This window comes from Paraglaciecola arctica (assembly GCF_018861065.1).
Classification (GTDB): domain Bacteria; phylum Pseudomonadota; class Gammaproteobacteria; order Enterobacterales; family Alteromonadaceae; genus Paraglaciecola; species Paraglaciecola arctica_B.
This window is the reverse complement of the sequence record NZ_JAHKQO010000015.1, coordinates 230,686-288,356: the sequence shown is the minus strand read 5'-3', so window position 1 is coordinate 288,356 and position 57,671 is coordinate 230,686. Positions and strand designations below refer to the sequence as shown.

Here is a 57,671-nt window from a genome sequence, read left to right as displayed (position 1 = left end):
TAAGGGACGTCAGTGAGATGCTCGATAATATTGGGTAATGCAGTCCCTTCAAGCTCGGAAAATAAAGAGGGAAGAATCAGTGCCATTGGGCGCTTTTTTGAAAACTCTAGTAGTTCTGTTTCTAACGCTTCGATAGGTCGTTCAGATAAGTTGTGTAAAGTCGTGACTATGCCATTTTGATAAAAATCAGCCATAAAATCTCCGTACTATTTGTTAAATTGTGAATGATTAAAAATTATTTGTTCTAGGCATTCAGCCCAACCAATCGGGCCATAGCCTTGACTGGTGTATACGTTGCTTTGTCTTGTTAAAATAGGTGGGGCATTCGCTGGCGATAGAATTCGCACCGCAATATCAGCAGCTTCTAACATGGCAACATCATTTTGGCCGTCTCCCAAAGCGATTGTATTGCAATGCGCAATGGATTTTTGTTTTTGGAACTCTCGGCTTAACCATGTTAATGCTTGACCTTTGTCACATGTGCCAGCTAGATGTAAAAAGCGGCCTCCTTGTAGTGGTTTAGTGCCCAGTTCATTGATGGCTTGGATAAACTTAATTTTAGTTGTGTCATTGCCCAACCATAATATCGGTTCTCCATATTGACGGGACGCGGCTAATTTGGCCTGCTCAATTGAAAGCCCAGTTGCCGCGACTATTTCCTCATTGGACATATTGAAAAAATAGTTAAACTCTCCTGAAAAGCGAGCCTGTAACTTTCCAATAAGAGATAACCAATATTTTCTCGGTTTCGAAAACTCTTTTACCCAATAACCATTTCGTTCTATGGTACCTATGGGCTGGCTCTTAAAAAAATCAATTGGTATATAAACCGCAGCGCCGTTTTCTATTATAAAAGGACCGTCCAAACCAATTTGGATCCTTAATTCTGTTAGTTCCGCGTAAGTTTTACTGGTATTGGCAATAACAGGAATATTGGCTTGTCGAAGTTTTTGTAACATGGGCAATGCGGCTGCAAAACTGTAAGTATGATGGTCAAGCAGTGTGCCGTCTAAATCGGAAAAAATTAAAACATTGTTAAGCATCGACTTTTTTAGTCCTATGGCCAATGATGGCTCGAGAAGAGTTCAGTTCAAACACATGGTCACATTTGTTAGGTAAAGTGCTCAGTCCGTGTTCCGTTAAACGCTGATAGTGCTGAATAAAACGTTGCACTTGTTTTTCATCCATAATGCCAGATGTTTGTTTATTATTTGTGGCATCTTTAAGCTTCTGCTCTTGTTCTAAGCGCCAAGCATAGACGTCAGCGAAAGATGGAGCTTTTAACATCACCCATTTATCCATCAAAGAGTATAAAGGTAGGTATGAAAGAGATAATTGTAAATTTGCGTGATTGCGCCAGTCAGAGTTGGGGTCCTCAGTCTCTTCAAAGGTATTGACCGGTTGTTTTAATTGTTCGTAAGTTTGTGGTTCGACTCCCCAGCACCAGCCTTCAAAAATTACTATGTCGACCGCACCATTTACTTTGGTCCACGCAGACATGGGATGAGGATCATCAGTTGCCTTATTAAATCGTGGAATGGTGGTAGGTCGCTGCTGTTTTAGATCCTGTAATACACTTTTGGCTAAAGACATATTATGGGTACCAGGAACACCTCGTGTTTTAAATAGCGGGTGCACATCGTCTGCTATTATTTGGCGTTCTATGCGGCTAAAGTAGAAATCATCAAGTGACATTACTTCAACGGTGAGCCCATAAGTCTCACTGAGGTATTCTTTTAAAAACTCAGATAAAGTTGACTTACCAGACCCCTGACTGCCATTGATACCAACAAAATAAGTGCTTTTTGCACTCAATTGGTGCGTTTTGATTTCCTCTGCTAGAGGAATAAAATAACCCTCTGCAATTTTAATAAAATCGCCAGAGAGCTTATTTTTGTTGATAAACGTATTGATCATAGACTTATAAAATCTCATTTTTTGCACTTTAAAAGTGCTTTGTATTTAGCCATTTATGCATATGCTTCCTAAATATGTACAACATATGTGCCACCTTGCTCTATGAGGCTAGCTCTGCATATCTAGTTTCACCAAATCACAACGCAGATTCCCATTACAAAAAGACATTTATGTGTTACAAATACACTATTGTTATTCGATATCTAAATCAAATAGCCGTGTATAACTCCGAGCTATCTCACCTAAATCTATGACAAGGTGTTTTAGCCGTGAATCTAGCAAATTTGCAGATTCGCCAGGGTTGCAAGAGAAATTGAGCAGCCTCCCGTAAGTGTCCTAATTTTTGAGTCACTTCATTTTGGAAAGGTGTTAAAGAAAATGTTAGAAGATAAATTTGGACGCCGTTTCCACTACTTGCGGCTGTCTATAACAGACGTATGTAATTTTAAATGTAATTATTGTCTACCTGATGGTTATGCTTGCGATTCAGATCGTGATTTTTTGACCTTGCCTGAAATTAAAACCTTAGTGAACGGTTTTGCATCGTTAGGTACCAGTAAAATTCGTATTACAGGTGGCGAACCCTCCCTTAGAAAAGACTTGCCAGAAATCATTAAGGCTTGCGCTTGCGCGCCAAACATTCAACACGTTGCGATGACGAGTAATGGTTATAAGTTAGAAAGCGATATTCACAAATGGGTTGATGCTGGTCTTAATTCTTTAAATATCAGTATCGATAGCCTTGATCCCCGAATGTTTGCAGCTATTACTGGGCACAATAAACTTGAAACTATTTTACGTGGTATCGACAAAGCCATTGCCTTGGGTGTTCAAGTGAAAATCAATGCGGTGTTGATGAAACAGTATAACGAACAAGAACTAAAGAATTTTTTATCCTGGTTAAAAATAACGCCAGTGACGTTACGGTTAATTGAATTAATGCAAACAGGTGATAACTTATCGTTTTTTAACCAAAACCATGTCTCAGGTTTACCCATAAAAGAACAACTGCTGGCAAATGGTTGGGGACAATTGATCCGTGATAAAGCTGCAGGACCGGCCCAAGAATTTTTTCACTCAGACTACCGAGGAAAAATTGGTTTGATTATGCCGTATAGCAAAGATTTTTGTGCAAGTTGTAATCGGTTGAGGATTTCTGCTACGGGTAAGTTGCATTTGTGTTTGTTTGCAGACCAAGGGTTAGATATACGATCGAGTTTGCAAGCTGCAGACAGTAGCGAACTACAAGCTAGATTAGTCGAATTATTGGGTAATAAAGAAGCGACACATTGGTTACAAGATGGTTTTACTGGTGCGACTAAACATTTAGCTATGCTAGGTGGTTAAGATATAAATACATGAGGTTAGTGGTGAGTTGTGCGGATGTGAAACTATGTTAGCTGGAGTCATTCTAGCGGGCGGCAGATCAAGCAGAATGGGGACAGATAAAAGTTTGTTAACCTTGCCTGGTAGTCAGGTATCCTTGCTCGAATGTATAAAGACGCAATTATCACAGATATGCGATCACAAGGTGTTTGTTAGTGGAAACCAGTATCAGCAAGGTATAGCTGATCGTATTGCTGGTTGTGGGCCTTTATCGGGCATTCATAGTGTTATGACTGAAATTGCCAATAACTATTCAGATATTAACGAGTTATTGGTTGCAGCGGTAGACATGCCTGCTTTACGTGTCGAGGATTTTGAGCATCTAATAAAAACGGGCAGAAAAAATAACAGTTTATGTTGCTTTGAAACTTGTTATCTACCTTTATATATCCCTATATCAGTTGAGATTAATCAGTATCTGAGCAGTCAACTAGGTGTCCAAAACGACACAATATCTGATGCACCTAAAAAACGTCAATATTCACTCAAAACTATGCTGGATTCGTTACAGGGTAGTCAAATAACACCTTTAGAAAAATCTCGACTAGAGAACATTAATACGCCAACGCAGTGGCAACAATACTGCGATGAACAACCTAATTTTAAGGAGTAGCAATGTCAGTGAATGCTATCACTAACAAACAAGCTTTAAATTTTGCGGTGTTAACGGTTTCAGACACTCGCACTGAAGAAAACGATACGTCTGGGCAGTTTTTAAAAATGGCAGCATCCGATGATGGCCATAATGTGTTAGAAAAACAAATAGTCATAGATGATAAATTTCAGATTAGAGCGGTGGTTTCAAATTGGATTGCGTCTGAAAACATACAGGTTGTTGTTATTACCGGTGGAACTGGGTTTACCCCAAGAGATACCACTCCTGAGGCTGTGTTACCTTTGTTTGAAAAAGAGATTGAGGGATTTGGTGAATTATTCAGACATCAATCATACCTAGAAATCGGTACCTCAACTGTACAGTCCAGAGCGCTAGCAGGAATGGCTAATGGTACGGCAATTTTTTGTGTGCCTGGCTCAACAGGAGCATGTAAAACAGCGTGGACAGGTATATTAAAGGAACAACTCGATTCGACTCATAGGCCATGTAATTTCGTTGTGCATTTAAAAAATGTTGTCGCCAATTGTGTCAGTAGAGGATAAGCATTGTTATGCAAGATCAGAATAACGGTTTAACCCATGTGAATGAACACGGCAAAGCGAATATGGTAGATGTTACCGATAAGGCAATTACCCAGAGACAAGCCCTAGCAGAAGGGTATATCTCCATGTCAGCTCAAGCCTTTAGTATGTTAAAAGACAATACCCATGCCAAAGGTGATGTGTTGTCTATTGCCCGTATTGCGGGTATACAAGGGGCCAAAAAATGCAGTGACTTAATCCCGTTGTGTCATCCTTTAATGTTATCTAAAGTACAAATTGAATTTGAAACCTTTGATGAACTGAACAAAGTGCGGATTCAAAGCTTATGTAAACTCGCAGGGCAAACTGGTGTCGAGATGGAAGCATTAACAGCGGTAAGTGTTGCGGCTTTGACTTTATTTGATATGTGTAAAGCTGTCGACCCTCATATGCAAATCAGTGATATTAAAGTGCTTAGTAAACAAGGTGGTAAAAATGGAGACTGGTCGTGTTAACGATATTATTTTTTGGGCATTTAAAAGAAATAGTGGAAACTGACTGTTTACGAATTGAGCTTAGTCAAAACAAAGACTCAATTGATACAGTGGCCAAGTTGCGCAAATTGTTGCAATTAAAAGGCAATTTGTGGACTGAGTATTTGCAATACGGTAAGGCCTTAGTCGCCGTTAATCAAGAAATAAGCAACGAGGATACCGCTTTAAACGACGGTGACGAGATTGCCTTTTTTCCACCAGTCACCGGTGGTTAAGTCATTACATGAGCCATTTTACCCATATTAGTGTGCAAACTCAGGATTTTGACTTTGCCCATGAATATCAAAAATTAAGAGATAGTAACAATAGTGACGGAGCGTTAGTGACTTTTGTGGGTTTGGTACGTGATATCAATCTTGAACAAGCAGTCACGGGTTTGTTTTTAGAGCATTACCCTGCGATGACCCAAAAAGTATTAAATCAAATTGTGGAACAAGCGCGGGAAAAGTGGCAGCTAGGTAGCATTTCAGTTATTCACAGAGTAGGGCAGTTATGTGTTTCAGACCAAATTGTTTTTGTTGGCGTAACTAGCCAGCACCGACAATCTGCCTATCACGCCAACGAATTTATTATGGACTATTTAAAAACTCAAGCACCGTTTTGGAAAAAAGAAACCACCACCCTAGGTGATATGTGGATAGAGGCCAAAGACAGTGATTTAGACAAATCTAAACGCTGGTAACTAGCTTTAGCATCTATAGGCGATACTTTGAGTGGGGAGCTGTGTTTTTGAGAAGCCCACAACGCAGAGGATTCACTCTGTTATGGGCTTTTAAAGATAGTTTAAACTGGCGTTTTGTCTGCACTTTCATTAGGGGTATTTAGCACCCCTCGATTAATTTGGTCACGTTCAATAGACTCAAATAGCGCTTTGAAATTACCTTCGCCGAAGCCATCATCACCTTTACGTTGAATGAACTCAAAGAAAACTGGCCCAAGTTGGGTTTCAGAGAATATTTGCAGCAGCAATCGTGGTCCACCTTCGGTTGTACCATCCATTAATATCCCACGAGTTTGTAATTGTTTAACAGGCTCGCCGTGATTGGGCAACCGCCCTTCAAGTAACTCATAATAAGTATTGGGCGGCGCTGTCATAAATGGCATTCCCATATTTTTGAGGCGATCCCAACACGCGACTAAGTCATCACAACTAAAGGCAATATGTTGGATCCCTTCTCCATTAAATGCACGTAAAAATTCCTCAATTTGGCCTTTGCCTCCTTCTCCTTCTTCGTTCAAGGGAATCCGAATTTTACCATCAGGCGCCGTTAGTGCTTTAGAGGTTAAACCTGTATATTCACCCTTGATGTCAAAGAAGCGGATCTCTTGGAAGTTGAACAATTTTTCATAAAAATCAGCCCAATACTTCATACGGCCGCCATAAACGTTATGGGTTAAGTGATCTATTACTTTAAAGCCTGCACCTACTGGATTGCGGTCAACACCGTCAATGTAATTGAAGTCGATGTCATAGATTGACAATTCGTCGCCATAGCGGTCGATAAGATAAATAATTGCATTGCCAATGCCACGAATGGCGGGTAATCGAAGCTCCATAGGGCCGGTTTCAACAACAACTGGCTCAGCACCTTGCGCCAATAGATATTTATACGACTGAACCGCATCTTTTACCCTAAATCCCATCCCACAAGCAGATGGCCCATGTTCTCGCGCAAAATACCAAGCCGCTGATTTGGGCTCATAATTAGCGATGAGGTTAATGCCGCCTTGGCGCCATAACTGGGCATCTTTGGTACGGTGGTTGGCAATGTGGGTAAATCCCATTGCAGAAAACACTTGTTCTAATTGCCCTTTTTCTGGAGAAGAAAATTCAATAAATTCAAATCCGTCTAAACCCGCTGGGTTTTCAAATAAGTCTGCCATTATTAATCCCTCTATTTAGTGTCTTTTAGTGATTAGTGCTAACTGGTGTTTAGGCGCGTTCACTAGAATATTTAAAGGCAGCAGCTTAGAGTATTTCATTAGAAAATTCCCGCCATGGGTATTTTTAAGTTAGGTCGAATTTGTTGTTAAATTAGTGTAAGTGTAAATATATTTTTACGAAATTGCGTCGGATTTTGCTCGTGTTTGCTGCAACCTTTAATCACAACAAAGTATATCTAAATGGCAAATCACATAGAGCATTGCGGGAACCTGTGTTTTAAATAAATGGCGGTTATGCTTGTAAAAAGTTAACCGCAATACTTACGAGTACAGAATTTTTTTGTTATCTAAGGGGGGGGAATTAGAATCCGTGGTAACTCACAAACTCTTCGTTATCTGCGCGCACTGAACGTACCTCATTTGCGGCAAAATTAGGATCTGGATAACCCATTGCGATACAAATCATGATTGCTTCGTTGTCGGGTATATTAGCGTGTTTATGTACAACATCAGACTGCATAATACCTTGACCGTTTATGACACAACCCAATCCAAGATCCCAAGCGGCAAGCACTATGCCGTAAGCCAAAGAGCCTAGGCCAAACTGGGTGATCCCTGCTGGCTCTAAGGATTTATCATAAGTTAGGACGAGAGAAACTGGGGCATCAAACTGGCGAAATCCTCGCATCATCCATTCCATGCGTTTTTCTTTGTCTTCTCTTGTAATTCCCATTACTTCAAACAATTGAATCGCTACGTCTATTTGACGTTGCTTATTTACACCTTCATAGTCCTCTTTATACGGAAAGTCTCGAACATGAGGTTTTCCAGCTAAGGTGTTTTTAGTATTATCATCGCGAATTTTATCGAGCACATCGCCTGTCACTGCATGGATACGCCATGTTTGAGTATTGTACGAAGAGGGTGCCCATTTAGCCGCGTTGATTACTGCATCGACCACTTCTTTTGAGACGGCTTTATCGGTAAAGCCGCGAACGCTCTTTCGAGACGCTGCGAATTCTGCAAAATTCATATTTACCTTAAGTTTTAACTAATGAAAATGTCTGTGGATCACTATAACTTAGGCTTAAGGTAGGTAAAAATCATGTAAACTTATCAATGAGTTAAAGTCTCATTTATTGGGTCTTTAGCTTCTTCATTTTGTTATCATAATTTTTAGGAAGGCTTTGTAAGCTTTGCTAGAGTCCGGCAATCATTTACGAATGATTTGGGTCTGTTGCTAGAACTAATTTAAACAATAATAAATAAAGTAGTGAACAAATATGTCTAAAACTATGAGTATCGCTTTTTTGAGTTTTTCGCTGTTATATTTGCTTGGCGTTAGTTATCTAGAGACCTTTATATGGCTGTATAAGGTCACCCCCATTCTATTGCTGATAATAGTAGTGCTACGGTCAGAGCCCAGCCAAACTCGGGCTGTCTTGCTGTTTTCCTTAATATTTAGTGGCTGCGGAGATTTATTACTGGCTATTGATGAATTTATATTTGGAGTCGCTGCATTTTTAATTGCTCAGCTTAGTTATGGATTCTTATTTAGTCGAAGTTGGGGAGTCGGTATGAGGCGTTGGCCTTTGAGTCTACTCTTGGTTGTGTACTTGTTTTTTATGGCGTGGTTATTAATACCTAAACTGGGCGAATTACAGCTACCTGTGATGGTTTATTTGTTGGCGATAGCAACCATGGGATTATTGGCAATACAGTCTAGATTACCTATGCGCTGGGCTGTCTTGGGAGCTGTGTTATTTATTGTTTCTGACTCGTTTATTGCCATTAATAAATTCGTTTATGCGATTCCGTTTGAGACATACTGGATAATGAGCACCTATTATGCCGCGCAGTTTATGTTGGTTGTGGGGTTTCTGGCTGCTCAAAAGCAATCATTAAGGAATCAGTCAGTAAACTAATTGGCAATAAAAAACGCCGCGTAAATAGCGGCGTTATGTTGGTACTAGTTAACGCAGAAAGATTAATCTGCGTCGCAGTTTTCTTTACATTCACCATACAGATATAAACTGTGATGCGTCAGTTTTATATTATGACGTTCGGCGACTTCTTCTTGGCGTTTTTCAATTACTTCATCTTCAAACTCAATTACCTTGCCACATTTTAAACACACCAAATGATCATGGTGCTCTTTATGGCTAATCTCGAAAACAGATTTACCACCTTCAAAATGGTGACGGTTTAAAATGCCAGCATCGTCAAATTGGTTGAGTACTCGGTAAACTGTAGCTAATCCAATATCTTCATCATGTTCGATGAGAATTTTATATACGTCTTCTGCACTGATATGTTGATTTTCAGGGAGTTGTAATATTTCTAGGATTTTTAAGCGGGGAAGGGTGATCTTTAACCCTGCTTTTTTCAATTCTTTATTTTGATCCATTAGCTTACTTAATAATAAAACTGTGTCGTCATTATAGGGTACCTATTTTGATTTAAAAGCTATTTACCCTGTTAGTTAATAAAAAAGGAGCCTCAGCTCCTTTTGTTCATTAGGCTAGTTCGGCTAAACAAAGTTCATCGTGAATTTGCTTACACCACTGTTTAACACGTTGTTCAGTGAGTTCAGGTTGACGGTCTTCATCAATTCCTAATCCTACAAAATGATCATCATCGGCCATGCCTTTCGATGCTTCAAAATCATAACCCTCTGTCGGCCATTGGCCTACCAAAATAGCCCCCTTGGCTTCTACTATGTCTCGGACCATGCCCATCGCATCTAAGAAATATTCCGCATAGTCTTCTTGATCGCCGCAGCCAAAAATGGCAACTAATTTATCTTCAAAATCGATGAGTTCCAATTCTGGGAAAAAGTCATCCCAATCACATTGTGCTTCACCATAGTACCAAGTCGGAATACCGAAAAGTAACAGATCATATTCAGCAATATCTTCTTTACTGCTTTTAGCAATGTCTTTTACATCGATTAGATTTTTGCCTAGTTCTTTTTGGATCATCTTAGCAATATGTTCTGTATTGCCAGTGTCGCTGCCGAAAAATAGCCCCACACTTGCCATTATTACTTATTCCTCTAAATATAAATTCAATCGGGTTTTAACCAAAGCTAACGGTTAAGTTAGCTTTCGAGAACCCATTGCATAATGCCCTTAAATATAAATCCTGCTGCACCTAAAAACAGCACAAAGTACACTACAACTTTGCCAATGAGTGGCACGTTATTCTTTTTAAGTATGTCGTGAACCACATAAGCCATGAGTAAAAACAGACCAACTATGGCAAGGTCTAAACCTAAAGCTTCTATTTGTTCGTAATGTTCACTTAACATGTGTTTTGTTCTACTCACTTAAAAATCTGGCGCATATTAACATAGAGTCTTAACTATGAGAATTGTCCAGATAGCTGGTATTTCTATTTAGACAAAAATGCGCTTATAATTTTGCTACATAACTCAGGTTTTTCGGCGTGAAGCCAATGCCCTGTGCCACTGACCATTTTATACTCGCTATTAGGAAATAACTGTAAAACCGCTTGTTTATGTTGAGGCAAAATGTAGTCCGAATGTTCGCCCTTAATAAATAATACTGGACCAGTGAAAGGGGTGTCAGAAGTTATTGCCTCCGATATCATCCTATAGTCGTGTTGTAATTGTTTTAAATTAAAACGCCAACTCCAACTTTGGTTTTGGTTATACAAACTTTTTAATAAAAACTGCCTCGTTGAACTTTCTTCGACATAACGTGATAGTGCAATGTCGGCTTCTTTACGACTAGTAATCTGTTTAAGATCAACATTGTTTAATCCTTCAAACACCTTGTTATGTCTTGCTGAATACTTTACTGGTGCAATATCCAATACGACTAACCGACTGACTTTTTCAGTGTGATTTAGAGCCAGCTGCATCGCTACTTTGCCACCTAACGAGTGACCAATTAGAGTGAGTTGGTTAATACCAAGGCCATTTAAGAGTGTTGAGATTAATTCGGCATATACCTCAAAACTAATGCTTGGGGTAAAAGCCGACTTTCCATGATCGGGCAAATCTATCGATATCACTTGAAAAGAGTCGGTAAATTGCCTGCGCAATGCAGACAAGTTATCCAAACTTCCAAACAATCCATGAATCAACATTAGCCAAGGTTTGTGTTCTGAATCAGAATGTATTTGGTAATTCACAGCGCTCATAAAGTCACTTCAATTCCTAACTAGATACATATTGGTAACGAGCATAAACTCGCTACCATAATTACTAATTACATATTAGGGTAATTAGGGCCACCGGCACCTTCTGGCACCACCCAAGTGATGTTTTGAGAAGGATCTTTAATATCACAAGTTTTGCAATGCACACAGTTTTGAGCATTTATCTGAAATTGTTTTTCACCTTGTTCAGTTTCGATTACTTCGTAAACACCCGCTGGACAATACCTTTGTGCAGGCTCATCGAACTTGGGTAAGTTAACCTGAATAGGAATCGAACTGTCTTTTAATTTTAAGTGACAGGGTTGTTCTTCTTCATGATTGGTATTAGACAAAAATACTGAAGACAATTTATCAAAACTTAAGACTCCATCGGGTTTCGGATAATCGATCTTGACGCAATACTCTGCCTTTTTAAGCAATAAGTGATCAGCTACATCATCTTTGAAATTAAAGGGCAAATTGCCTCTGAACCAATTTTGTTCAAGGGTATTGTATGCGCCGCCCATAAAAGTACCAAACTTGTGTAGAGCAGGGCCGAAGTTTCGAGACCTAAACAATTCGTCATATAGCCATGACTCTTTAAATTTTTGAGTATAATTGACTAATTCTTGCGAAGCAGCGGCATCCGCATCCGACAGCGTTTCCATAATTGTTTCAGCTGCTAGCAATCCAGACTTCATCGCAGTGTGATTACCTTTGATTTTGGCGAAGTTTAAGGTACCAGCATCACAGCCCACTAATAAACCACCTGGGAAAGTCATTTTAGGTAAAGAGTTAAATCCACCTTTAGCAATGGCTCTTGCACCATAAGAAACCCGTTTGCCACCTTCAAGATACTGCTTGAAAACCGGGTGATGTTTGAGTCTTTGGAATTCATCAAATGGGCTTAAATGGGTATTGCTATAGTTGAGGTCTAAAATAAGCCCCACTAGCACTTGGTTATTCTCGCCATGGTAAAGATAAGAGCCGCCTGTTGCATCGGTAATCGGCCATCCAGCAGTATGCACCACCAAACCTTCTTGGTGTTTTGCAGGATCGATGTCCCAAATCTCTTTAAAGCCAATACCGTAGTGTTGTGGAGACTGACCTTTGTCTAAGGCAAACTTTTCAATTAGTTGTTTACCTAAGTGACCACGGCAGCCTTCTGCAAATACTGTATATTTGGCTTTTAACTCCATACCGGGCATAAACGAATCTTTTGGTTTGCCCTCTTCATCTAATCCCATATCGCCAGTAATTACACCAGCAACACTGCCATCTTCGTTATACAGTACCTCTGAGGCCGCAAACCCCGGAAATATCTCAACGCCTAAGGCTTCTGCTTGTTCGGCTAACCAGCGGCAAACATTACCCATGCTCACAATATAATTACCATCGTTGTGCATAGTTTTAGGGGACATAAAACTCGGAATTTTAGTTCCTTTGGTTTCATTATTTAACCAATAAATATCGTCTGCGGTGACGGGAGTATTGAGTGGCGCGCCTTTTTCTTTCCAATCCGGAAATAATTCGTTTAACGCACGAGGCTCAAAAACTGCGCCAGATAAAATATGAGCACCAACCTCAGAACCTTTTTCAACCACACAAACCATTAACTCTTGGTCTTTTTCTTGAGCAATTTGCATCAACCGACAAGCAGTTGATAGACCAGCAGGGCCAGCACCGACTATTACAACATCAAACTCCATCGATTCTCGTTCCACTTGTTTGTCCTCTTTTCGTATTAACTATTCACAAAAATGTGTTTAAGTATTCATAAAATAAATATTCATAAAGCTTATTCATAACCAATTTTTAGTCGGAATATGACAGCTTTTACGCCAAAAAAAGCCTTTCAAATGACCATTGGTAGGTTTTCTAACAACCAAATATAACTGAGTTGCTCTTTGGTGAAAACATAAAATAATCATATATAACAATGGTTTAATATAATTCTAAGGCTAAAGGCTAGAAATAATTAACTGATTGTTAGGACTATACTATGACATATAATAGCCGTTAAAAGAGCTGCTAAAAATGATCTATGACAAAAGGACATCGAAGTTGACGTTAACGTCAACACAAAGTAAATTGTCGCCAACCAGATTTGAGTCGCTAGTTAACTCGAATTATAAACTTGATACCTGAAAGTCTGTAAGTAGAGGTGAAAATGAAAATACTCGTGCCAGTAAAACGTGCCATTGATTACAATGTAAAAGTCAGGGTTAAGGCAGACAATAGTGCAGTTGATTTAACTAACGCCAAAATGTCGATTAATCCTTTTTGTGAAATTGCGGTAGAAGAAGCGGTTCGCTTGAAAGAAAAGGGTGTGGCTACAGAAATTGTAGTGGTCTCTGTTGGCAATAAAAGTTGTCAGGAACAGATTCGTACGTCTTTGGCTCTTGGTGCAGATCGTGGTATCCAAATTGATACTGATTTAACTCTTGATTCATTACAAATTGCTAAGTTATTGCAAAAAGTAGTAGAAGAAGAGTCGCCTGATTTGGTTATTTTGGGCAAACAATCTATTGATTCTGATAATAATCAAACAGGCCAAATGTTAGCTGCTTTAACTGGCATGCCTCAGGGCACATTTGCTTCGGAAGTCTTAGTTGACTCAGGAAAAGTAAAAGTGACGCGTGAAATAGACGGTGGTCTACAGACTGTCGAACTAAGTTTACCTGCCGTAGTAACAACAGATCTAAGGTTAAACGAACCTCGTTATGCTTCTTTACCTAATATTATGAAAGCTAAGCGTAAACCTCTTGAAGTTAAGTCGGCTGCCGATTTTGGTGTTGAGTTGACATCAAATGTGAAGGTATTAAAAGTAGAGCCGCCAGCGCAACGTAAAGGTGGAATTATAGTGGCAGATGTTGCTGAATTAGTAGACAAATTAAAAAATGAAGCGAAGGTGATCTAATGGCTATTTTAGTATATGCAGAACATGACAACGAACAGCTAAAAACTGAAACTCATAAACTTATGCACGCCGCCGCACAGTTAGGCGACGAAATTCACTTATTGGTTGCTGGTTCTGGGTGTGGAGCTGTTGCAGAACAGGCCGCTAAAATCGATGGCGTGACCAAAGTATTGTTGGCTGACAGTGCAGATTATGCACAACAAATGGCTGAAAATATCGCTGATTTAGTCACTGAATTAGGTAAAGGCGCTAGCCATGTATTGGCAGCCGCCACTACCACCGGCAAAAACTTTATGCCTAGAGTGGCTGCGTTATTAGATGTTGCGCAAATTTCTGACATTATCAAAGTAGAAAGCGCCGATACCTTTGTTCGCCCCATCTACGCGGGTAATGCTATTGCAACAGTGCAATCTAGCGATAGCATTAAGGTTATCACGGTTCGAACTGCAGCATTTGATGCCGCTGGCGAGAGCAATTCAGCGCCAGTTGAAGCTTGTGATATGCAAAAGGCTTTAGACAAATCCTCCTTTGTTTCTGCTGAATTAACTGAATCCGAAAGACCAGAATTGACTGCAGCTGAAGTTATTATTTCAGGTGGTCGCGGTATGCAAAACGGTGAGAACTTTAAACTTCTTGACGGTATTGCAGATAAATTAGGGGCTGCGATGGGCGCCTCAAGAGCCGCAGTAGACGCAGGTTTTGTTCCTAATGATATGCAAGTTGGGCAAACAGGAAAAATTGTTGCTCCTAACCTATATATCGCAGTGGGTATTTCTGGTGCGATTCAACATTTAGCTGGTATGAAAGATTCAAAAGTCATTGTAGCAATTAACAAAGACGAAGAAGCGCCAATATTCCAAGTGGCTGATTACGGCATAGTGGGTGATTTGTTTGAAGTATTGCCCGAGCTTGAAGCCGCATTATAAGCGACTTATATAGATATCGGTTAAAAGCCATGACTATTTAGTCATGGCTTTTTTATTTCTGCAGGTTTTAAAGCTTCTAAGGCCAGGGCGTTGCTATATAACCTCGAAGCGTTTCACTTATCCTATGACCTAGAATAGTTACATTAACTAAACCTGAACTACTGAATTGTCTGCGAACGCAACCGTTGACGGTATATAGGCATCTGCGTCCCAGTCATTTTCCCACTCTTTATCATCTAATAAATATCGAAATTGATATTCTGAATCTTTAGGTAAATTAATAGTAGTTGTGAAATCCCCGTTTTTTAATTTCTTCATCGGTGTGGTAGAAAGATCCCACTCGTTAAAATCACCTACTAACCGCACAGATTTAGCGGCATGGGCTTGCTCTTTTGACAATTTGAATGTCACTTTGCATTCTGCTTTAGATTTCAAATATTGTTTTTTAAAAGCCATGGTCTTTCTCCTGTAAAACTAGTGTGTAAAATAAACTGTCGATTTTAGGTTACCACTACATTAAACCTAAATGTTCAAAAAATGTGCAGTATTGTTTCATATTGATGCATTCAACTAATAATCTATAAAAACATTTAAAATCATACAAGTTGTTGATATTTATGGTTTTTATTGGTGCGTGTTAGTTGTATCAATACACTTAGGCTAGTTTACTGACAAATTATTACAATCAGCAACCGCATTACTAAGTATAGAGCAAAAAACATGCAACTTTTTGTTAGGGTTTATAACCGCTTAAACTTTTTTGCATATTGACTAGGTGACAACCCGGTATGTTTTTTAAATAGCCTTGTAAAAGAACTGAGATCGTCATAACCGACCTGAGTAATAATTCGTTCTACGCTATCGTGAGTTGTTTCAAGTTGTTTTTTAGCAGCTTCAATTCTTAGTGTTTGTAAATATTCTAGTGGGTTATGTTCAGTAGCTTTTTTAAAACGTCGATTGAAGGTTCGTAAAGATAAGTTAACCAAGGCGGGTAGGTCACTCACCGCTATTCTTTGACTGTAATTCGCTTCTAACCATTCTTGTACGGTTAATACATCAGGGTCTTGATGATACTTTTTCGCAAGAATATTGGCATAGGCTACTTGTTCGCCGCGATATATGTCGATGACATGGGCTTTAGCTGTTGTGGTGGCTACGTCGTGGCCACAATAGCGCTCAATTAACATTAGCGCTAAATCGAACCATGCCATGCCTCCACCAGAACAGTAGATATTTTGTGCTGAGGTGATCATCTTTTCCGCACATAAATTAACTTCGGGGTAGCGCGACTTAAACAGGCTTGCGTATCCCCAATGAGTGGTGGCCTCTTTGCCATCTAATAATCCCGCTTCAGCCAATAAAAATGCACCGCTGCAATTACTCGCGATGTCAGAATGATTAGCAAAGTGTTTTTGAATATGCGCCAATAACGCTCGGTTTTTGTTGATAACGTTAATGATTTCACCCCCAATAGTAGGGATCAATAAAAGGTCGGTGTGTGTCACATCTTCTATCGCAACGTGGCTATTAATAACCAATTGATTAATACAACTAACTGGACGTTTTTTTATAGATGCAAGCTGTACTTCGAAAAACGGAGAAGGTTGTTGTCCTTGCATTCGTTGCCATGTTACCCCTGCAAGAGCGAATAGGTCTAAGGCTCCAGTAATGGCACTTGCATAGGCTTGATCGAAACCTAAAATGGTTACTTTAAACACAGTGAATAACTGCAATGATTGAGCATAAATAACAACTCGTTATATCTGTCCAGAATGACCATTAATATGTCATATATGACAATAATAGCGAAGTGATATTTTTGTCAATCTATGGCTATTATTTAATTCATTTACAGTCTTTAACTGTAATAACTGGTGAAGGTTAAGCAATATGAACAACGAACTTGTTAAACGTAAAGAAATGGCGTTTCAATTATACGAATTATTGGATACTGAAAACCTATTTGGTCGTGAACGATTCTCAGAGCATAACCGCGAAACATTTGACGCTGTTATGGACATCGCAAACAAAATAGCAACAGAAAAATTCGCCACTCACAATGCTAAAGCTGATGCTAACGAGCCGACTTTTGACGGTAAAAAAGTACACATGATCCCCGAGGTCAAAGAGGCGTTTGATGCCTATGTTGAGTCGGGCTTGATTGCAGGACGCTTTGACTTTGATGAAGGCGGAATGCAACTTCCCGAAACCATCATGACCGCATGTGCCGGCTATTTTATGGCTGCTAACCCTTCAAGTACCGGTTATCCCTTTTTAACTATTGCGGCAGCTAATGTGATTCGTAACTTTGCCTCGCAGCAGCTTAAAGAAGCGTTTATGCCGAAAATGTTGACAGGTGAGTTCACCGGTACCATGGCGTTGACAGAGCCTCATGCTGGTTCGTCTTTGGCGGATATCCATACTACAGCTGTTAAACATGAAGATGGTAATTACCGCCTTAAAGGAAATAAAATTTTTATCTCTGCAGGGGATCATGAATTGTCAGACAACATAGTGCATTTAGTGTTGGCGAAAATCCAAGGCGCGCCAGCAGGTGTTAAAGGTATTTCATTATTTGTGGTACCTAAGTTTCGCCTCGATGAAGCGGGCAACCCGGCAGAACGAAACGATGTCGCATTGGCTGGACTTATCCATAAAATGGGATATAGAGGTACCACTTCTACAGCCTTGAGCTTTGGCGAGAATCAAGATTGTCACGGTTATTTAATCGGCGAAGAACATCAGGGCCTGCGCTACATGTTCTTAATGATGAATGAAGCACGCTTGGGTGTAGGATTTGGTGCCGCAATGGTCGGCTATAGTGGTTATCAATATTCTCTCGAGTACGCGAAAGAACGAACTCAAGGACGTGTAGCCCCGAATAACAAACCCACTGATAATCCCGCCACTATTATCGAACATGGTGACGTCAAACGTATGTTATTGGCGCAGAAATCTTATGTTGAAGGGGCGATGGCATTATGTTTTTATGCCGCGCGATTAGTGGATGATTCACATACCTTGACTTCAGATGACGAAAGAAGACAGGCGTCTGAGTTGCTTGATTTGTTAACACCTATTGTAAAGGCTTGGCCTTCAGAGTTTGGTCCTAAAGCAAATGATTTGGCGATACAAGTGTTAGGCGGTTCGGGTTATACCCGCGAATATCCAGTTGAACAATGCTGGCGCGATAATCGACTTAACCCTATTCACGAAGGGACTAACGGTATTCAAGCATTGGATTTATTAACCCGTAAACTTTGGCAAGCCAATGGTTCAGGTTTAAAACTGCTGCAACAAAGAATGGAAGCCGATTTTGCGCAAGTTAAAGGTAAACACAGTCAGCAACTGATCGCTGAATTGCTCCATTATATTCAACAAATGCAAACGCTATTACCTATGCTTGGACAACATTTAATGTCTGATAAATTACCTACTTTATTAGCCAACGCTACCTGTTTCATGAATATATTTGGTCAAGTAGTAATGAGTTGGATGTGGATCCGTCAAGCCAATGTGGCGGAAAATGCGCTGCAAGATTCAACCTTAACGGAAGAAGATAGGGCGTTTTATCTTGGTAAAGTGCAGGCTGCTAAATATTTTGTACGTTGGGAGTTGCCAGCTGTCCAAAGAGATATCGCACTACTTAATGACATGGACGACAGTTGCAGTGAAATGCAAGCAGAATGGTTCTAATTATATTGCCCTTTATCAGGTTAGAAATTGACTAAATACGGAAAACATATGAAAAATAAACAGTTTTTATTAGCATCACGACCCGTTGGAACACCAACACCGCAAAATTGGGATTTTGTTGAAACTGAAGTCGCTGCGTTAGATGACGATCAAGTTTTGGTGCAAGTAGAGTATATTTCACTCGATCCTGCAATGCGTGGTTGGATGAATGATGGCAAGTCTTATATAGAGCCTGTACAAATTGGTGCGGTAATGCGCGCCAGTACAGTGGGTAAGATACTTAAGTCAACGAGTAAGGAATTTTCGGAAGGCGATTACGTATATGGGCATTGTGGTGTTCAGAAATATGCGGTTGTAGGCACTGAAGGGCTTCACAAAATTGACCCTAGTTTAGCACCATTAGAGAGATATTTAGGTGTGTTAGGTATGCCTGGAATGACAGCATACTTTGGTCTACTCGATACCGGTTTACCTAAAGCAGGAGAAACTGTAGTGGTATCTGGTGCGGCAGGAGCCGTTGGATCAATAGTGGGGCAAATCGCTAAGATAAAAGGCTGCAAAGTTGTAGGCATTGCTGGCGGTGCGGATAAATGTACATATTTAGTTAATGAGTTGGGTTTCGATGCAGCTATTGATTATAAAAATGAAGATGTGAAAAAATCCCTCAAAACTGCGTGTCCAAAAGGTGTAGACGTCTATTTCGACAATGTTGGCGGCGATATTCTAGACGATGTGTTAACCCAAATTCGCATGAAAGCGCGCATCGTAATTTGTGGCGCTATCAGTCAATATAACAATACAACTCCAGTTAAGGGGCCGTCTAACTATCTGACCCTATTGGTGAATAGAGCCAGAATGGAAGGCATAGTGGTGTTTGACAATGTTGCTAACTATTCGAAAGCCGCTGCTGAAATGGCTGGCTGGATCGCTGAAGGAAAACTCATCGCGAAAGAACATGTTGTCAAAGGCATTGAGCATTTTCCTGAAACCTTATTGATGTTATTTAATGGCGAAAACATGGGTAAATTAGTGCTTAAAGTAGAAGCTGATTAATATTTACAAATTTGAGACGATTTCACAGAGAGAGATGTATGAAAAAAGATATTTTTGATTTGACTGGTAGAGTGGCATTAGTAACAGGCGCGAGCCGCGGTATTGGCGAGTCTATTGCACGATTGCTGGCTGCCTATGGTGCCAGAGTAATAGTCTCTAGCCGCAAGATAGATGGATGCGAAGCCGTTGCTCAAAGCATTCGTGATGAGGGTGGTGACGCCGTAGCTATCGCTTGTCATGTAGGCGAAATGGCGCAAATCGATAACGTTTTCGAACAAATTTCCCAGCAATATGGTCGTTTAGATATCCTAGTGAATAACGCTGCAGCTAATCCTTACTTTGGCCATATATTAGATACTGATTTAGCAGCTTACGATAAAACCGTTGATGTGAATATTCGAGGCTATTTCTTCATGTCTACTGCAGCGGGTAAAATGATGAAGGAGCAGGGCGGTGGTGTTATTCTCAATACTGCTTCTGTTAATGGCATATCGCCTGGCATGGGTCAGGGTATTTACTCCATTACTAAGGCGGCCGTTATCAGTATGACTAAAGCTTTTGCCAAAGAGTGCGGTGGTTTAAATATAAGGGTGAACGCCTTGTTACCAGGGTTAACTGAAACTAAATTTGCTTCGGCGCTTACGGGTAACGACAAAATACTTAAAACCGCGTTAATGCAAATTCCTTTAGGCAGAACCGCACAGCCAGATGAAATGGCCGGAACGGTTTTATATCTTGTATCAGATGCGTCTAGTTATACCACTGGCACAACAGTAGTGGTTGATGGCGGCTACCTAAGCTAACGGACATCTAAAAAATAGAAGTTTATCTACGGCAACAATTAAGTTGCCGTTTTTATTGGTGTCTAATCTAATCAAGGTGGGAATCTGCTGGCTAAACAGCGAATATGACGTTGAAGTTAGCCAGTGCTTCCATTGCACAACAATCCACCCGTTGTTGTTTGTAATAGCGAAAATGTAAATTTTTTATTACTTAAGTACTTATTATATTTATGGCTTATTGAGTTTTTATTTTTGCCAAATGTCCCGTGAGTACGTTCTAATACCTAGGTGACTTCCATTTTAAATTGTATAAGGCTTAGTGTGTGTCAAAACTGAATAGGAAAAACTTAGTACTCGCCGGTGTTGTTTGTTTCCTAACGGCTTGTTCGGCAACCCAAACGGCGTCTACACAAACCGCTGTAACAGCGCCGTTAAAACCGCAAACAATTAAGGCTGCGACGGTAGAGGTTAAGCAACAATCAAAGCTGTTAACTTTGCAACAAATTATGGCTGATCCAGATTGGATTGGACGTCAACCTACTTCGGCCTATTGGTCGGATAACAATCAAAGCGTATTTTATCAACAGAAACAACAAGCTTCACTTCAGAACGTACTATGGCAAAAACACTTAAATGAACAAGGAAATGGCACTAAAGTTGAGTTGTCACAACTACATTTTCATGCCTATAGAAATAGGGTATTGAATACACAAAAAGATACTGCAGCTTGGGTGTTCGAAGGTAATATTTTTGTTAAGAACCTTACTAGTAATGAGCTAAAACAACTGACAAAAGACAATCGACAGCCATACAACTTGAAATTTTTAAGCGATGGTCGATTAAGTTTCCAAAGTGGCAATGCTATTTATGCTATTCACCCTGAATTTGGCTTGTATGAACAGTTGGTAAGCTGGCAATTTACTGATGAACCAACAGCATTAGAACTGCCTGAAGACTACATTGCTCAGCAACAGCAACAGTTAATTGAGGTGGTGGCGTTAAAACGCCAACAAAGAAAAGCACGCTTTGAAGATGCGCAAAAGCTGGCGCGACAAAATGCCACGGTTGCCCCAGCTGATTTTTATTTCCCTGAGGGTAGTGAAACGGTAAAAGTGAGTCTATCTCCAAATGGAAAATGGTTAATATTAGTCGAGCAAGCTACGTCAATTAAGGGTAAAGCGGATGACATCATGCCCAATTACATTAATGAAAATGGCAGAATTGCCACAGTCAATGTGCGTAGCAGAGTGGCAGACACAGAACCCAACAATCAAAGCATCTGGTTAGTGGACCTAGATAGTCGCAATAAACGAAAACTGAGTTACAACAACTTGCCAGGTTATAACGAAGACGTATTAGAAACGGTGAAGCGAGAAAACGCACAAGCGAAAGGTAAGACGTATACAACTAATCGTTTGCCAAGGGATTTAAAACTTTTAAATGGAACAAATGGCTCCATCCAATGGCACAACAATAGTGAAAACGTCGCTATCATGCTTGAAGCTTGGGATAACAAAGATAGATGGATTACTACGGTTAATTTAAGTGAGGCTACATTAGTTAACCAACACCGTTTGCATGATGACGCGTGGATTAATTATAGATTTAATAGTTTTGGATGGTTAAACACTAGTACCGACCTGTATTACTTGTCTGAAGAAAGTGGATATTCTCATCTTTATGTTAAGCCATTAGGCGCTTCGGCGAAACAAGTGACTTTTGGAAGTTTTGAGGTCGATTCGTTAACGTTGACCTCAGACGACCAATATATGTACTTTAAGGCAAACAAAAAACACCCTGGCATTTACGAAATTTATCGTGTCAATTTAGACAACGACAGTTTGGAATCAGTAACCAATCTAAACGGTATGACAGATTATCAATTGAGCCCAGATGAACAGTCACTATTGTTAACTCATTCTAGTTTGGTCCGTCCTCCGGAATTATATTTGCAATCAGTCTCTGAGCAGTCAGCAATGCAACTGACACAAACGACTAGTCAGGCATTTTTGGAGATCGATTGGTTAGCGCCTGATATCGTGCCGATTAAATCGTCACACACAAATCAGCCTATATATTCACGGGTGTATGCTCCTAAAAATAAACAACCCGATAACAAATATAAAGCAGTAGTGTTTAATCATGGGGCGGGATACTTACAAAACTCACATCTTGGTTGGTCGGCATATTTTAGAGAGTTTATGTTCCATAACCTGTTGGCTCAGCAAGGTTACGTAGTACTTGATATGGATTACCGAGCTTCTGCCGGTTACGGTAGAGACTGGCGCACAGCTATTTACCGGCAAATGGGCACACCAGAAATTCAAGATCTACAAGACGGAGTGGATTGGTTAGTGAACAACTTAGATGTAGACCCTAAACGAGTAGGCACTTATGGTGGCTCTTACGGTGGCTTCATGACTTTTATGGCACTCTTTAAAGAGCCGGAGCTTTTCCAAGCGGGTGCGGCACTGCGACCTGTAAGCGATTGGGCACACTATAATTTCGGGTACACTTCCAACATCCTCAACACTCCTGATGTCGATCCCATTGCTTACGAAAGGAGTTCACCTATCTATTTTGCTGAAGGATTACAAAAGCCATTGCTTATAAATGCTCCAATGATAGACAGTAACGTGTTTTTTGTAGATGTAGTGAGATTAGTTCAGCGTTTAATTGAGTTAGAAAAACAGGATTTTGAGACGGCGATCTATCCGGTTGAATCGCATGGCTTTGTGCAACCTAGTTCATGGTTAGACGAGTACAGAAGAATATACAAATTGTTTGAAACTAACCTGTAAAATCGAGCTGCGCCTTATGGATGTTTAGTTATTCCTTAGGGCGCCGTTAACTTAATCGTTGTTGTTAAAGGCAGCGAACACTTCCTCACCGGTCATGGTTTTGGTTTGATTGGAAAAATGGTAATAATCGGGTTTTTCGTCAACAAAAATTTGCGTCGTACAGTCGAAGTTTAGTTCACTGTCAAATCGTCCTAAACGCACTATGTATTGTTGATAGGACTTTAATTGATAAAATAAATGAGTACCACATTGCTGACAAAATCCGTGTTGTGCTCATTCTGAGGAATCATAAGTGGCAATATAGTTTTGCTCTTTAATAGTGACGTTTTAGTATTCGGCACATCGAACAATGGCAAGCAACCACATGAAGTGCAACCTTAGTTGCAGTGATCTTAACCTTTTTACACAAACACTGGCCAATCAACTCATTTGAGTTTTGCATTACGTTTCTTTTGAATATTTCGCAATAAATAGTACACAATTATTAGGGTGCCAGAGATGGTGCCGAACAAATGTGCATCAATCGCAACATTAGCAGAAATCAACTCAGCAACGTTTTCATTGGCTCCGTAAATCTGTTCATGGAGTACTTTGAGCCATACCCCAAACAATAATATCCAGCCACTTCTTAGTTTGTTGTGGATGTCGAAATAAGCACCCAATATAAACATGCCATGGAGCACACCAGAAAGCCCTACATACCACTGCATTTGTGGCGTAAATAAATAGAGTCCACCAGATGTCCCAATACACAACCACAAAAAAATTAAAAGATACCTAAAAGTTCGATTGTAGTGCCCATGCAAAGCCCACAATAGTGCTAATCCAGCAAGGTTTAATAGTAAATGTATGTTGTTAGTGTGCAGAAAATGCCCACTGATAAGTCGCCACCACTGAAAGTAATTGAGTTGTTGTCGGTCGTAAGCTAACCAATCGCTACTCGTAGGCTCTAGTAAGAATAAAATAATACTAATGGTGGCTATTAGAAGCGGCCCGTGACGATATTTTGACTGAATAGGTAGGTTCAAAGTGGAGTTTTTATGAATTATCAATAGGCCTATATTAACTAATTTCCAATAAATAAGTTAGTAACAGTTGTTCGAACTTTGTGGTGATTAGACGAAAGTATGACTCACTAATCGCGATATCTATTTGCAAAACAAGCCTTGCCTCGTTAGTGTTCTCGGCTACTGATTTTTGTTTGGACCCCTTGTGCTAGTAATAAAAAGACTTTGTGTACTTTGTTTAAGCATTTCCTTAAGTTTGTCTGTTCAAAGTAAACAAGAACGTGAAGATAGAGAGCCAGAAGCGGCAACTGGACTACAACAAAAAAGCGCATTTCAATCTGACGAGTTCATGGTTGTAGCTGCCAATCCCTATGCATCTTGGGCAGGAAAGAACATTTTAGTTAAAGGGGGGAGTGCTATAGATGCCGCTATTGCGATTCAGGCGATGTTAACCCTGGTTGAGCCTCAGTCATCAGGCATAGGCGGAGGCGCGTTTTTGTTGTACTGGGACAATAAAAACAAAAAATTACACACCTTTGATGGGCGCGAAACCGCACCATCGGCAGCAAGAATGGATTTATTTCTAAAAAATGGTAAGGCTGTTAAGTGGATGGACGCTGTGGTTGGTGGTCAGTCAGTAGGTGTGCCAGGGGTGTTAAGAGCTTTGGATATGGCACACAAAGAATTTGGAACCCTGGATTGGTCTGAATTATTTAATGATAGTATTTCGTTATCGGAGAATGGCTTTACTGTTTCTCATCGTCTTGCATCATTGTTAGCCCGTGAAATACACCCAGGTTTAAATCAATTTAGGACCTCATCGGTATATTTTTATCCTAGTGGTAAAGCGCTAACAAAAGGTACTATCAAAAAGAATCCGGCTTTAGCTAAAACCTTAACAACCATAGCGCAACAAGGTGCCGATAGTTTTTACCAAGGGAGTATAGCGAGTAACATAGCCAAGGCCGCACAATTTTCAATTATTAATCCTGGCAAAATTACGGCACAAGACATTGCAGATTATCAAGCCATTAAACGCTCTGCTGTTTGTGGTAGTTATCGTACTTATAAAGTGTGTGGCATGGCGCCACCGAGTTCAGGCGGCATAAATGTATTACAAATATTACGTACACTTGAGCCTTACAACATCAGCCAATATCCGATTGACTCTATTCCAGCGGTGCACCTATTTACCCAAGCCTCTAGGTTAGCTTATGCCGATAGAGAAATGTACATTGCCGATAGTGATTTTAGTCAGCTTCCCTTCGGTGCCTTGTTAAGTAAACGTTATTTAGCAGACCGTGCTCGAGATATAAACCTTGTTTCTGACATCGGGAAAGTGGGTGCGGGTAGACCCTTTCCCGTGATGAATTTTTCTAAAGGCAAAACCTTCGAGCAACCCAATACCAGTCATTTTAGTATTATTGATAAAGAAGGGAACGCGGTCTCAATGACTACCAGTATAGAGTTCGCTTTTGGATCGGGGTTGATGGTTGACGGCTTTTTGCTTAACAATCAATTGACGGATTTTTCTTTTAAGCCCTACAGAGGTAGAGCGCTTGTTCTAAATAGAGTGGAGCCTGGTAAACGTCCCCGAAGCGCGATGAGCCCCACTATGGTTTTTGATGGGGACGGTAAGCTTACGCTTGTACTGGGATCTCCTGGAGGGAGCCGTATTGTGAGTTACGTGGCGCAAACTATTATGGGGGTATTAGATTGGGGACTCGATATTCAACAAGCCATTAACTTACCTAAAGTAACCAATAGAAACGATTATACTGCTCTCGAAAAAGGCACTGCAATTGAAGCCTTAAAGCCCGCGTTAGAAAAAATGGGGCACAAAGTTAGAGTGTTAGATTTAAATAGCGGGCTTCATGGGATTCAATTAAGTAATGATGTGTTAATAGGTGGCGCGGATCCTCGAAGAGAAGGGGTGGCTGTTGGGTTTTAATCCTAAGCTTTGAACAAGCGTTTCGCACCTACAGGTTGAAAGTGAGTTTTAGTTTAAACTCACTACATCAACTTTCCAGTCTTTACCGACTTTTATTAATTGCACAAGGCGCATATCTTTTAACACTTCACCATCCAATTCGCCCTCAAAAAATAGCGATATTTCGGCATCTTTTGCAAATTCGTTTCTGCCAGCACTGCGCGATCTAGGCTGAATGGTGACTCGATCAAATCGCATGTTTAACACATGTTTTTGAACACCTTTGTTGGTATGATACGAACGTAAAAGTCGCTCCATTTTAGGTGTACTTAAACTTATTGCCCCGTCTATTCCTTTGCTGTGGTATATATGATCAAAAAATTCAATGGCCGCAAATTCAGGGTTGCCTTTATCTAACATTCCAAATTTACCGCCACCTTGTTTTGAAGGTGTTTTATCACATGCGCCAAAAAGCATCGCAACTATTAGTAAAAAGCTGACATTTCGTAGCATAGTAGATCCCGTATCTTCATTGAATAATATAATAACAATCTTATCCTGTTTATCGTTTCATCTAAAGAAAAGGGAGGCATAAGCCTCCCTTCTCGATCACATTATTAGGTATTTACCCAATAAAACTATTCATTATTGGATATTTTCTGAATCAGAAAACTCGCCAGCGAACAAAGGACTGCTTAAATAACGTTCTGATGCGCTGGCTAAAATGACCACGATATTCTTGTTGGCGTTTTCTGGTTTCTCAGCCCAACGTTTCGCTGCCACTACAGCTGCTCCAGAAGAAATACCTGCTAAAATACCTTCTTCTTTCATTAGCCGGTGTGTCATAGCCATACATTCTTCGTTACTGACTTGTTCCACAGCGTCAACCATATCCAAATCTAAGTTGCCTGGGATGAAGCCTGCACCTATGCCTTGGATTTTGTGAGGTCCTGGCGTGAGTTCAGCTCCGGCTTTTGCTTGTGTAATTACAGGAGAGTCAGTTGGCTCAACAGCGACAGTGGTGATAGCCTTACCTTCAGTATTCTTAATGTAACGACTGACTCCTGTTAAGGTTCCACCTGTGCCCACACCGGCGACAAAAATGTCTATCTTGCCATCTGTATCATTCCAAATTTCAGGCCCTGTTGTTTTTTCATGAATTTCAGGGTTGGCAGGGTTTTCAAACTGGTGCATTGGAATATATTTTGATGGATCTGAGGCAACAATTTCATTGGCTGCAGCAATAGCGCCTTTCATGCCTTTTGGTGCTTCGGTAAGGACCAAGTTAGCACCCATGGCTTTAAGTAATTTACGACGCTCAAGACTCATAGAACTAGGCATAGTTAAGGTAATTTTGTAACCTCTTGAAGCAGCGACAAATGCTAATGCTATGCCCGTATTGCCACTGGTCGCCTCAACAATTTCATTACCTGGTTTGAGAAGTCCTTTTTTTTCTGCATCCCAAATCATATTGGCGCCAATTCTGCATTTTACACTAAAGCTTGGGTTTCTTGATTCGATTTTTGCGTAAACGTTTCCGCCTGTAACACGGTTAAGTTTGACTAAAGGTGTTTTGCCAATGGCGAGTGAATTATCGTCGTATACTTGCATAGTTATTTCCTTGCTTATTATTTCTATTTTTACAGTGTAACCCTGATTAGTTCACCGTCAATTAGTAATTCTGTCGGGTATTGTTCTTATATATAGCTAAAACAACAACTGGCCCTATAAATATTATTGATATATAAAGCCCCTAAAACTGTTTTATCATAATGACATTCATATCCAGAGGTAAGGGTGGGAGGCTTTATTTAAAGTGCTTTTTCGCTATATCTTATGGTTAATCATTTGTTAATTTGTGTTTGAGGTTTTAAATGGCGTTTAATGGAACAGAGAAATATATTGCTAGTCGTGAGTTGCAACTTGCTGTGAACGCGGCAATCACCTTGGAAAAACCTTTGTTAATTAAAGGGGAGCCAGGTACAGGCAAAACCATGTTAGCAGAGGAATTGGCAAAAAGTTTAGATGCGAATCTCATTCAGTGGCATATTAAGTCAACCACAAAGGCACAACAGGGGTTGTACGAATACGATGCGGTTTCGCGTTTACGAGACTCGCAGTTAGGTGATGAAAAAGTCCATGACATAGGTAACTATATAGTCAAAGGTAAGTTATGGCAGGCGTTTGACACGGATAAGCGCACCATCTTATTGATTGATGAAATAGACAAAGCGGATATTGAATTTCCGAACGATCTATTGTTAGAACTCGATAAAATGGAATTTTTTGTATATGAGACCCAACAACTAGTTAAAGCCAAGCAACGTCCAATTGTTATTATTACATCTAACAATGAAAAAGAACTGCCTGATGCTTTTTTACGCCGTTGTTTCTTCCATTACATTCAGTTTCCTGATGCTGATGAAATGCGCCAGATTGTAGATGTACATTTCCCTGAAATTAAAAAAGTGTTACTCAATCAAGCATTACAATCATTCTTTGACTTACGTGACGTTCCTGGTTTACGCAAAAAACCTTCAACTTCTGAATTAATCGATTGGTTAAAATTGTTAGTTGCCGAAGATATTCCAGCAGAAGCGTTGCAAAATAAAGATGGTAAACAAAGTATCCCGCCGCTTTATGGTGCATTGTTAAAAAATGAACAAGATATTCATTTGTTTGAAAAACTGGTCTTTATGGCGCGCCGTTAATGTTAGTCGATTTCTTTTTTAAGCTAAGAGAGTACCGCCTTTCAGTTAGTCTAAGAGAGCTACTGGATTTGCTAAACGCCCTTGAAAAAGGGGTGATTTTTGCGAGTGTTGATGATTTCTATATATTGTCAAAATTGACAATGGTTAAAGACGAGAGCCAGTACGATAAATTTGATCGAGCCTTCGCTGATTATTTTGAAGGTGTACAAAGTATTGATTTATTTGGTAAAGATATTCCAGAAGAATGGTTAAAAAACGCATTGGAACGCCATTTCAGTGAAGAGGAAAAAGCCCAAATTAAAGCTTTGGGTGGTCTTGACGAACTGATGAAAACACTTAAAGAGCGCTTGGCTGAACAAGAAAAGCGCCATCAAGGTGGTAATAAATGGATTGGTACAGGTGGAACCTCTCCCTTTGGCGCCAATGGTTACAATCCAGAAGGCGTACGCATAGGTCAGCAGGGAAACAGGAATTTTTCCGCGGCCAAGGTCTGGGATAAACGCGAGTTCAAAAACCTAGCTGGAGATGTTGAGTTAGGTACCCGTAATATAAAAGTTGCGCTTAGAAAATTACGTAAATTTGCGCGTACCGGTGCAACCGAAGAATTGGACATACCTACCACTATAGGCTCAACGGCTAAGAATGCAGGCTTACTTGATATTCACATGGTTCAAGAGCGTCACAACGCTGTGAAAGTGTTGATGTTTTTCGATGTAGGTGGCTCGATGGACGCGCACATAAAGGAATGCGAAGAGTTGTTTTCAGCGGTACACACTGAGTTTAAACACCTTGAATATTTTTATTTTCACAACTGTGTTTATGAAGGGGTGTGGAAAGATAACAAAAGACGCGATCGTGAGGTCATTCCAATTGCTAACATCATCCACAAATATGGCGCAGACTATAAATTAATATTTGTAGGTGATGCCACTATGGGTCCATATGAGATCACCTATCCGGGTGGCAGTGTAGAACATTGGAATGAAGAAGCAGGTTCGGTTTGGATGCAGCGTTTACTTAATCATTTTGAACATGCAATATGGCTTAATCCACAACTCGCTCAATACTGGAGTTATTATGCTTCTATTAGCATAATGAAAGAGTTGATGACTGAACGAATGTTTCCCCTCACGTTAGACGGAATAGGAGAGGGGATTAAAAGCCTAACTAAAAGAAGCGGATAAAAAACCGATAATGGAAAAACACAGACACTTAAAAATTGAACGATTGGACCCGCAATTATCCGCAGAAAATGAGGCAGGATCCTCAGACGCTAACAAAGCAAACAGTCATTTAAGTCGCAAAGAAACACGACAAATCGTGACACCCTACGCGTTCTTTGTGGCAGATGAACTATTGGGCACACCATTAGCAGGGCCATTTCGTCGAGGATTTGGCATGCTAATCGATTTGTTTTTGATCAGCCTACTCACTCAAGTTAGCAGTTTGGTCTTGGCTATTATCGCAGCATGGACCTTTTTCAAAGCTGGAAATCGCTTAAAAACTAAAAAACGTTTTAATGCTGTGCGGATCCTATTGCGGTTATTGGTCGCTATCTTATTGTTTGTTGTGGCCACAGGTCTGTTTGATAAATTAAACGACAACAGTGCTGCTGACGATGTTGACGATAGCCCTTCTGCCACTATCGAAAATGATAATATTGAAGACAGCATTGAACTCATCGCTTTAACAGCAAAATATCTAATGGATGCTAAAGCAACAAAACAACAAATTCGGGAAGGCGAATGTGAACCTGCTTTGCAATGCATGCAAAGTTTAGGTGAAGATTTAATAGAAGATGTGGTTACATTGGGATTGGACAAAAATACTACAGATGAGATAGTCGAGGGGTTTACTTCTGGTGTGGCGGATTCTATTAACAGTGACGAAGAACAGCAGCTAAAAGCGTATTTGAAGCAATTTCTAGATACACAAACATTAGTACAAACAAATGCAGGGGTCGCCGCCGAGTTAACAGAACCAGAAGTTGTTGAGCCTGCAGTTGCAGAACCAGGGGACTTAAATTCAACTTCTGGCGACACAAATATCGAAAAACCAAAAGGGTTGTTTGCGCGTTTAAAAGAGTGGATCGAAGAATTAGGTCTTGGTTTAGGTTGGGCGGCTTTTTATTTTAGTATATTCACTGCATGGTGGCGTGGACAAACACCGGGCAAAAGGCTGCTCGGGATGAAAGTGATTAAACTGGACAATCAACCTTTGAATCTGTGGGAAAGTTTCGGTCGTTATGGTGGATATGCCGCAGGATTAGCGACGGGTTTGACTGGATTTTTACAGGTTTTTTGGGACCCCAATCGACAAGCTATTCAAGATAAAATTTCCGAAACCTTGGTGATTGATATACGCAAGCCTAAAGTACCCTTTACAACAGAAACGGTAGAATAACTCAGATGTCTAATAGGATAAGCCAATTATTAAGGCACTGGACCGATAATCGAGATAAGCAGTTATGGGTATTGGCTACTATTATCGAAACAGATGGTTCTTCATACCGAAAAGCGGGCGCCATGATGTTGATCAATGACCTTGGACAATATTTTGGCTTATTAAGCGGTGGTTGTTTAGAGTCAGATATTATGCGTCAAGCAAGACGATGCTGGGATAATCAACGCAACCGCATCATAGTGTACGATATGCGCGAAGAAGAAGATCTAGCTTGGCAATTAGGGATTGGGTGTGGAGGAATGGTGCGAATTTTATTGCAACCAGTTCACGCAAACAACGATTACCTGAAACTCGATGAATTAAATAACTATTTAGAAGCTAGGCAAGAAGTTGAATATGTTCAACAAATTGACGAAGGGTTTGCGGTTAATGAAGTGCGAGTGATCGAGAAAGGTCATACTGACACCTGTATCTACCCTGATAAAGAGAACGTTCAGCTTTTTGTACACAGACTTAGCCCGGCCCCATTAATCGCTGTATTCGGAGCGGGAGTCGATGCAAGACCTTTGGTTGCGATGGCCTGTGAACTAGGCTGGCAAGTATTGCTAGTTGATCCTCGGGTTGGATATGGCAAACCCGAATATTTCACAAAAGCTACCGCGATTATTCGTCAACCTATCGCACAACTCGATTCGGCTTCTTGGCTCGGTCAAATCGATGTTGCACTTATACTGACTCATAATATTAAGTTAGATGCAGCTGCGTTGCGTTTGGTTCAAGGTAGCAGTGCCAAGTACGTCGGATTATTGGGCCCTATCCATCGTACGGACCGAGTATTAGCTATTGCAGAATTGTCTAGAAGTGATTTATCTAAACCGTTGGCTAACCCAGTAGGGTTAAGGTTAGGTGGTGAATTACCTGAATCCATTGCTTTGTCTATGTTGTCAGAGGCACATGCAGCCTTGGAAAACGCCGACGGCTTGTCTATTAGTGGTATTTTAAAGTAGTGAAAACAGAACTAATTCTGTTGGCGGCCGGAGAAAGTAAACGTTTTGCGGGCATCAAACAACTCGCTGATATTTACGGTCAACCTATGATTTGTCATTGTTTATCGCAGTATCGTCAAAATGGAAGCTGGATCCCTGATATATCTGATGGGCATGTATTGTTGGGCGCCAACGCTTCTGTGATTGCACAAGTGCTGCCCAAAAGTATCAATAAACGAGAAATTGTTACTTGGAAAAGAGGTATGGGTCATACGCTAGCGCAAGGTATATCTCTGCTCGCACCGGATACCACACATGTGTTTGTTGGTTTAGCCGACCAAGTATTAGTCACTCAACCTATGATTTCAGAGTTGCTAGCTAAATCAAAACTATTCCCAGAATATATTATTGCGGCAAAATATATTGGTAACCTTGGGGCGCCGTGTATATTTCCCCAAGCGTTTTTTTCTCAGTTAAGTGAATTGAATGGAGATAAAGGCGCCAAGTTCATTCTTCGTCAAAACAAAGATAAAATTGTTGGTGTGGATATTCCAGAAGCCGCCCTTGATATTGATACCCAACAAGAACTCGCTACCATTAAGAGTTAGCGGTAAGTAAAAGTTAGCAACAGGCAGAATTTACTGCAATAAATTGCTTTTCGCTAAACTAAACTCTTCATCTGTCAAATAACCTTGAGCGTGTAACTTGACCAATTTTTCGAGTGCCTCAACAACATCCGATTGATGTTTTTCAGGTGTAGCAGCGGGTGATTCTTTTAACGTCGGCGCATTGTTTTCAGGTTCTGTGGGCGGTGATACTGGCTGAGTTTTCGTAATAGAGGGTTCATTGCTGGGTTGATCTAATTGCGGTTTTACAACTTGTCTAATGGGGTCCTGCAAATTAGGGCGTGAGAATGGCAACAGGGTTACTGTTCTAGTTTCCGTGTGGGAATTAACATGTTTTGACACCATCCAACATAGATCAAGCAGTATATCGACAGTAGTGAAATACTTATTACCTGTTACCCTAGTATTACCTTTTCTAAGGTAAAGGCAAATCGTGTAACTACCATTATTGTCAGACAAGATAACTTCAATTTGTCGCGTTTGATCTTCTTGCATTTTTTTGTCGTGTTCTTTAATAAATTGACTTCGTATATCTTCTTCAAGTCTATTACTTATTGCATTGCTAGGTTGCTCATCGAAAACTTTGATTGATTGATTGTTTAACAATATTTCGCAGCGATTGATCTCTTTCAAACGCAGCGTTTTGTGTGCTTTCTTCTGTTTGATCTTAAACAGTAATATGGTTTCTTTTCTTAGTTCGTATTCAAATCTTACATAACCCTTATCTAAAGGATAAATAGCGCGCTTATATGCCGAATTTTTGCGATAGATGTAAATTAAAGTGATGCTCGAAACAGTTAATAGTAACACTAAGAAAATTATATACTGCGATCCTGGTTCACTCGGATTGGGCTCGAAACTTTGTTCTTCAACCGAAGTTACATTGCTTGCATGAAACGAATACAGCTTACTCTGTGTATTGTCAAAAATTACCATTTCATTGTGATTGTTTTGATGAACAGTTAAATGAGAGTTTGTTGATATTCCTTGTAGTCTAATCACGTGTTCGACAGTTGGGGTTTCTGTATTCAAAGACTCAAGACTAATTGAATTTAACTGCCATTGATTATTTATATGGTTAAAAAACACCACCTTATTTCTAAGGTTTAGAAATTCACGACCTTGATAAAGTAAAGAAGAAGTCATTTCTTTTGGTGATAGCCATAAATTGTCGGACAAGTTTTGGTCCTGCAAATTGACCCCTATTCTTGCTTTGCTAAGCCAATGTTGTTTGCCAATATAGTGCTGGATAAAAATAGATTCATGGCTATATTTGGCCCAGAAAAAATTATTAACATCGTGACCACCCATTACGACTATTTCATCATTTATTTCGGGTGTTTTTACAAAAGGATTAGATTGGGAAACCGTGTAATTCCTAGCTCCAAAAATTAGAGGAGAAATACGAAGTATTCCACCCGAATACAACGGGTGTTCTTTTAGTTCTTCTATGTACTTTAACGAAAAATACATTAAGCCATAATTGGCGTTCCATGGCTTGAGGTAGGGCTCAAATTTCAATTGTTGGATGGCATGATTAGGGGAGGGAATGGGAACGCGCAATACTTCTCTTTGAGTTTGTGGATCGAGTTGCTGGGTCTCAAAATCGTATGTCCAAGCTGTAATCACTGACTCAAATCCGAAATCAAAGTTACTCCCTTCAACGGTTATTCGATTGGCGTATTTATCAGGAGTGAACTCAACCGTGTGGGCTGTATAGAAGGTGGCGTATCCGGGCTCTTCAGGTAAAGAAAAACTAGGGTGTCGACCGATAGCACTAAGGGAAATAAACGACGGATTATGTAAAGGTACATTTAGAATGGCGTTTTGTGTATTGGTTTCTCCAGTTTTAAGCAAGTACACAAGACCATTGTCTTGGGCTATGAAATATTCATCATCGATAACGCTAGCTAAAGGGCTCAACCACTGAGTATGGTTACTTGTTTGGTTCAAGTGGCTAAAATCAGCGAGTAGTTCTATTTGATATTGTTCGGCGTGAGCTATGTTTGCGACAAATATCAGACACATTGCCATCGTAAAATCGACCATGGCCACATAGATTGTTAAACACTTACTCTTAATTCGATTATCCAATTTAATCAGTCAACTCTCGATAAAGTAGTTCTTAAGCCGTTCGACTACGCAAAGCTAATTATTCTATTTGCTTATTTATTTTTCTTTTTACAATTAAAATCAGTTATTTAACTTGAAAAAGTGAGGGTTTGTCAAACCTTAAGTTGTTGTACAAGGCACAAAGAGTATTTCGATGGCGTTTTTCAATACATCTTTTGATTTGCAGAGGTGGCAGGGCTTTCATTAAGGAGCAGGTGGCTAGGTTAGGTATTCGTATTTGCCGATAATTCAAAATGGCGTACAAACCAGTTCATAATCCATAATTTATTGGCATTGTGCGACAGATATAACCGGTTAGCTGTTAGCGCAGCGTTAAATTAGAACGCTATGGGTTATTGCCTAGCGTTATTTTGACGCTACTAATATGTCTCGGTCGTAATTGTCGGTTGTTAACGCTTCTCTTGCGTTTCCTTCACATTGAATGTCCTGCTCAGTTATGACAAATATATCAAAACGTTTGCCAGGAATCAGACTGGCTTTCAAGGCCGGTTTTGCTGCAATCTTATAACTTTTACCAGCCTCAATATCGATTGCAAATTTGACTCCATCGGCGTCACCACCGCCAAGTAAACGAGACTTATTGCATATTCCACTTGTACAAATGGCGTAACCAGTAAATTCATGAACACCCGGTGAAAGTGAAAATGTTGCAAAACCGCTAGATTCAAAGGGGGTTCTCGCTATTCCGGCTTGCTTCGGGAAAGTTAACCGATCACCATTGTGCTTTTCTAGAGTGACCGCAAAATCGCCTTGTGTAACCATGGAATTAGCAATTAGTTTTCCACAGGATTGGGAGTAACAAAGGTGAGAAAACCCTAATAAAGTAACTAAATAAGTAATTGTTGTGAGTTTCATTTATTGATCCCTTTGGGAAACTGCCACGATTATCTTTGTACGCATTATGAAACCGAGTATATGAACTTTAACTGAATAATTAAAGACAGCCTCCTTTAAAATAAAATGTTCTACCCAATATCAGTGTCATGAAAGATAACACCAGACTCAAACAAAGCATTTTCTATACCTTGTGTTTTATAGGCATTTTATGGTGCATTAAATCGGCACAAATATTATTCAACCTAAACCTGAGTGGTTTGGGGTTAGTCCCTTTGCATGCAATGGGGTTGGTTGGGATCATTACAGCACCGTTAATTCATGGCTCGTTGGAACATCTATTTAATAATACCTTTGCGATCCTGATATTAACGAGCTTCTTATATTATGGTTATCCAAAATCTTGGTGGAAGGTCATAGGATTAGTCTGGATTTTGTCAGGAATTGGGGTGTGGTTATTAGCACGCGAGGCGAGCCACATCGGAGCAAGCGGTTTAACCCACGGCATGTTTTTCTTTATGTTTGTTGTCAGCATCTTTCGCCGTGATAAAAGTTCTGTGGCTATTATGATGATTGCATTCTTACTGTATGGTGGAATGACAATGACGATATTCCCCAGAGAAGAGGGCACCTCTTTTGAGTATCATTTCTTTGGAGCCATCGCGGGCGTCTTTGCTGCGCTAATTTGGCGTAATAATGATCCTAAACCACAAGTAGAACGCTACGAATGGGAAGGTCAAGACGACGACTCAGAAATAGATCAAGAAGAGCCGTGGCAAGTTGATATATCATCAGAAATAGAAACACATCAGAGACTGCACTAAGGAACAAAATGCCAAATAAACATTCGGACCTACAATCTAACTTCACTGTTCTTATGAGGGTTCGATATGGCGAATGTGATGCGCAACAAGTGGTATTTAACGCTCGTTATGCAGATTATATCGATGTGGCCATGACTGAATATTTCAGAGAAGCACTGGGTGGCTTTGAGACTTTATTGGCTAAAGGGTTAGATAATCAAGTGGTCAGTTTACAGATTGATTGGCTTTCCTCTGCAAGATTTGATGATGTGCTAGAGATCAATGTTGCAACAAAAAAAGTCGGTAACACATCATATAGTTTCGAGTTGACTATTAGTCATGCCCACTCAAAATCGAAGATTGCCAATTGTAGTATTACCTACGTGATGGTCGATACTAAAACTTACCAGAAAACCCCCGTTCCAAACTGGCTAAGGGACACACTCTGTAATGCCAAACCTTTACCACTAGTGAATCAATCAGGCGTCTTTAGATAGCCTGAATACGTATGCATTAAGTTGTTGATTTACTTATAATCAGGGTACTCTCTGCAGTACCAATTTACTTTTTATTAACAGTTGTGATGCATCTGCGCTATAGGCAAATCATCACGTATGTATTAGAGAATGTTTAATGCACAAAACAAAACCCCAATTAAATTTTTGGCAAATCTGGAATATGTGTTTTGGATTTTTAGGTATTCAATTTGGTTTTGCCTTACAGAATTCTAACGTTAGCCGTATCTTTGAAGCCTTAGGCGCAGACTACAGTAATTTAGCTGTTCTGTGGGTCGCAGCGCCAATCACAGGGTTAATTGTACAGCCTATTATTGGTTACTTGAGTGACAATACGTGGAATCGTTTAGGGCGCAGGCGACCTTATTTTTTGTGGGGAGCAATAGCCGCTAGTTTGTCATTATTTATTATGCCCAATTCGCCAACGCTGTGGTTAGCTGCGGGTATGTTATGGATTATGGATGCGTCAATTAATGTCTCTATGGAACCCTTTAGAGCTTTTGTTGGAGATATGTTACCTAAAAAGCAGCGCGCCATGGGGTATGCGATGCAAACCTTCTTTATAGGTGTTGGGGCAGTCGTGGCCTCTGCCTTGCCGTGGATGATGACCAATTGGTTTAATATCAGTAATGTTGCGCCACCTGGAATGATCCCAGAGTCTGTTAAGTTTTCATTTTATGCAGGTGGCAGTATATTTTTAGTAGCGGTACTTTGGACTGTGTTTTCCACTAAGGAATATTCACCAGAATTACTTGCAGCCTATGAAGAGGCGCAATCATCTAAAGAAGGCACTCATAGCGAACCACAAATTCCACGTTCTAGTCATGCCTATTTTCGCGGTGGGTGTATCTATTTGGCTATAGGGATAGGCTTATATTTTGTTATTGCTGGCAATATCGATAGCCTAGATAAAAACCTATATATTCTGGCCGGAGGTTTAAGTGCCTTTGGAATTTGCCAACTCATTGCGGCGTATTTAAGTAAAAACTCAGTGGCTACTAATGGTTTTTCTGAAGTCATGAACGATTTGTTTGCTATGCCTCAAGCGATGCGACAATTAGCTGTTGTGCAGTTTTTTTCGTGGTTTCCGCTGTTTGCTATGTGGATCTATACCAATTCGGCTGTCACTTCATTCCATTATTCCAGCACTGATGTTACCTCAGCTGTATATAATGAGGGAGCGGATTGGGTGTCAATCCTTATGGCTACCTATAATGGAGTATCAATATTTGCCGCTATTATTATTCCCATAATTGTACGATTTTCAAATTTACAATTTGCTCACTTGATTAATTTATCTTTAGGTGGAGTGGGATTCATATCTTTCATATTTATTAGAGATCCTGCTTGGTTAGTGCTATCTATGGTTGGAGTTGGATTTGCGTGGGCCTCTATTTTATCGGTTCCCTATGCCATCTTGTCTAATGTTTTGCCCGCTAAAAAAATGGGCGTTTATATGGGGATATTTAACTTTTTTATTGTCATTCCACAGATCCTAGCCGCAAGTATTTTAGGGTTTTTGGTAACCAAAATATTTGATAATCAACCTGTATACGCTCTAGTAATTGGCGGCTGCAGTATGTTGATAGCGGGCATAATGACTCTACGCGTAAAAATCCCAGATTAGGAATTCAATTGTGCTAAGTACAAATAATAATTTAGTAACTGTGGCATTAATATCTTGTATGTTGATGTCGTCTTGCCAACCCGAAAACAATATTAAAAACAACAAGATTTCTAGGGAAAATACTGCCGCAACAGAATTCTATGGAACAAAACATCCCTTTGCGAAAGAAGCCGTATATTTTGTGATGACCGACCGTTTTGTTGACGGAGATCCAAGCAACAATCAAATGCAGCAAGGAGAAGAATGGCCGACATTTGACATCCCTCTGACGGGTGAAAATGGAGAATCCGCCAATGTAGGGTATTTAGGTGGAGATTTAAAAGGAGTATTAGATAACGGTCAATATATTAGCGATATGGGATTTACGGCGGTTTGGTTAACGCCAATTTTGGATAATCCTGATCAAGCCTTTTCTGGCGGTGACCCTATTGAGTTTGGCGGTGCTTTTAAGGATGGAGGAAAGACAGGTTATCATGGCTATTGGGCCAATAATTTTTATCAAATTGATGAACATTATCCTTCAGTCAACTTAGGATACAAAGAATACACTCAACAAATGCGACAACGATTTAGTCTTAAATCTGTTTTTGATATTGTTGCAAATCACGGTTCCCCCTCTTTTGATATGCCAATAGATCAGCCCAAATTTGGCGAATTGTATGACATTGAAGGGAATTTAGTGGCTGACCATCAAAACCTTAGGCCTGAAGAATTAGATGTCAATAACCCACTTCACAAGATGTTCCATACTACTCCAGATATCATGCAACTCTCCAATCTCAATGATAGATCTCCTGCATTACAGGAGTATCTAATTAATTCCTATTTATATTGGATAGAGCAGGGAGCAGATGCGTTTCGTATTGATACTATTAAACACGTACCTCACGCTTTTTGGCGGCTTATGTCGGATAAAGTGAGGGCTAAACATCCAGACTTTTTTATGTTTGGTGAAAGCTTTAATCATGATGCAAATTTTTTAGCGCAGCATACGTTACCGAAAAATGGTGGCATCAGTGTATTAGACTTTGTAGGTAAAAGTGCTCTGGTTGAAACCTTTGAAAACCCGGAAAGTGATTATGGGAAATTGGCTTATTATTTACATTTAACCCACGGTCCCTATGTCAATCCTTATGAATTGACGACTTTTTACGATAATCACGATATGCCCAGATTGAATGCTACAGATGAAGGTTTTATTGATGTTCATAACTGGTTATTTACCAGTCGTGGTATTCCAGTTATTTATCAAGGATCCGAAATGGCGTTTATGCGTGGAAAATCTGAGCATATGGGTAATAGAAACTATTTTGGGCAAGATAATATTGAGCTCGCGAAGAAACATAAAATACACGAAGCGTTGTCTAAGATTGCCAGAGTGCGAAAAAATATCCAAGCGTTGCAAAGTGGATTGCAAGTTAATATTGAATTAGCTGGAAATAAAGCCGCTTTTTACCGTGTACTGGTGCTAAACGGGATTTCACAAACAGTCTTAGTGTTATTAAATAAGGGTGACCACCATGCTGATTTTAATGTAAATAAGTATATGCAAGAAGGTAACTGGATCAGCCAAATGAGCGATGACGAAATCACTATTAACCAGTCAAACTTGCAATTAAACACGCAGGTGGCAGCCCATTCAGTTGCGGTTTGGCTGCGTGAGGGTGAGATCTCAAATGCACTTTTAGTTGAAGAGTTGCAACGACTGATGAAAAATAAATAGTAGCCTAAGGTGTTCCACTCGATTGGCGCACGACTAAATCAACGGGCATTAGATAGTGGGGGACATGTTCCCCACTAATTAATTTAAGCAAACTATCGACTAATATCTCTCCAGCCAATTTTGTATTTTGATGCACGGTTGTTAATGCGGGATTGGCAAAACTAGAAATGGGGATGTTATCAAAACCGGCAATGGCGACATCATTGGGGATACTAAGGCCATTTTCTTGTAAACACCGCATTGCTCCCAAGGCAATTAAATCACTGGCGCAAAACAGCGCATCAAATTGATTTCCTGTATTCAATAGCTTTTTTACTGCTTGATAACCTGATTGCTCAGTAGAAATTGCGTCAAATTGCATGTCTTTCTCTACTCTTAGGCCAGAATCCTTTAATGCCTGGCAATGCCCTAAGTATCGCTCTTTAAATTCAGGTGCTTGACTGCCTGCTTCACCAATAAATGCAAATTTGTTCCGCTGCATTGTTAATATATGTTGGGTAACATCAAATCCACCTTGCATATTATCACAGCCAATCGAAACCCCAGGATGGTCAACGTCGTGGGCGCCCCATCGAACAAAATGCGTGCCTTGTTCTTCTAATTTTGACAGCTTGTCACGGTAATCCGTATAGTCACCGTAGCCCAATAAAATCAGACCGTCAGCTTTGTTTGAATCTTCATATTCAGCATGCCAATCATCATTTAGGTTTTGAAACGATACCAATAAATCGTAGCCGGCTTTAGTGCTTGCTTTGGTTATACTGCCCAACATGGATAGAAAAAATGGATTGATTAGAGAATCGTCGGAAGTTGGATCTTCAAATAACAACAGAGCTAGCGTTAAGCTGTGCTGACGACGCAAATTGCTGGCGTTTTTATCAACTTTGTAGTTTAGCTCTGCGGCAATGGCTTGAATTTTGTCTCGAGTTTCTTTATTCACTAACGGGCTATTGCGCAATGCTCTGGATACCGTAGACTGGGAAACACCTGCTCGATGGGCAATATCAAAAGAAGTGGCTTTATCTCTCATAATTATTGGCTACTGCATTCCTAAGTAAAACTTGAAATCACGAACAATTTCTATATATGCCAGTATCTTAGATTGTTTTGTAACAATTTAACATCGACTTTTTATTGCTTCGACTTCGATCATTTCAAAATCATTCTTTGTAGTTAGCAATATATAACTATTTGTGGAGTAAAAATTATTATCTTGATATTCGATACTGGTATAATATCCGGCTTAATATTCGTAAGTTTTACCAAGAGGGTGCATTAATGGCCGAGACTGACAGTCGTCCGACCAATTTTATTCGTCAAATCATAGATAAAGATATTAACGAAGGTTTACATACAACAATCCAGACTCGTTTTCCACCAGAGCCAAATGGGTATTTGCATATTGGTCATGCTAAGTCTATTTGTTTAAATTTTGGCATCGCACAGGATTATCATGGTCATTGTAACCTTAGATTTGATGATACTAACCCTGAGAAAGAAGACATAGATTACGTTAACTCGATTCAACAAGATGTTAATTGGTTAGGTTTTAGTTGGAGTGGCGAAGTGCGCTATTCGTCTAACTACTTTGATCAACTTTACGCTTTCGCGGTGGAATTAATTAATAAGGGGCTTGCTTATGTTGATTTTTCTACTCAAGAGCAAATGCGGGAGTTGCGCGGTACCTTAAAGGAGCCTGGTAAAAATAGTCAATATCGTGATACCAGTGCCACTGAGAATTTAGCACTGTTTGAAAAAATGAGAAATGGTGAATTTAAAGAAGGCGAGTGTTTGCTTAGGGCAAAAATAGATATGAGCTCGCCTTTTATGTGTATGCGCGACCCCGCATTGTATCGTGTTAGATTCGCGCACCATCACCAAACGGGAGATAAATGGTGCATCTACCCAATGTACGACTTTACACATTGTATTTCAGATGCAATTGAAGGCATTACACACTCGCTGTGTACTTTAGAGTTTCAAGACAATAGACGTTTATATGATTGGGTGTTAAGCAATATCACAATTGACAGCACGCCTCATCAATATGAATTTTCAAGGTTAAACCTGGAGTACACGGTATTAAGTAAACGTAAATTAATTCAATTGGTCGAAGATAATCAAGTGAGTGGTTGGGATGATCCGCGTATGCCAACTGTTGCTGGTTTGCGTCGTCGTGGATATACATCAGCGTCGATACGTGAATTTTGCAAACGTATTGGGGTAACTAAAATGGATAATATGGTTGAAATGTCTGTTTTAGAAGCCTGTTTGAGAGAAGAGCTAAATGCTCAAGCGCCCAGAGCGATGGCAGTACTTGAACCTTTAAAACTTGTAATAGAAAACTACCAAGGTAGTGAAGTCGAAAACTTGAGTGCAGCGAATCACCCTGCGAATGAATCAATGGGAAGTAGAGAAGTGCCATTTGGTAGAGAGATCTTTATTGAAGCTGAAGACTTCAAAGAAGAAGCCAATAAAAAGTTTAAACGTTTAGTTTTAGGTAAAGAAGTACGCTTAAGAAATGCTTACGTGATAAAGGCTGAGCGTGTAGAAAAAGATGAACAAGGGAATATCACCACGGTTTATTGTAGCTATGATAAAGATACCTTAGGTAAAGATCCTGCTGACGGTAGGAAAGTTAAGGGTGTGATCCATTGGGTGTCTGCATCTCATGGCGTGCCCGCGGAAATTCGATTATACGATCGACTGTTTAAGGTGCCTAATCCCGCCGCAGAACAAGATTTCTTAGACAGTATCAATGAAGAGTCTTTGGTTGTTAAGCAAGGTATCGTTGAACCTAGCCTTGTTGATGTGCAACTTAACACTCCAATGCAGTTTGAACGAACAGGATACTTTTGCAAAGACCAAGATAGTGCTGCGGACAGGTTAGTTTTTAATCGAGCGGTTGGGTTAAGAGATACTTGGGCGAGGATGGATCAGGGCTAGAAACAAAACAAGTAACCCAAAAAACGGACTTTAATGTCCGTTTTTTTTGAGGGTTACACTAGTATTTTAAGAATGCTGAGATGTCATTTAGGTTGTGCTTCGAAGGTTTGGCCATTTGCTGCCTTAGATTGGCTATCCATTAGATACAAGTAAAGCGGCATTATTTGTTGTGGTGGTGTTACTTGATCTGCATTTTCAGCAGGATAGGCTTTAGCTCGCATTGCTGTTTTTGTAGCACCAGGATTAATACAATTAAAACGAATGTTGCTGTTTTCGTATTCATCTGCCAACACTTCCATCATGCCTTGAGTTGCAAACTTTGAAATCGAGTAAGGACCCCAGTAGGCTCGGCCTTTGATTCCAACACTAGAAGTAGTGAATATAACTGAAGATTGCTGCGCTTTTTGTAACACACCCAATAAAGCTTGGGTCATTAAAAACTGGCTAGTAACATTGACTTGTATGACGTTTTGCCAATCTTGTTCGCTTATTTGTGAAAATGGTCCTAAATGACCTAACAAACTAGCGTTGTGTAATAATCCATCTAAACAACCAAATTGATCACTTATCGTATTTGCCATATCACGGTAATGTTGTGCGGTGGCTCCTTGTAAATCTAACGGAACTATCGCCGGTTCGTTGCCTTGGTTGTCGATGATTTCATCATAAACACTTTCTAACTTTGCAACGGTTTTTCCAAGTAAAATTACAGTCGCGCCATATTTCGCGTAATGCAGCGCTGCTTGTCTACCAATACCGTCTCCGGCTCCAGTTACAAGGATAGTTTTTTTCTCTAAATAGTTTTTTTCTGGTGTATAGGAATGCATAATAAACATCTAAATAAATCGATGAACTAATGGTATCACTGTTGTACCGCGCTACGAAAGTCACAGCTTAAAGTAGTAAGTGATTTTTGTTCGAGATTATTATCTAAACTTTGCAAGTAACACATAAAGGAAATAGTATACAAACAACTCAACTGGTCACACCATTTACACAACTCACTTACATCTTTTTAAAGTGCGTGCACATTTAAAGCGAGCCTAAAAGCTATTAATTACAATTGTCTAAAATATAAAATGAATCGACGTTAAGACGTTAAACAGGGGTAAACAATGAAAAAAATAATACTTATGTCAGGGATCATTACACTATTCGGATTGTCCGCTTGTGGAGGTGATCTTCCAGGCGACGTACAGGTAATCGATGAAACACAAGAGGTGGTGTTAGAAGAGCCCTATGCCAGGATTATATTTAATCCTGCGACCGCTGATTTAAACGTTCCAAATGATTTTTTAATGATCCCGAGCGGGGATTTTTTTGACTTTACCCTAAATACGGAAGGGGACAATGAGTTTGACGCTGCGGATCCACTGCATACTCTCAGTGCATTAGACGGATGGTCCACTCATATGCCTTTTGCTATTCGTGTTGCGTTTCCAGATGACTTGGATATCGATGCTGCTACTGTCTCTGGTGAATCTATAAGAATTTTTGAAGCGACACAGGCCCTTGAAGGAGTGTCTGAAAATTGTCAGGGGTTAGCTGCAACTATTGGAGCCCCAGGCGTTCCTTGTGAATTAGGTAATGAGTTAACCTATGGTGTCGATTTTGTAGCTTCATACACTGCTGGAACCGGATCGATTAGTGTCGTTCCTTTAGCACCAATGAAAGCCGCTCAAGGTCATATGCTGGTTGTCACTGAAGAATTAAAGTCGACCGATGGCCGGGCCGTTAAAGGTTCTATCAGCTGGGAGTTAGCGCGTCAAAATATCGCAACTAATCCTTTAGGTTCCGATGATCTATTGCAACTACAGGGCTTGGTAAACGCATTGGTCAATGTGTTGGAGCCACAAGGGCTAACTGCTACGGACGTTTCATATGCCGCTTATTTTTCTACCCAATCTAGCGGCGAAGTATTAAGTACTATCAAAACCTTAAATATCGCCTCTTATGCTCAGGCATATCAACAATCCTTAGCGAGTGGTGCTGATTTAGCAACAGCCAAGGCGTTTGCTTCGCAATACTTGCCTCTTATCACCACAAATTTTACGGAAAACTTAGATAGTGTATTTGAGAACTTCGCTTCTTTATTATTGACTGAAGCTGAACTGGCTGGATTAGCAAGTGTCGGTCTAGACACCTGTGACGGGTTAATTGCTGCAGTCTCGGATCCTGATTCTGAGTTGAACGCGCAAGCCACTGCAACCTTTGCGCAAGTCGGCTTATTTTGTAATGCGACTATTGTTGAGGGTGAGGTAAAGTTACCGTATTACTCAAGTACCTCTAACCCTGCCAGTGATTGGTGGCAAAGCGCTTGTACGAGTGGTGCAACGCTGCAATCACTAGGTACTGAAATAGTCCTTGGTTTAGTTGAGGCGGGACAAGTTGGCGCTAATAACGCTTTATGTCAGTTGGCCTCTGATGGGGTATTGTTTGATTTGGATTTAACTAGTTTAGGTATGCAAGACCCAAGAAATTTGACCAAGTTTAGTCCGATTCCTGTGTCACAAGGCCGTCAAACAGATGATGAAACCACATTATATAATGAAGCTGGATCCGAGAAGGTAAGTGTTCTGTTTACGGTTCCTGATGAGTCGGTCATTGCGCTTATTTCTGCCGCGTCATCGGGCGCGATCCCCGCGCTTACTAAGCCAGAAAATGGCTGGCCCGTAGTGGTGTTTCAACATGGAATTGGTCAGTCAAAAAGTAATGCGCTGTTAGTTGCTTCAGCTTTGGCGATGGCGGGATACGCCTCAGCAGCGATTGATCATCCTTTACATGGTGACCGGGTCATAACCTTAGATGATGAAAGTTATGGTAGTGACGAGTATCTTAACCTATTAAGTTTATTAACCGCTCGTGATAACACTCGCCAAAGTATTGCTGATATTGTTGCTTTTAGGTTAGCCCTAAACAATATTAATGATACTACGGGGTTAGTTGATTTAGATGTGTCAGAAGTGCATTTTATAGGACAGAGTTTAGGTGCCATTTACGGCACGGGAGCAACTGCTATTGCAAATCAAAGTTTAGCAGGGGATTTATCGGCATTTGATACAATGTATGCATTCCAAACTGCTGTCATTAACGTACCCACTGGTGGCTTAGGGGCGGGTCTATTTGATTCACCTAGCATTGGCCCGGATATTAAAGGCTCGCTTTTGGCAACGACATCGGTTGAGTTTTTGGAGTTCTTAGCGGGATTTGCTGCCCAAAATGGTATTACTACTGAAGCGGCAATTGGCCCAGCTTATTCCGCTTTCTTTGGATTGCTAGGCGCTGAACAAGCTGCAGCCATAAATGATACCTTTACGGCATTCGCTTTCGCAGCACAAACAGTGATGGACGCATCTGATCCAATTAGTTTCGCAGCTGAATTGACTAGTCGCACGCCAACTTTGGTGCAGTTAGTCGTAGGTGGCGGAACTAATGACGATGGCAGTACCGCGTTGACAGATCAAGTTAATCCCGTTACTACCTCGTTACCTTTAGTCGGTGGCCAACCATTGGCAGATATTATGGGGTTATCGCAGGTGTCTTCGTCTTCTATGGGAAGTGGTGTGGTTCGATTTATTTCAGGTAGTCACTCTTCGTTTTTAAGTCCATTAGACAGTGTTGCAACTACCACAGAAATGCAAAATCAAGCCGTATCATTTATTGTATCCGATGGTGAAAGCATAGTGGTTTCTGACACATCAGTTGTTGAAAACTAAGTCAATTTACGCATTATTCAAAGCCAAGTTTACACACTTGGCTTTTTTTGTGATTTTTTATCCCCATATCACCCGAAACATTTTGAGGAGTAAACGGTTTTGGAATTTTTATACGAATACGGATTATTTATCGCTAAAGCGATAACAATAGTAGTGGCCATTCTATTGGCACTTGGCGGTATCATTGGGTTAGTAAGTAAACAAAAACAAGGAAAAGGCCACCTTGAAATCAACTCGTTGTCAGACAAGTTAGAGTCAATCACCGAATTTGCTAGAAGTGAGTTGTTAAATAAGGACGAACTAAAACAATTTCACAAGGAACAAAAAAAAGCCTTAAAAGCTAAGAAAAAACAAAGTAAGTCCCAAGACACAGATAACGCTAAACAGGGGAAGCTTTTTGTTGTAGATTTTTCTGGGTCGATGGATGCACATGAAGTGGACTACTTGCGAGAAGAAATAACCGCTATTTTATGTGTGGCTAAGCCTGAAGATGAGGTGTTAGTTAGGCTCGAAAGTGGCGGCGGAGTAGTGCACGGTTATGGTTTAGCAGCCTCGCAGTTACAAAGAATCAAAGACAAAAAGATTAAACTTACCATATCTGTAGACAAGGTTGCTGCAAGTGGTGGTTACATGATGGCTTGTGTTGCTGATCAGGTGTTAGCGGCTAAGTTTGCGATCATTGGTTCCATTGGTGTGATAGCTCAGTTACCGAATTTTAATAAATTGTTGAAGAAAAGTAATATCGATTTTGAGCAACACACAGCGGGAGAATTTAAACGGACTTTAACCATGTTCGGAGAAAATAACGAGCAAGGTAGAGAGAAATTTAAAGCGGAATTGGAAGACGTACACCATATGTTCAAGGACTTTGTGCAATCTCAAAGGCCTGAGTTAGAAATAGGGAAGGTAGCAACAGGCGAGTATTGGTATGGTATTAAGGCGAAAGAGTTGGGCTTAGTGGATGAAATCCAAACCTCAGACGATTATGTATTGAACGCCAACGAAAACAAAAAAATATTCACTGTTAAGTACAGCATGAAAAAAAGTTTACCTGAAAGACTTGGTTTAGCCGCTAGTTTATCGATCGAGTCGCTACTAATGAAACTCTGGAATAAAAGTGATACTAACTTTCGATAAAATACTTTAGATAAAAATAGTTTAATTAGAGGGGAAGGTGACTCAGCCTTCTCCGAATTTACAAGATAAGTAACATAAAAGATTGCAGGCCAATTAAATTACCGGTAAATACAGACAGTTTGAGTCTGAACTACTACACAAGACAGCTCCGCAACCGTTATAGACAAAGCACAAAGTAAAATCCTCTATCAAAAAATATATATTTTTTATTTTCAGCAATTAGTTTGTTTTTCGGCCGTGTCAGGTATATAAATTAAATGCGCCTATCCTATTTGGGGGCGTTTACAGGACACACTAAGCAAGCACTTAATGGCTAATTGAAGGTTAAATATTTTCACTTCAAAGTCTTTAAGCATTATAAAAAATTATTAAGCTGGAAAACAACTATGAAAACGTCAATCACAAAGCTAGCGAATAATATTCGCTACGTTATAGCTGCCTCTGCGGCAGCTAGTGTAATTACTGTATCACCTGCACTCGCTCAAGAAGCTGAAACAGAAGAAAGTGTCGAGAAAATTGCGGTTGTAGGCTCTCGAGCCGCTCCTCGTTCTGTCGCTGATTCACCGGTACCTGTCGATATTATCGGAGGTGACGAATTATCTAAGTCAGGTTCAGTTGACATGTTAGACATGTTAATCAGTTCGGTTCCCTCTTTTAATTCACGAGCCCAACCAATTTCTGATGCGGCTACTCTAATTCGACCAATTAACTTAAGAGGTTTGTCTTCGGACAGTACGTTAATTTTGGTAAATGGTAAGCGTCGCCATAGAGCCTCTGTTATCGCATTCCAAGGTGGCGGTATTAATGATGGTGCCCAAGGTCCTGATATTTCAGTGATTCCAAGTGCAGCATTAAAGCAAGTTGAAGTCCTTAGAGATGGTGCTGCTGCACAATATGGTTCTGATGCTATCGCTGGTGTGATGAACTTCGTGCTTAAAGATGCAGCTGACGGCGGGTCCTTGTCAATTAAACATGGGGAGTATTATGAAGGTGATGGTACCGCTACTATTATAGATGGCAATGTAGGCTTACCTTTAACAGAAGATGGTTTTGTAAACTTAAGCTTTCAGTTAAAAAATGCAGATGCGACTAGTCGTAGTAGGCAGCGCACAGACGCAGCAGCACTTATAGCTGCTGGTAACACTTCTATCGGCGATCCAGCGCAAATATGGGGTAACCCAGAAATTAATGATGATATTACTATTTTTGCGAATGCTGGTATTGATTTAGGCGACGATAAAGAAGTGTATATGTTTGGTAACTTCTCCGAACGAGATGCAATAGGTGGTTTCTATTATCGGAATCCGCACAATCGTGGCAATGTGTATTCTATTGATGGTGGTGAAACGCTATTGGTAGGAGATGTCGCGCAATCCCAAGGAGCTGAGCGTACTTGTGCAGTTGTGCCAGCAAATGTTCCCAACGTGCTTGAAACAGATGCCTACCAAGATATGGTAGCGGATCCCAATTGTTTTGCGATGAATCAGATATTCCCTGGCGGATATACACCGGCGTTTGGTGGAACTATCACAGACACATCTTTGGCAGTGGGAACAAAAGGTGAGATAAAAGAAGGATTCTTAGCAGATGTGTTTTTTGACTTAAGTGGTAGCATTGGTAAGAGTGAATCTTCATTTAACCTTACCAATACACTGAATCCTTCCTTAGGTTTAAGTACCCCGACTGAATTTGATACTGGTAGCTATATTCAGCTAGAAAAAACCGTCAACCTAGATTTGGTCAAAAGTGTTGAAGCGGGTCTCTATGAACCAATCAACGTGGCTGGCGGTTTAGAATGGCGTAGTGAATCCTTTGAGATTGTAGCTGGTGAAGAAGCTTCATGGTTGGCGGGTCCTTATGCAGACCAAGGATTTAATATTGGTTCTCATGGATTTAAAGGTTTTGGGCCAGAAGCCGCAGGTAAAAATTCTCGTCACAATATCGCCGCTTACGTTGATGTTGAAGCCTATGTCACTGAAGACTTGTTACTGGGTGGCGCAATACGTTATGAGGACTTTTCTAGTTTTGGGGACACCACTAACTATAAATTGACATTGCAATATGCCGTGTCAGACGAATTTTCGATTCGTGGTTCTAGTAGTACAGGTTTTAGAGCGCCAACAGTAGGCCAAGCCAATGTGGTTAATACTGCAACTTCAATAGTTGAAGGCAATTTGATTCAAAGCTTTACTGCGCCTCCAACGGATCCGTTAGCTTCATTTTATGGTGGTAAAGAGTTAACCCCAGAAGATTCTACTAGTTATGCGTTTGGTGGTGTTTATCAATCAGGAGATTTTTTCTTTACTCTTGATTACTACAATATTGAAGTTGAAGATCGTATAACACAATCTAGTCAAATTAGTGTTTTAGCTGAAGATTACGCTGAACTAGAAGCGCTTGGTGTGCAAAATCCTGAGTTGATATCGGCCGTTACCTATTTTGCTAACGATTTTGATACGACTACAGAAGGTGTGGATATCGTAGCAAATTACTCAATGGAAATCTTCGATAGTAGTGATACCGATTTTTCTTTGGCTTACAACTGGAACGAAACAAGTGTTGATAAGTTCAACCCCGACACTACTAGTGATGGTAAAGTACGCAGATTAGAAAGAGGTGTGCCTAACCACAGAGCAACCTTTACGGTGTCACAAAACTGGGATGCATTAAGCATGTTTGTTCGCACCAATTATTTTGGTGAGTATTACGCAACTCATGCCGATGATACTTCTGACACTTGGTCTGAAATCGCTAGTGCGGCGGTCACTGTCGATGTTGAAGTGAACTTTTTCTTAAGTGATCAAGTGACTATTACTGCTGGCGCAAACAATGTGTTTGACCAAAAAGCTGAACGGTTACAGCTCGAAGCAAGAGCTGTAGTCGGTGGCGTTTTCTATGAAAGTGGACCGTTTGACTATAACGGCGGTTTTTATTACGTAAAAGCTACATATAACTTTTAGTTAGTTGCATAAGTAAAAGCCTTGCCATTTGTGGCAAGGCTTTTTAATGGGATAATAGATGGTAGTATTAACGTGCTTCATGGCAGTAATACATATTTTCAGCAAGTGATGAAACTACGCCAATACTCTGGTTAGTTTTTTGGATCAATCAATGCAGTATAAATCGACAATGGAATCGACCTATTTGAAATGTAGCGCGCTATTAGCGAAGGTTATAGGTGGCATTGTTAAAAACGAAGATGTTGAAGACATTGTTCAAGAAACTTTTATTAAAAGTTACGAAGCGGGTCTAAAACAAGAAATAAAATTTGAACGAACCTACATGCTTAAAACAGCTAGAAACCTAGCTCTAAATCATGTTTCAAAAGCGAGTGAACGCAAAAACCAATCATTAGATGAAATGAAAGATTTACCTGGTGATTTAACCAGTAAAAGTCTTGAAAGTCAGATTGAAAGTAAAGAGCGTTTTTTAAATTTTTGCCGTGCTACTGATACCTTATCAGTAGAAGTGAAAAGAGTATTCTTACTAAAAAAAGTTTACGGAATGAGTCAAAGAGATATCGCTAGGCACATTGGAATAAGTGAAAGTACAGTAGAAAAACATGTGGCTAAAGGGCTATACCAATGTTCTCTTTATTTACAGCAATTAGTCGAATCAGAGACTCAACAAGTAACTTCGATATTGAAGCACGGTGAAACAAACAAATAATGAACAACGTTAAAACATTTAGTAGCAAACAAGATATTCATAAGCAAGCTTGCGAATGGATCAGTCGTTTTGATCGTGGATTAAGCGAAGTTGAAGACAAAGCGTTTTCAGATTGGGTTAACATCAGTAGTTTTCATAGACAAAGTCTATTTGCAGTAGCACAAACTTGGGATGAATTAAGTGTTTTAAATGAATTAAGCTCGTTATTTCCACTACGTGATAACCATGTGCGTAACACCAAAATTTCTGTAAATAGAAAAGTAATGGGTATTGCTGCTAGTGTTATATTTGTAGTTATTAGTAGTTTTGCTTGGTTTGCCAATCCTAAATTTATGACAGGTACCGAGGATCCTTCCTTAGTGGCGCTCAAAGCAGAAACATCAGTTGGCGAGCAACGAGTCATTTCCTTAGCAGATGGATCAGTTATTCATTTAAATACAGATAGTTTTGTTTCGGTTGATTTTTCTGACGCGTTAAGAAATGTCCATTTATTGCGGGGTGAAGCACACTTTGAGGTCGCCCATGATGAAACACGACCATTTATTGTTAAGGCAGCCGCCAATACAGTGACGGCTGTAGGAACGGCCTTTAATGTGCAATTGAATAATGCTGATCAGTTTGAATTGTTGGTAACTGAAGGAAAAGTTTTAGTTAAAAATAAAACCGATGATCTAGCCAAAACCGCTAGTGATAGTAGTTTACAAACACTCGATAGTTCAGGCGAGTTAATGATAGCAGGGCAAAAGGCATTGATTAGTCAACAGACAATTCACCCGGTTACCTTGTCAAATGAACAAGTTCAGAATGATTTAGCGTGGCAACAAGGTATGTTGGTGTTTCATGGTGAACCTCTTGCTGACGCGCTACAGGAAATCAGCCGTTATACACCAGTCAATTTCAAATTGGCAGACCAACAAGTGAAAGAGCAAAGAGTGGCAGGATATTTTAAAGCGGGTGATATTCAAGGCTTACTATTTGCCCTTGAGAACAATTTTAATATTGTTTATTCAAAAATCGACAAGCAAACAATAGTGTTGTCTTCAGGAAAACAAGAATATCTATAAGCAGTCTATGTTGGTGGCCGAACAGGGTATCAATTAGTCAATTAATTAAGCCATTTTCCAAAGTAAATCAACGTGCTAGACTAACTTTCCGAAGTGTATTCAGTTTTCTTATATTTTTATGCGTGTACTTATTGTCTTAATAACTATTATTTCATTTCAGGCGCTTGCCCAAAATAAGTATCAATTCGACATTCCTTCGCAAGCTGCTGATAAATCTCTTATTTTGTTTGCTCAACAAGCCAATACTACGCTTTTATTTCCAATTGAACTTGCTGAACAAGAAGTGACTAATGAGTTAAAGGGTTACTATTCTGTTGAACTTGCTTTAGTTAAATTATTAGAAGGCACTGGTTTATACCCTGATAGAGATAAACAAGGTCTAAGTGTAAAAGCCATAAGTAGAGTTGATTCAGCTTCATCACAAAATTTTGAAAATACCGATAAAACCGATAATTTTAATACCTCCAATAACATGGAAAAGATTGCCGTTGTTGGCACTAGGTCGGCGCCTAGATCGGTGATTGATTCACCCGTTCCATTGGATATTGTGGGTGTCGCTGAATTTACCCAACAAGGCTCAACTGATATTACATCGATGTTGTCTACGTTGATTCCTTCTTTCAATGTTAATGATCAACCGATCAATGATGCGTCTAGTTTAGTTAGACCAGCAAACTTACGGGGAATGGCTTCAGATCATACTCTGATTTTGGTAAACGGAAAAAGACGACATAGATCCGCCGCTATTACGTTTTTAGGTGGAGGTTTATCAGATGGGGCACAAGGGGTAGATATTAGTAATATACCAGCGTCTTCATTACAACAAATTGAGATCCTTAGAGATGGTGCCGCAGCTCAATATGGTTCTGACGCAATAGCTGGGGTGATAAATTTTGTACTCGATGACAATAGCCAGGGAGGTATGTTTGAAGCGAGAGTTGGTCAGTATGGCGAAGGCGATGGGGAATTGGTTCAATTAGTGGGAAGTGTAGGATTTTCCCTCGGTGAGCAAGGGTTTGTGAATATTAGTAGCGAATATAAACAACACGGAGCGACGAATAGAAGCATACAAAGAGATGATGCATTGGACTTAATAGCCGCTGGAAACACAGCTGTTAATGATCCGGTACAAGTTTGGGGTAGTCCTAAAGTAGACTCTGATCTGAAGTTTTTAATCAATATGGGTTACCAACTCGATACTTCTAATGAACTTTACTCCTTCAGCAATCTAGCACGTAGAAAAACCCGAGGTGGTTTTTATTATCGTAACCCACACACCCGAGATGGAGTATTTGAAGGTCTGCCGAATGAAGATGGAATATCGACTCTTTTGGTTGCTGACTTAGACGGTATTGATCAAGGAACCCCTTGCCCTGAAGTTCTAATAACAGACGGTAATATTTTAGATGACGACAACTATCTACTCATTGCGGATGATTCTACCCTAGTTGGTCAAAATTGTTTTGCCTTCAACGAAATATTTCCTGGCGGTTTTACACCACAATTTGGTGGCGTTATTAGCGATGCATCTTGGGTAATGGGTATCAAAGGACAAACGCTGTCACAATGGGAGTACGATTTAAGTGTTGGTTTAGGGTACTCTGAAATTGACTACCAGATATCTGATACGGTTAATCCATCTCTTGGGCCGAACACCCCATTTTCTTTTAATCCTGGATTAGCCAGTCAATTAGAAAAAAATCTTAATTTGGATTTGTTCAGGCAATTTAACATGAACAAGAAGTACCAAATTAACTTTGCGACTGGTTTGGAGTGGAGGAGAGAAAGTTATCGCCAAAAAGAAGGGGAGTTAGCATCCTATCTAGTGGGTAGCTTGGCCTATGACCCAAATACTGGGATGTCTCAAGGATTTGGTGTTGGTTCGAATGGCTTCACTGGGTACAACCCTCAATCAGCTGGTAAGTGGAGTAGGGGGAATTGGGCTGTCTATACTGACTTTGAAGTTCATATGAGTGAAGCCTTTTTATTTGGTTTGGCAGCTAGATACGAAGACTTTACAGACTTTGGTTCCACATTCGATGGTAAATTATCTGCACGTATGATCTTAAATGATAGTTTAACATTGCGCGGCTCGGTCAGTACTGGCTTCAAAGCTCCTACTGTAGGACAAAGTAATGTAGTTAACGTGACGACAGCTTTTTCACCGGATGGATTGGAAGACCAAGCAACGTTACCGCCTACCAACGCAATTTCAATGCAGCTTGGGGCTACCCCATTACTCCCTGAAGAGTCGATCAATGTTAGTTTTGGCGTGGTGGGAGAGCTCAGTAAACAGTTCTATTTCACTTTGGATTATTTCAATATTCAACTTCACGATCGCATCAGTACTACTTCTGCGTTGCCTTTGAGTCAGCAGGATATTGAAACGCTTGTTGCTGCAGGAAATACTGAAGCGATTAGTTATGGAAGTGCGAAATATTTCACCAATGATTTTGACACTAGAACTCAGGGGGTAGATTTAGTGGTCAATTATGAAACCTACCTATTAAACGTACCCAGTCGTTTAATGTTGACTTACAACTGGACAGATACTCAAGTGGTTAAAGTTAATCAATATACGCGAATACGGGATGATGGAAGTACATATGTTGAATCAAATCTTACTCCCCAGCGGATACAAATGCTTGAAGATAACCTGCCAGCTAATCGTTTGAGTTTTTCGGTGGTGCAAGTGTTTAACAAACTCAGTAGTAATATCAGACTTAATTATTACGGAGGATTTTATGAAGACCATTTAGATGCGGCTGCGGGACTGGATATTTATGCCGGATCCGAAATTACTTTAGACGCAGATTTAAGTTATCAAATCAATAGCCACCTAAAGCTATCATTAGGGGCAAAAAATTTATTTGATAACCGACCCGACGACAATCTTTTTAGTGGCGAAGCAGGCTCTTTGTATCCTGCTACTTCTCCTATTGGTATTAATGGTGGATTTTACTATCTACGCGGAATATATGATTTTTAATCAACAACCAATATTCCTCAACTGGTTTTCAATGAACGGTTACGGCAGATAGCATAGTCTTGATAAAGGGAGTCTCTATATACTTTCTATTATTAGTACGGTTGTTGCTTTAATATGTTTAGATTATGTGTCAGATAAAATCTGACGGATTGTTATTAATAAAAACGACTTTGCTTATCCGAGCGTAGGATAGATATCACTTAATCAACACTTTTCTAGAAGTATCATTCTCATTATCACATGCTAAAAACCCTATTTGGCAAGATCAAGTTTTTAATATTCATCTACTATTTACATCCTAATTACAATTAATCTACAAACCTGCTGCACTGGTTTGTATCGTTTTGGGGCGATAAATGAAAGACAGAAATCATTTAGCCAAGGTTGGGCTGATTCATCAGGTTAAAATCGTTGAGAATGGGTTGATTGATATTCCAATGTTGCAAGTATTACGACCAGATGGTTCAGTTCATCAGGAAGCTGAGTTACCAGATATCAATGAGCCATTGTGCTTAAAAATACTGCAGACTATGCAATATATAAGGTTATTAGACGAAAGAATGGTGGCTGCTCAGCGACAAGGCAGAATTAGTTTTTATCTTGCTTGTACTGGTGAAGAGGCCTCAACGGTTGGCAGCGCAGCCGCGTTAGAGCCACAAGATATGATCATGTCACAATATAGAGAACAAGGAGCACTCGCTTTTCGAGGGTTTACGAGCAAAGAATTTATGGATCAAATGTTCAGTAATCAAAATGAACTGAACAAAGGGCGTCAAATGCCGATTCATTATGGCTCTAAAGCCCTTAATTTCATGACGATATCTTCACCTTTAGGCACACAAATTCCCCAAGCAAGTGGTTATTCCTACGGTCAGAAAATGGCTGGGCTGAATGCGGTTACTATTTGTTATTTTGGTGAAGGCGCTGCTTCTGAAGGGGATTTTCACGCCGGTCTTAATATGGCCGCAGTTTTAAATTGCCCGGTCATTTTCTTTTGTCGCAATAATGGCTACGCAATTTCAACTCCATCAGAAGAACAATTTGCGGGTGATGGTATTGCCTCCAGAGGTTTAGGTTACGGTGTTAGAACAATCCGAGTGGATGGAAACGATGTGCTTGCGGTTTATGCTGCTACTGAGCAGGCGAGAAAAATTGCTATTGAGCAACAATGTCCAGTTTTAATTGAGGCAATGACCTACAGATTAGCGGCCCACTCAACCTCTGATGATCCAACAGGATACCGTTCCAAAGATGAGGAAGAACGCTGGCGTTTAAAAGATCCTCTGCAAAGGTTCAAGAACTGGTTAGATTCTAAAGGGTGGTTGGACCAAGAGCACAATCTGAATTTTATCGAGCAGACCAGACAAGATATCTTGAAAGAACTTAAGTTAGCTGAACAAGTACCAATTTGCCCAGTAGAACAAATTATTGAGGACGTTTACGATACACCGCCGTGGCATTTAAAGGCGCAATTAGTTGACTTAAAAAAACATATTGAAAAGTATCCTGAAGCCTATCCTAAAACGTCGGGGAGGTTATAACATGGCTAAGATGAATATGCTTCAAGCGGTAAACAATGCACTAATCACTGCCATGAACGACGATGAAAAAGTCATGGTTTTTGGCGAAGAT

At 40.1% G+C, this 57,671-nt stretch carries 52 protein-coding genes, 1 pseudogene and 1 riboswitch (2 of these 54 only partly in view); of the genes and pseudogenes, 32 read left to right on the top strand and 21 right to left on the bottom strand.

What is annotated here, in order from left to right; all coding sequences use genetic code 11:
- The 3 genes in view from KO534_RS05940 to KO534_RS05930 are tightly spaced (at most 12 nt apart) and all read right to left on the bottom strand, a layout consistent with a single transcriptional unit that may run on beyond the window.
- Window positions 1–194 carry the 5' portion of a glycosyl transferase gene (locus KO534_RS05940; RefSeq protein WP_215928383.1) on the bottom strand. It extends 1,033 nt beyond the left edge of the window, so only the first 194 of its 1,227 coding nucleotides appear in the window; the start codon lies at window positions 192–194; its stop codon lies off the left edge, out of view.
- A gap of 12 nt (window positions 195–206) precedes the next feature.
- The gene (locus tag KO534_RS05935) at window positions 207–1,043 is read right to left on the bottom strand and encodes an HAD-IIB family hydrolase (protein WP_215928382.1); all 837 of its coding nucleotides are present in this window, start codon (window positions 1,041–1,043) and stop codon (window positions 207–209) included.
- A complete protein-coding gene (locus tag KO534_RS05930; RefSeq protein ID WP_215928412.1) occupies window positions 1,036–1,917 on the bottom strand; it encodes a kinase in 882 nt (293 codons plus the stop codon). Before KO534_RS05930 ends, KO534_RS05935 begins: the two co-directional genes overlap by 8 nt.
- A 214-nt stretch (window positions 1,918–2,131) precedes the next feature.
- A riboswitch (molybdenum cofactor riboswitch) is annotated at window positions 2,132–2,302 on the top strand.
- Here KO534_RS05930 and moaA point away from each other — a divergent pair.
- The 6 genes from moaA to moaE all read left to right on the top strand — a co-directional run bounded on the left by moaA (window position 2,296) and on the right by moaE (window position 5,676).
- The gene (moaA, locus tag KO534_RS05925) at window positions 2,296–3,264 is read left to right on the top strand and encodes a GTP 3',8-cyclase MoaA (protein WP_215928380.1); all 969 of its coding nucleotides are present in this window, start codon (window positions 2,296–2,298) and stop codon (window positions 3,262–3,264) included. It overlaps the preceding riboswitch by 7 nt.
- Before the next feature lie 46 nt (window positions 3,265–3,310).
- The gene (gene mobA / locus KO534_RS05920) at window positions 3,311–3,916 is read left to right on the top strand and encodes a molybdenum cofactor guanylyltransferase (RefSeq protein ID WP_215928378.1); all 606 of its coding nucleotides are present in this window, start codon (window positions 3,311–3,313) and stop codon (window positions 3,914–3,916) included.
- A 2-nt stretch (window positions 3,917–3,918) separates the two neighbouring features.
- On the top strand, window positions 3,919–4,461 hold the full coding sequence (moaB, locus tag KO534_RS05915; protein ID WP_215928375.1) for a molybdenum cofactor biosynthesis protein B: 543 nt from the start codon (window positions 3,919–3,921) through the stop codon (window positions 4,459–4,461).
- A gap of 8 nt (window positions 4,462–4,469) precedes the next feature.
- Entirely contained in the window at window positions 4,470–4,955 is a 486-nt protein-coding gene (moaC, locus tag KO534_RS05910) for a cyclic pyranopterin monophosphate synthase MoaC (protein ID WP_215928373.1), read from the top strand.
- Window positions 4,949–5,209, top strand: coding sequence for a molybdopterin converting factor subunit 1 (moaD, locus tag KO534_RS05905; RefSeq protein WP_215928371.1), 261 nt, complete (start codon window positions 4,949–4,951; stop codon window positions 5,207–5,209). Before moaC ends, moaD begins: the two co-directional genes overlap by 7 nt.
- A gap of 8 nt (window positions 5,210–5,217) precedes the next feature.
- On the top strand, window positions 5,218–5,676 hold the full coding sequence (moaE, locus tag KO534_RS05900) for a molybdopterin synthase catalytic subunit MoaE (protein WP_215928369.1): 459 nt from the start codon (window positions 5,218–5,220) through the stop codon (window positions 5,674–5,676).
- Between the two features lie 101 nt (window positions 5,677–5,777).
- On the opposite strand, the gene hppD is transcribed toward moaE, so the two are convergent.
- Together hppD and KO534_RS05890 are read right to left on the bottom strand one after the other, a co-directional pair.
- Window positions 5,778–6,878 carry a 4-hydroxyphenylpyruvate dioxygenase gene (hppD, locus tag KO534_RS05895; protein WP_215928360.1) on the bottom strand — a complete coding sequence of 367 codons (1,101 nt, stop codon included), beginning with the start codon at window positions 6,876–6,878 and terminating at the stop codon, window positions 5,778–5,780.
- A gap of 361 nt (window positions 6,879–7,239) precedes the next feature.
- The gene (locus tag KO534_RS05890) at window positions 7,240–7,911 is read right to left on the bottom strand and encodes a nitroreductase (protein WP_215928357.1); all 672 of its coding nucleotides are present in this window, start codon (window positions 7,909–7,911) and stop codon (window positions 7,240–7,242) included.
- A 250-nt stretch (window positions 7,912–8,161) separates the two neighbouring features.
- Here KO534_RS05890 and KO534_RS05885 point away from each other — a divergent pair, with 250 nt between their 5' ends.
- On the top strand, window positions 8,162–8,803 hold the full coding sequence (locus KO534_RS05885) for a lysoplasmalogenase (protein ID WP_252731969.1): 642 nt from the start codon (window positions 8,162–8,164) through the stop codon (window positions 8,801–8,803).
- 62 nt (window positions 8,804–8,865) lie between these two features.
- Here the strand turns inward: KO534_RS05885 and fur are convergent, their stop codons facing one another.
- The 5 genes from fur to KO534_RS05860 form a co-directional block, all read right to left on the bottom strand.
- Window positions 8,866–9,285 (bottom strand): ferric iron uptake transcriptional regulator, encoded by a 420-nt coding sequence (gene fur, locus KO534_RS05880; protein WP_215928355.1) that lies wholly within the window; start codon window positions 9,283–9,285, stop codon window positions 8,866–8,868.
- A gap of 109 nt (window positions 9,286–9,394) precedes the next feature.
- A complete protein-coding gene (gene fldA, locus KO534_RS05875; protein ID WP_215928352.1) occupies window positions 9,395–9,919 on the bottom strand; it encodes a flavodoxin FldA in 525 nt (174 codons plus the stop codon).
- Between the two features lie 59 nt (window positions 9,920–9,978).
- Window positions 9,979–10,188, bottom strand: coding sequence for a DUF2788 domain-containing protein (locus KO534_RS05870; protein ID WP_215928350.1), 210 nt, complete (start codon window positions 10,186–10,188; stop codon window positions 9,979–9,981).
- Window positions 10,189–10,271: 83 nt separating this feature from the next.
- The gene (locus KO534_RS05865) at window positions 10,272–11,045 is read right to left on the bottom strand and encodes an alpha/beta fold hydrolase (protein WP_215928347.1); all 774 of its coding nucleotides are present in this window, start codon (window positions 11,043–11,045) and stop codon (window positions 10,272–10,274) included.
- A 68-nt stretch (window positions 11,046–11,113) separates the two neighbouring features.
- On the bottom strand, window positions 11,114–12,751 hold the full coding sequence (locus KO534_RS05860) for an electron transfer flavoprotein-ubiquinone oxidoreductase (RefSeq protein ID WP_215928407.1): 1,638 nt from the start codon (window positions 12,749–12,751) through the stop codon (window positions 11,114–11,116).
- A gap of 461 nt (window positions 12,752–13,212) precedes the next feature.
- Between KO534_RS05860 and KO534_RS05855 the strand changes: the two genes are divergently transcribed.
- Window positions 13,213–13,962, top strand: coding sequence for an electron transfer flavoprotein subunit beta/FixA family protein (locus KO534_RS05855; protein WP_215928345.1), 750 nt, complete (start codon window positions 13,213–13,215; stop codon window positions 13,960–13,962).
- On the top strand, window positions 13,962–14,888 hold the full coding sequence (locus tag KO534_RS05850; RefSeq protein ID WP_215928343.1) for an electron transfer flavoprotein subunit alpha/FixB family protein: 927 nt from the start codon (window positions 13,962–13,964) through the stop codon (window positions 14,886–14,888). Before KO534_RS05855 ends, KO534_RS05850 begins: the two co-directional genes overlap by 1 nt.
- A 147-nt stretch (window positions 14,889–15,035) precedes the next feature.
- Here the strand turns inward: KO534_RS05850 and KO534_RS05845 are convergent, their stop codons facing one another.
- Window positions 15,036–15,344 (bottom strand): isoamylase early set domain-containing protein, encoded by a 309-nt coding sequence (locus tag KO534_RS05845; RefSeq protein WP_215928341.1) that lies wholly within the window; start codon window positions 15,342–15,344, stop codon window positions 15,036–15,038.
- 284 nt (window positions 15,345–15,628) lie between these two features.
- Entirely contained in the window at window positions 15,629–16,606 is a 978-nt protein-coding gene (locus KO534_RS05840; protein WP_215928339.1) for a GlxA family transcriptional regulator, read from the bottom strand.
- Between the two features lie 172 nt (window positions 16,607–16,778).
- On the opposite strand from KO534_RS05840, the gene KO534_RS05835 reads away from it, so the two are divergent.
- The 4 genes from KO534_RS05835 (at window position 16,779) to KO534_RS05820 (ending at window position 23,220) form a co-directional block, all read left to right on the top strand.
- Window positions 16,779–18,584, top strand: a complete 1,806-nt coding sequence (locus KO534_RS05835) for an acyl-CoA dehydrogenase (protein WP_215928338.1) — start codon at window positions 16,779–16,781, stop codon at window positions 18,582–18,584.
- A gap of 48 nt (window positions 18,585–18,632) precedes the next feature.
- Window positions 18,633–19,637 carry an NADP-dependent oxidoreductase gene (locus KO534_RS05830; RefSeq protein ID WP_215928337.1) on the top strand — a complete coding sequence of 335 codons (1,005 nt, stop codon included), beginning with the start codon at window positions 18,633–18,635 and terminating at the stop codon, window positions 19,635–19,637.
- 38 nt (window positions 19,638–19,675) lie between these two features.
- Window positions 19,676–20,440: an SDR family oxidoreductase gene (locus KO534_RS05825; RefSeq protein WP_215928336.1), complete on the top strand. Its 765-nt coding sequence runs from the start codon at window positions 19,676–19,678 to the stop codon at window positions 20,438–20,440.
- Window positions 20,441–20,742: 302 nt separating this feature from the next.
- Entirely contained in the window at window positions 20,743–23,220 is a 2,478-nt protein-coding gene (locus KO534_RS05820; protein ID WP_215928335.1) for a S9 family peptidase, read from the top strand.
- A gap of 51 nt (window positions 23,221–23,271) precedes the next feature.
- On the opposite strand, the pseudogene KO534_RS23375 reads toward KO534_RS05820, so the two are convergent.
- From KO534_RS23375 to rrtA, 3 genes and pseudogenes are all read right to left on the bottom strand, one after another.
- Window positions 23,272–23,430 (bottom strand): annotated as a pseudogene (locus KO534_RS23375) (GFA family protein); the annotation flags it as partial.
- Between the two features lie 103 nt (window positions 23,431–23,533).
- Complete coding sequence (locus tag KO534_RS23845; protein ID WP_436836573.1) at window positions 23,534–23,662, bottom strand: GFA family protein; 129 nt, start codon at window positions 23,660–23,662, stop codon at window positions 23,534–23,536.
- Window positions 23,646–24,272 (bottom strand): rhombosortase, encoded by a 627-nt coding sequence (gene rrtA, locus KO534_RS05810; RefSeq protein WP_252731967.1) that lies wholly within the window; start codon window positions 24,270–24,272, stop codon window positions 23,646–23,648. Before rrtA ends, KO534_RS23845 begins: the two co-directional genes overlap by 17 nt.
- A gap of 160 nt (window positions 24,273–24,432) precedes the next feature.
- On the opposite strand from rrtA, the gene ggt reads away from it, so the two are divergent.
- Window positions 24,433–26,178, top strand: a complete 1,746-nt coding sequence (gene ggt / locus KO534_RS05805) for a gamma-glutamyltransferase (RefSeq protein WP_215928334.1) — start codon at window positions 24,433–24,435, stop codon at window positions 26,176–26,178.
- A gap of 48 nt (window positions 26,179–26,226) precedes the next feature.
- On the opposite strand, the gene KO534_RS05800 is transcribed toward ggt, so the two are convergent.
- Together KO534_RS05800 and cysK are read right to left on the bottom strand one after the other, a co-directional pair.
- Entirely contained in the window at window positions 26,227–26,670 is a 444-nt protein-coding gene (locus tag KO534_RS05800; protein WP_215928332.1) for a hypothetical protein, read from the bottom strand.
- A 132-nt stretch (window positions 26,671–26,802) separates the two neighbouring features.
- The gene (cysK, locus tag KO534_RS05795; protein ID WP_215928330.1) at window positions 26,803–27,768 is read right to left on the bottom strand and encodes a cysteine synthase A; all 966 of its coding nucleotides are present in this window, start codon (window positions 27,766–27,768) and stop codon (window positions 26,803–26,805) included.
- A gap of 263 nt (window positions 27,769–28,031) precedes the next feature.
- Between cysK and KO534_RS05790 the strand changes: the two genes are divergently transcribed.
- The 5 genes from KO534_RS05790 to KO534_RS05770 are packed head-to-tail and all read left to right on the top strand — an operon-like array spanning window position 28,032 to window position 32,865.
- The gene (locus KO534_RS05790; protein ID WP_215928327.1) at window positions 28,032–28,868 is read left to right on the top strand and encodes an AAA family ATPase; all 837 of its coding nucleotides are present in this window, start codon (window positions 28,032–28,034) and stop codon (window positions 28,866–28,868) included.
- On the top strand, window positions 28,868–30,052 hold the full coding sequence (locus tag KO534_RS05785) for a vWA domain-containing protein (protein ID WP_215928324.1): 1,185 nt from the start codon (window positions 28,868–28,870) through the stop codon (window positions 30,050–30,052). The genes KO534_RS05790 and KO534_RS05785 overlap by 1 nt, the downstream gene beginning before the upstream one ends.
- Before the next feature lie 10 nt (window positions 30,053–30,062).
- The gene (locus KO534_RS05780; RefSeq protein WP_215928321.1) at window positions 30,063–31,271 is read left to right on the top strand and encodes an RDD family protein; all 1,209 of its coding nucleotides are present in this window, start codon (window positions 30,063–30,065) and stop codon (window positions 31,269–31,271) included.
- Window positions 31,272–31,276: 5 nt separating this feature from the next.
- Window positions 31,277–32,278, top strand: coding sequence for an XdhC family protein (locus KO534_RS05775; protein ID WP_215928319.1), 1,002 nt, complete (start codon window positions 31,277–31,279; stop codon window positions 32,276–32,278).
- Window positions 32,278–32,865: a nucleotidyltransferase family protein gene (locus KO534_RS05770; RefSeq protein ID WP_215928318.1), complete on the top strand. Its 588-nt coding sequence runs from the start codon at window positions 32,278–32,280 to the stop codon at window positions 32,863–32,865. The genes KO534_RS05775 and KO534_RS05770 overlap by 1 nt, the downstream gene beginning before the upstream one ends.
- Before the next feature lie 30 nt (window positions 32,866–32,895).
- Here the strand turns inward: KO534_RS05770 and KO534_RS05765 are convergent, their stop codons facing one another.
- Complete coding sequence (locus KO534_RS05765; protein ID WP_215928317.1) at window positions 32,896–34,917, bottom strand: SHOCT domain-containing protein; 2,022 nt, start codon at window positions 34,915–34,917, stop codon at window positions 32,896–32,898.
- A gap of 444 nt (window positions 34,918–35,361) precedes the next feature.
- Window positions 35,362–35,871: a hypothetical protein gene (locus KO534_RS05760; protein ID WP_215928315.1), complete on the bottom strand. Its 510-nt coding sequence runs from the start codon at window positions 35,869–35,871 to the stop codon at window positions 35,362–35,364.
- 128 nt (window positions 35,872–35,999) lie between these two features.
- On the opposite strand from KO534_RS05760, the gene KO534_RS05755 reads away from it, so the two are divergent.
- The 4 genes from KO534_RS05755 (at window position 36,000) to KO534_RS05740 (ending at window position 40,518) form a co-directional block, all read left to right on the top strand.
- Window positions 36,000–36,674 carry a rhomboid family intramembrane serine protease gene (locus tag KO534_RS05755; RefSeq protein ID WP_215928312.1) on the top strand — a complete coding sequence of 225 codons (675 nt, stop codon included), beginning with the start codon at window positions 36,000–36,002 and terminating at the stop codon, window positions 36,672–36,674.
- 8 nt (window positions 36,675–36,682) lie between these two features.
- Window positions 36,683–37,150 (top strand): acyl-CoA thioesterase, encoded by a 468-nt coding sequence (locus KO534_RS05750; protein WP_215928310.1) that lies wholly within the window; start codon window positions 36,683–36,685, stop codon window positions 37,148–37,150.
- A gap of 136 nt (window positions 37,151–37,286) precedes the next feature.
- A complete protein-coding gene (locus KO534_RS05745; protein WP_215928308.1) occupies window positions 37,287–38,795 on the top strand; it encodes an MFS transporter in 1,509 nt (502 codons plus the stop codon).
- Window positions 38,796–38,859: 64 nt separating this feature from the next.
- Window positions 38,860–40,518, top strand: a complete 1,659-nt coding sequence (locus KO534_RS05740) for an alpha-amylase family glycosyl hydrolase (protein WP_436836575.1) — start codon at window positions 38,860–38,862, stop codon at window positions 40,516–40,518.
- 4 nt (window positions 40,519–40,522) lie between these two features.
- Here the strand turns inward: KO534_RS05740 and KO534_RS05735 are convergent, their stop codons facing one another.
- On the bottom strand, window positions 40,523–41,548 hold the full coding sequence (locus tag KO534_RS05735) for a LacI family DNA-binding transcriptional regulator (protein WP_215928306.1): 1,026 nt from the start codon (window positions 41,546–41,548) through the stop codon (window positions 40,523–40,525).
- Between the two features lie 248 nt (window positions 41,549–41,796).
- On the opposite strand from KO534_RS05735, the gene glnS reads away from it, so the two are divergent.
- On the top strand, window positions 41,797–43,464 hold the full coding sequence (glnS, locus tag KO534_RS05730) for a glutamine--tRNA ligase (protein WP_215928304.1): 1,668 nt from the start codon (window positions 41,797–41,799) through the stop codon (window positions 43,462–43,464).
- Between the two features lie 83 nt (window positions 43,465–43,547).
- On the opposite strand, the gene KO534_RS05725 is transcribed toward glnS, so the two are convergent.
- Window positions 43,548–44,291, bottom strand: a complete 744-nt coding sequence (locus KO534_RS05725) for a YciK family oxidoreductase (protein ID WP_215928302.1) — start codon at window positions 44,289–44,291, stop codon at window positions 43,548–43,550.
- A gap of 288 nt (window positions 44,292–44,579) precedes the next feature.
- Here KO534_RS05725 and KO534_RS05720 point away from each other — a divergent pair, with 288 nt between their 5' ends.
- From KO534_RS05720 to KO534_RS05685, 8 genes are all read left to right on the top strand, one after another.
- Window positions 44,580–47,180, top strand: a complete 2,601-nt coding sequence (locus KO534_RS05720; RefSeq protein ID WP_215928300.1) for a VolA/Pla-1 family phospholipase — start codon at window positions 44,580–44,582, stop codon at window positions 47,178–47,180.
- 99 nt (window positions 47,181–47,279) lie between these two features.
- Window positions 47,280–48,317, top strand: coding sequence for a protease SohB (sohB, locus tag KO534_RS05715; protein WP_215928298.1), 1,038 nt, complete (start codon window positions 47,280–47,282; stop codon window positions 48,315–48,317).
- 386 nt (window positions 48,318–48,703) lie between these two features.
- The gene (locus KO534_RS05710) at window positions 48,704–51,277 is read left to right on the top strand and encodes a TonB-dependent receptor plug domain-containing protein (protein WP_215928296.1); all 2,574 of its coding nucleotides are present in this window, start codon (window positions 48,704–48,706) and stop codon (window positions 51,275–51,277) included.
- A gap of 151 nt (window positions 51,278–51,428) precedes the next feature.
- Window positions 51,429–51,986 carry an RNA polymerase sigma factor gene (locus KO534_RS05705; protein ID WP_215928294.1) on the top strand — a complete coding sequence of 186 codons (558 nt, stop codon included), beginning with the start codon at window positions 51,429–51,431 and terminating at the stop codon, window positions 51,984–51,986.
- On the top strand, window positions 51,986–53,050 hold the full coding sequence (locus KO534_RS05700; RefSeq protein ID WP_215928292.1) for a FecR family protein: 1,065 nt from the start codon (window positions 51,986–51,988) through the stop codon (window positions 53,048–53,050). Before KO534_RS05705 ends, KO534_RS05700 begins: the two co-directional genes overlap by 1 nt.
- 118 nt (window positions 53,051–53,168) lie before the next feature.
- The gene (locus tag KO534_RS05695) at window positions 53,169–56,039 is read left to right on the top strand and encodes a TonB-dependent receptor plug domain-containing protein (RefSeq protein ID WP_215928289.1); all 2,871 of its coding nucleotides are present in this window, start codon (window positions 53,169–53,171) and stop codon (window positions 56,037–56,039) included.
- A 356-nt stretch (window positions 56,040–56,395) separates the two neighbouring features.
- The gene (locus KO534_RS05690; RefSeq protein WP_215928286.1) at window positions 56,396–57,580 is read left to right on the top strand and encodes a thiamine pyrophosphate-dependent dehydrogenase E1 component subunit alpha; all 1,185 of its coding nucleotides are present in this window, start codon (window positions 56,396–56,398) and stop codon (window positions 57,578–57,580) included.
- Window position 57,581: 1 nt separating this feature from the next.
- Window positions 57,582–57,671 carry the start of an alpha-ketoacid dehydrogenase subunit beta gene (locus KO534_RS05685; RefSeq protein WP_215928279.1) on the top strand. Its footprint extends 888 nt past the window's final position, so only the first 90 of its 978 coding nucleotides appear in the window; the start codon lies at window positions 57,582–57,584; the stop codon falls past the right edge of the window.

What these genes read in the sequence shown, in the direction of transcription:
- KO534_RS05935 (WP_215928382.1), bottom strand. Translation starts at nt 1,043, where the DNA reads ATGCTTAACAATGTTTTAATTTTTTCCGATTTAGACGGCACACTGCTT.
- KO534_RS05930 (WP_215928412.1), bottom strand. Translation starts at nt 1,917, where the DNA reads ATGATCAATACGTTTATCAACAAAAATAAGCTCTCTGGCGATTTTATT.
- moaA (WP_215928380.1), top strand. Translation starts at nt 2,296, where the DNA reads ATGTTAGAAGATAAATTTGGACGCCGTTTCCACTACTTGCGGCTGTCT.
- mobA (WP_215928378.1), top strand. Translation starts at nt 3,311, where the DNA reads ATGTTAGCTGGAGTCATTCTAGCGGGCGGCAGATCAAGCAGAATGGGG.
- moaB (WP_215928375.1), top strand. Translation starts at nt 3,919, where the DNA reads ATGTCAGTGAATGCTATCACTAACAAACAAGCTTTAAATTTTGCGGTG.
- moaC (WP_215928373.1), top strand. Translation starts at nt 4,470, where the DNA reads ATGCAAGATCAGAATAACGGTTTAACCCATGTGAATGAACACGGCAAA.
- moaE (WP_215928369.1), top strand. Translation starts at nt 5,218, where the DNA reads ATGAGCCATTTTACCCATATTAGTGTGCAAACTCAGGATTTTGACTTT.
- hppD (WP_215928360.1), bottom strand. Translation starts at nt 6,878, where the DNA reads ATGGCAGACTTATTTGAAAACCCAGCGGGTTTAGACGGATTTGAATTT.
- KO534_RS05890 (WP_215928357.1), bottom strand. Translation starts at nt 7,911, where the DNA reads ATGAATTTTGCAGAATTCGCAGCGTCTCGAAAGAGCGTTCGCGGCTTT.
- KO534_RS05885 (WP_252731969.1), top strand. Translation starts at nt 8,162, where the DNA reads ATGTCTAAAACTATGAGTATCGCTTTTTTGAGTTTTTCGCTGTTATAT.
- fur (WP_215928355.1), bottom strand. Translation starts at nt 9,285, where the DNA reads ATGGATCAAAATAAAGAATTGAAAAAAGCAGGGTTAAAGATCACCCTT.
- fldA (WP_215928352.1), bottom strand. Translation starts at nt 9,919, where the DNA reads ATGGCAAGTGTGGGGCTATTTTTCGGCAGCGACACTGGCAATACAGAA.
- KO534_RS05870 (WP_215928350.1), bottom strand. Translation starts at nt 10,188, where the DNA reads ATGTTAAGTGAACATTACGAACAAATAGAAGCTTTAGGTTTAGACCTT.
- KO534_RS05865 (WP_215928347.1), bottom strand. Translation starts at nt 11,045, where the DNA reads ATGAGCGCTGTGAATTACCAAATACATTCTGATTCAGAACACAAACCT.
- KO534_RS05860 (WP_215928407.1), bottom strand. Translation starts at nt 12,751, where the DNA reads ATGGAGTTTGATGTTGTAATAGTCGGTGCTGGCCCTGCTGGTCTATCA.
- KO534_RS05855 (WP_215928345.1), top strand. Translation starts at nt 13,213, where the DNA reads ATGAAAATACTCGTGCCAGTAAAACGTGCCATTGATTACAATGTAAAA.
- KO534_RS05850 (WP_215928343.1), top strand. Translation starts at nt 13,962, where the DNA reads ATGGCTATTTTAGTATATGCAGAACATGACAACGAACAGCTAAAAACT.
- KO534_RS05845 (WP_215928341.1), bottom strand. Translation starts at nt 15,344, where the DNA reads ATGGCTTTTAAAAAACAATATTTGAAATCTAAAGCAGAATGCAAAGTG.
- KO534_RS05835 (WP_215928338.1), top strand. Translation starts at nt 16,779, where the DNA reads ATGAACAACGAACTTGTTAAACGTAAAGAAATGGCGTTTCAATTATAC.
- KO534_RS05830 (WP_215928337.1), top strand. Translation starts at nt 18,633, where the DNA reads ATGAAAAATAAACAGTTTTTATTAGCATCACGACCCGTTGGAACACCA.
- KO534_RS05825 (WP_215928336.1), top strand. Translation starts at nt 19,676, where the DNA reads ATGAAAAAAGATATTTTTGATTTGACTGGTAGAGTGGCATTAGTAACA.
- KO534_RS23845 (WP_436836573.1), bottom strand. Translation starts at nt 23,662, where the DNA reads ATGCAAAACTCAAATGAGTTGATTGGCCAGTGTTTGTGTAAAAAGGTT.
- KO534_RS05800 (WP_215928332.1), bottom strand. Translation starts at nt 26,670, where the DNA reads ATGCTACGAAATGTCAGCTTTTTACTAATAGTTGCGATGCTTTTTGGC.
- cysK (WP_215928330.1), bottom strand. Translation starts at nt 27,768, where the DNA reads ATGCAAGTATACGACGATAATTCACTCGCCATTGGCAAAACACCTTTA.
- KO534_RS05790 (WP_215928327.1), top strand. Translation starts at nt 28,032, where the DNA reads ATGGCGTTTAATGGAACAGAGAAATATATTGCTAGTCGTGAGTTGCAA.
- KO534_RS05785 (WP_215928324.1), top strand. Translation starts at nt 28,868, where the DNA reads ATGTTAGTCGATTTCTTTTTTAAGCTAAGAGAGTACCGCCTTTCAGTT.
- KO534_RS05780 (WP_215928321.1), top strand. Translation starts at nt 30,063, where the DNA reads ATGGAAAAACACAGACACTTAAAAATTGAACGATTGGACCCGCAATTA.
- KO534_RS05775 (WP_215928319.1), top strand. Translation starts at nt 31,277, where the DNA reads ATGTCTAATAGGATAAGCCAATTATTAAGGCACTGGACCGATAATCGA.
- KO534_RS05765 (WP_215928317.1), bottom strand. Translation starts at nt 34,917, where the DNA reads ATGGCAATGTGTCTGATATTTGTCGCAAACATAGCTCACGCCGAACAA.
- KO534_RS05760 (WP_215928315.1), bottom strand. Translation starts at nt 35,871, where the DNA reads ATGAAACTCACAACAATTACTTATTTAGTTACTTTATTAGGGTTTTCT.
- KO534_RS05755 (WP_215928312.1), top strand. Translation starts at nt 36,000, where the DNA reads ATGAAAGATAACACCAGACTCAAACAAAGCATTTTCTATACCTTGTGT.
- KO534_RS05750 (WP_215928310.1), top strand. Translation starts at nt 36,683, where the DNA reads ATGCCAAATAAACATTCGGACCTACAATCTAACTTCACTGTTCTTATG.
- KO534_RS05745 (WP_215928308.1), top strand. Translation starts at nt 37,287, where the DNA reads ATGCACAAAACAAAACCCCAATTAAATTTTTGGCAAATCTGGAATATG.
- KO534_RS05740 (WP_436836575.1), top strand. Translation starts at nt 38,860, where the DNA reads ATGTCGTCTTGCCAACCCGAAAACAATATTAAAAACAACAAGATTTCT.
- KO534_RS05735 (WP_215928306.1), bottom strand. Translation starts at nt 41,548, where the DNA reads ATGAGAGATAAAGCCACTTCTTTTGATATTGCCCATCGAGCAGGTGTT.
- glnS (WP_215928304.1), top strand. Translation starts at nt 41,797, where the DNA reads ATGGCCGAGACTGACAGTCGTCCGACCAATTTTATTCGTCAAATCATA.
- KO534_RS05725 (WP_215928302.1), bottom strand. Translation starts at nt 44,291, where the DNA reads ATGCATTCCTATACACCAGAAAAAAACTATTTAGAGAAAAAAACTATC.
- KO534_RS05720 (WP_215928300.1), top strand. Translation starts at nt 44,580, where the DNA reads ATGAAAAAAATAATACTTATGTCAGGGATCATTACACTATTCGGATTG.
- KO534_RS05710 (WP_215928296.1), top strand. Translation starts at nt 48,704, where the DNA reads ATGAAAACGTCAATCACAAAGCTAGCGAATAATATTCGCTACGTTATA.
- KO534_RS05705 (WP_215928294.1), top strand. Translation starts at nt 51,429, where the DNA reads ATGCAGTATAAATCGACAATGGAATCGACCTATTTGAAATGTAGCGCG.
- KO534_RS05700 (WP_215928292.1), top strand. Translation starts at nt 51,986, where the DNA reads ATGAACAACGTTAAAACATTTAGTAGCAAACAAGATATTCATAAGCAA.
- KO534_RS05695 (WP_215928289.1), top strand. Translation starts at nt 53,169, where the DNA reads ATGCGTGTACTTATTGTCTTAATAACTATTATTTCATTTCAGGCGCTT.
- KO534_RS05690 (WP_215928286.1), top strand. Translation starts at nt 56,396, where the DNA reads ATGAAAGACAGAAATCATTTAGCCAAGGTTGGGCTGATTCATCAGGTT.